This window comes from Rhizobium sp. CRRU65 (genome assembly GCF_048551595.1).
Lineage (GTDB): Bacteria > Pseudomonadota > Alphaproteobacteria > Rhizobiales > Rhizobiaceae > Rhizobium > Rhizobium leguminosarum_J.
This window is the reverse complement of the sequence record NZ_JBLYZH010000006.1, coordinates 329,710-385,053: the sequence shown is the minus strand read 5'-3', so window position 1 is coordinate 385,053 and position 55,344 is coordinate 329,710. Positions and strand designations below refer to the sequence as shown.

The following is a 55,344-nucleotide window of genomic DNA, read 5'->3' as shown; positions in this document are numbered from 1 at the left end:
AGGGCGATGCGGCCGAATATCGGCATCATCATCACCTCGGGCATGGTGCGGCTCGATCCGATGGCGCTGCCCGCCAATACCGCTTTCCTGCCGAAGCCCTATATGCACGACGCGCTGATTTCGACCATCAATTCCCTGATGACGTAACGGTGATGCCCTGATGAGATGACGGGGGCGCGCAGCCGCAAAACGGGGACTGTTTTTGCGGCTGCGCGCGAGGCGCCGGGAGACATGCTCGTCTTCAGGCGGCGGAGGGGAACCGGCCCTCAGCTGAAGCTGCTCCTCAGCGCCTCGTTCTCATGATGGGCCTTCTTCTCGTAGATCGTGAACAGCGCCATCGAGAGGAGATAGGAGAGGAAGGGATCCCCTATCTGCGTGGCGATGTCGCGGGATGCGAGAACATGGCGCTCCAGCGCGCCGATATCCTTCTGAATTGCGGTCTGCGTAGCGGTTTCAGCGAGGCGGTTCATGCTGCCATCTCCAGGAATTGGGTCACGACCGAGCGGGCCGGCACGTGCCTGACATAAAGGGGTAGGGTGAGGCCGAGGGCGGCGCGCATCTTGCGCAGCACGCGGTCCGATACTTCGAAGGCGCCGCAGCAGACGGGGTATTTGCCGTAACCGTCTGCGCGGCCGAGTTCTTCCACTTCGGCGCCGGCGCGCTTGTAGACGCGCTTGAGGTAGGGCTCGTAGTTGGAAATCATCGTATGGATGCCGTGATCGAGCGCGCATTCGCAAAGCGCAAGCAGCATCATGGAGAAAGCGCGGCCGGCGTCGACATTGGAGAAATCCTTGGCGATCGCCTCCTCGTCGATGCACATGCGTGTGCCTTCCCAGATGCCGGGGGCGATAAGATTGGCGGCGTCAGGAAACGTCTCGCGGAAGACGTCGTAGAGAAGGGTCGGGCCTGTCGTCGGCATCAGGCGCATGCCGCCATAAAGACGGGTGCGGCTGTCGTTGCACCAGACGAGATAGGCGGGGGCGAGCGAATCGTAGCTGTCGCGTTCGTAGGGGCCGATGACGGGAACGTCCCAGCCGAGCGTATCGGCGAAGACCTTCTTGCGCAGGCGAAACATCTGGTCGAGTACGGCAGCGTATTTCTGATACTCATGTGCCTGAATGATAACGAACATTTTGCCCTCCAGCGTTTTCAAGTTCGTGGAAAGCAGGATGGTTCATGCGGGCCGGATCGGAAATTCCCTCAGATGGGCCCCCCCAGATGAGGGGGGCAGAGCATGTCGCGCAAAGCCGCGGTTTTGCGGGCCGATGCGCTAGGGATTGATAATGCGCAATTGAACGGCCCGGGAGGCGGCCGCCGAAATGGTGGCGCAGCCGAGCTTGAAGCGGGCAGTCTTCAGATAATCGCGCGTGGTGTGCTCCGATATGCCGAGGATGACCGAAATATCCTTGTAATCCTTGCCCAGCGCCGTCCAGTGCAGGCACTCGATTTCGCGCGGCGACAATGACGGCACCGGATCGTTTTCGCCATGCAGCTCGTAGACGGCCTTGCGGTGGATCAGATGGGCGATCTCGATCCATTCGTTGCGGCAGCGGCGGACGAGTTCGGTCCATTCCTCGGCCGGGATGCGGGCATTCAGCGACAAGAGCGCACGGCGTTGCGCTTTGTCGGCGACGGGAATGGAGTAGCCGTTGCCGCCGATGCCGTGCTTTTGGGCGTCGACCAGCATGGCATAGGCCTCGGGCGTCGGCTCGACCTCGCTCCAATCGAAGGGCAGCTGGCGTTCGAAGCCCTGTTTGACGATCGGATCGACCTTCACATAGCTGTTCAAGAGGTAGCGGGAGACCCAGGCATCCGGATAGGTGGTGCGCACGAAGGGCGAATCGATCTTGGCCGCGATCGTCTGGGCGAGATGGTAGGTGACGAAATCGAGGCCATATTCCGTCTGGAGAATGCGGATGGCGGCATCCACATTGGCCGCGGCCTTGATCTGTTCGAAAGCGGACTCGAACTTTTCGCTGTAGGTGTTCTCAATCATTTCCACTGCCCCAATCCCCTCAATCCTACCGCGAGCGCTGTCATAAATACAAGGCATCCCCACATATGCGGGGAATGACAATCCGGGTCCCACCTGCTAGCGCCTGTCATGAGGAGACCTCATATGGACAGCAAGAGACCATTCGAGATTGCCGAATGCCAACAGGCCGCCAAGGGCCTGAAATCCAGCTGGCAGGACATGGCAGGCTCCGAAGCGCTGATTCGCGCCCTCGTTGCCGAACGCAACGGTGACACGCCGCTGGCGCTGTTCTGGACCGAGGTCCACCGGGCGCTCTGCCAGGAAAGCAACGCTTTCTGACGATCGGCCTTCCCCGAACGACCAGCCTTTTCTCCGCAATCTGGGCGGGGCACCCGCGCCAGTCGGCAGGGAAATCCCACCGCCTTTCCTCCAAAATTGCCGATGAACACGTCTTCATTCATGTCGTGATTCGATTTGATGGCGAAAGGATCGGACGCTGCGTTCTGGATCTATGGTTAAGAAATCCGCATTATTTCATAGATCTGTTCCAAAACGGTTGACGGAGCGTTTGTGGCAGGAGCAATGGTGTTTGTGGAAACGGTTACATTCCGTCGCGCCTTTGTAGCGCTGGCAGAATTTCGGGTATCATCACCGATGTGTGGAATGGAATGACTGAAAAGCGTGTGCATCTGGTCTTCAAGACCCACCTCGATATCGGCTTTACCGACCATGCCGAGAAAGTCCGCCGGCAATATCACGAGCGCTTCATTCCGCAGGCGATCGAGACCGCCAAGCATTTTCATGCCGAAAATCCCGACGAGCCGAAATTCATCTGGACGACGGGCGCATGGCTGATCTGGGACCATCTGAATTCGCGCTCGGCGGGAGAGGTGGCAGCGCTGGAACAGGCGATTGAGCGCGGGCTGATCCGCTGGCACGGCCTGCCGTTCACCACGCATACGGAGCTGATGTCGCCCGACCTTTTCCGGGCCGGGCTTTCCTATTCGCACGAGCTCGACCGCCGCTTCGGCAAGACGACGATCGCGGCGAAGATGACCGATGTGCCCGGCCATACGCTCGGCATGGTGCCGCTGCTTTCCGAGGCGGGCATTCGCTTCCTGCATCTCGGCGTCAATACGGCCTCACCACCGCCCGATGTGCCCGACATCTTCCGCTGGCGGGCGCCCGGCGGCGAGGAGGTGGTCGTCATGTACCAGCGCTCCTATGGCGAGACCTGCTTTCCCGACGGTTTCGAGGACGGGCTGAGCTTTGCCCATACCAACGACAATATGGGGCCGCAGAGCGTGCCGCAGACGGCCGAGGCCTATCGCGAATTACGCGCCCGTGAGCCGGATGCGGTCATCCGCGCGGCGACGCTCGAGGATTACGGCGCCATTCTCTGGAGCAAGCGTGAGCGTTTCCCGGTTGTCGAACTGGAACTCGGCGACAGCTGGATCCATGGCAGCGGCAGCGATCCGGTGAAGACGGCGCGGTTCCTGGCGCTGCAGCGGCTTTATGACCGCTTCGCGAAGGATGGGCTCGACGCGCGGCGTCTCGCCTTCGGGCGCGGGTTGGCGATGGTGGCCGAGCATACCTGCGGCGTCGATATCAAATCCTATCTGCGCGACGATAAGGCGTGGTCGCGGGCCGATTTTGAGGCCGCGCGCCGATCCGATTATCGCTTCGCCTATACCGAAGCCTCGTGGGACGAGCAGCGGGCCTATCTCGACCAAGCGGTCTCGCAGCTTGACGAGACGGACCGGCAGGCGGCCCAGGCGGTGCTTGCCGAATTCGCCACGCCTGCCGTGATCGAGGGCGGCGGGCGGGAGCTCCGCCTGCAGGCCGGCGGCTGGTCGATCGCGCTCGACGGTGCGAGCGGCGATGTCGCCGAAATCACCTCGCCCTCCGGCCGGACGATCTCCGGCCGCAACGGCTCGCTGATCGCCTATCGATATGAGAGCTACGATGCCGGCGACGTTAACAGGCACATGGAGACCTACCTGACCCATCGCCAGGAATGGGCGGTGCTCGACCATGACAAGCCGGGGCTTGCGCGGTCCGGGGCAGCACTTTCGAAGGTTTCTCTGCCGGCGCTGGAAGCGACTGATGGGGCGGGCATCCTTCTGTCGATGCCGGCAGTGGCGGTGCAGAAATATGGCGCACCGCCGCATGTGATGCTGCATTTCATCGCCGAGGGCGATCGCCTCGCCCTCAGCCTGACATTGCACGACAAGCCGGCCAACCGCATGCCGGAGGCAAGCTTCCTCTCCTTCACGCCTGAGGGTGACGGGGACTGGAATTTCCGCAAGATGGGCCTCTGGCATCGATCCGGGAACATTGCGACGAGCGGCGGCGGGCAATTGCAGGCTGTGACCGCAGCACGCGGTGATCTTGTCGATGGCCTGCTGACAATCGAAACCTTCGATGCGCCGCTCGTTGCGCCGCAAGGCTCAGATTTCATGACGTTCTATAGGACGCGGCCGGACTTCGGCTCTGGCATTCGCTTCAATCTGCACAACAATAAATGGGGAACCAATTTCCCGATGTGGTGGCAGGGAGATTTTCAGGCGCGCTTCCGGTTAAGGTTCGACTGAGTTGCTCGATCTGGCATCGAGCGGCGCGATCCCGCAGGGGATTGAGCCACGGGATTCGCCGCGATTGGGCCGCTTCATCCTGTACGGATTAAGCGGCCCGGTCCGGTGTGAGAAAGGGTTCAGCCGACGTTTGCGGTTGGGCTGAACCAGCCGGCGCATGGCGCTTCGGGCCGTTGCGGCTTCGGGCGAAACTTCACCAGGACCTCGCGACCATCGGACGAGGCCTGCGTGCGCTCCAGCGCGTCTCGTTCGGCAACGGCCTGGCGCCAGTGCTCGTCGCCGCGGCCATCAGGCCGGCCCTGTTCCTCCCAGATCGCGTAAGCCCGTTTGCTGATCCATTCGTGGCGTCTATCACTCATCTCTCTATTCCATTCGTCAAAAGTGCTATTCGGCAATTCCGTCCTGCAGAACCGGCGGCCGGCGCTTGGCTGCCATCAGCAGGTCGAGTTCGATCGAGGACGGCCCGAAACGGGTGAACAGGCTTTCTGCCTGCTCGTTTCGGAGGCCATATTTGGAGGCGAATTCATCAAGGCTATAGGGGCGGCCGCGCAGGATCCTGCTGCGGCGCTCCGGTTCACGGATTTGCGTCATTGGTGGTAACCCCAGTGTGTGTTGCGAATTGTGAGAACAAAACAAATTACAGCTACAAAAGTTCCGTGAGTTTTCAGGGTTTTTTCGCCCTCGCCGTGCCATTTCGGAGCGATCCTAGGCGGGTGGCATAGATTTTTAAGGCTGGTGTGCGCGGAGAAAATTTCGTCTAAAACACGCAAGAATATCAGGGTGTTATGGAAATCGCTTCCGCGGTGGCGGATAAATGGGCTTTACGCCGGCGCGTTACTCTATAGAATCAATAGTGTTATTCGGTTCGCAGGGGCAGCGAAATGTTCCGTTCCCCGCGTTGGCGCGACCGAGACCGGAGGACTTTGGCTTCAACCCATCAAGAGGAGACAGACATGATGAATGCACTGCCGCCACTTCATGACGGCCACGCGCCGTTTAACCTCCAGCAGCTGTTTCGCGAAGCGCTCTATGCCTTCGAGGAATGGGACAGCGAATTGACCGAACCGATCGTGACCTACGAAGGACGGGTCATGCCGATCAGCTTCGTTTTTGAAGCCATGCGCGAATGCACCGACATCGTGCCGATGAACATCGTCGGCGCCGTCACCGAACGGCTGACCAAGCCGTGGGAGGGCGAAGGCCCGCTCGACCAGATGACCTTCTCGACGGCGGCGCGTGTCATGCGCGTTTTGGTGCGCAAGCGCCTTCTCGTCACCGGGGCTGCGGATCTCGTCGCCGTGTCGGCCCACGCGTCCGAAGACCAGGGCCGCGACTGATAGAATAAGGATCGCGGCCATGGCTGCGATCCTTTTCCGCTTTTGGCGGAACCTCGCTTATTGCCAGCCGTTTAATCCGGCAGGCACGGCCACATCAAGCGATGGCCGAGGAATGAGCACCATGCTGAAATCTTTTGTTCATGAAATCATCGGTACTCCCAGGCGTGAGCCTGAGCTTCCGCAATCGCTGGAGCAGTTTCGCGACAGAAAACGAGTGCTGATCATCTTCGCCGATGCGCAAGATGACCGCGCGCTCATCCAGGATGAATGGCTGCGCAAGGCGCATATGCGCCTGATCGAGGAAGACGTCGAGGTGTTCAGTATTGCTGGCGGCGGCGCGTTTGCGCTGTTCGACGATGACTGGGACCTCGATGCCGACGATATTCGCAATCGGCTGCAGGGACCGCCGTCCGGCGAGTTCGGGCTGATCCTGCTCGGACGGGACGGAATCGTGAAGCTGCGCTCGAGCGAGCCAATGACCGCCGAGGATATCTTCGCGGCTTTTGAATTGCTGCCGAAGAAGACGCCCTGGTAGCGTTTCGAGAGTCCGTTTGAAGCGCGGCGCGGGAAGCATCCGCGCCCGCATCTTTTGCATGTTCAGAGTTCGAAGGCTTCCTTGAGACCCAGGCTCTTGCGTTCGCGCAGGTCGAGATCGGCCTCGATATGGGTGATGTGGTGCAGCATCAGCTGGCAGGCGCGGTCGAGTTCGTCGGCTTCGATTGCCGAGATTATGTCACCATGTTCGGAATGGCCGCAGCTCGATGCGGTCGATTGCCCGTAGAGCGCAATCACCAGCGAGGAGCGGGCGACGAGCTCTTCCATGAAGCGCTGCATGATCGAATTGCCCGATATGGCCGCCAGCATCAGATGAAAATCGCCCGATGCCTTGATTTCGGCGCGGCGCGCCGTCTGACCGCGCTCGCTCATCAGGCGGCCTTCTTCCAGCAGAAGCTGTCGCAAATGGCTAATATCGTCAGGCGTGATCCGCGCCGCCGCCTCGCGCAATATGCCTGGCTCGACCAGGCGGCGGGCGGAAAAAATCTGGCGAGCCTCTTCGGGCGAGGGATAGGCGACGAAGGCGCCGCGGTTCTTCTCGACGCTGACAAGGCCTTCATAGGAGAGCGCCTGCAGGGCGGCGCGCGCAAGCGTGCGGCTGACGTTGAAGAGATTGCCGACATCGCTTTCTGAAAGCTTGGTGCCGGGCGAGAGCCTGCGCTCGACGATCGCTTCGCGAATGGCATCGCGAATCTGTTGCGCGCCGGTTTCGGCGGAGTCTTCGGCCTGCTGAGCCTTGGCGGCGGATTTCATGAAATTTATTTCCTGATGGTCGGCAAACCATACCCGGCTTCGTGGTAAAGTTAAACAGAATTTGTCCCCGAAATTGCAATCAGATTGTATACGATGTTTTGCACAAATTGCGCACGATAGCCTAAATCATGTGCAGATCGTTTTGCGCCTATAATTTGCTCTCTCCATTGCGGTGTTGATAAAATCATTATTTCGCAATGGCTTGCTGCAAGCATCGGAGTCTGGCACGGCAGATGCATCGTCTTTTCCGAACAGGGGAAGGCATGATGTCGAAAGCGGCAGAGATCGATATAGTATCCGTTTCGAAGGTTTATGGCGCGACGACGGCGGTCCATGCGATCAGCCTGAAGATCCCCGCCGGCTCCTATTGCTGCTTTCTTGGCCCATCGGGCTGCGGCAAGACCTCGACACTGCGCATGATCGCCGGCCACGAGAGCATCTCGTCGGGCGATATTCGCCTCGGCAATGTGGTCGTCACCGATTTTCCGCCGGCCAGGCGTGGCACGGCGATGATGTTCCAATCCTACGCGCTTTTCCCGCATCTCGATTTGATCGACAACGTCGCCTTCAGCCTGAAGATGAAGGGTATCGATAGGCAAGAGCGGCAGGCCAAGGCGCTCGAAATGCTGAAGCTGATGCAGATGGAGGCCTATGCCAATAGGCGTCCGGCCCAGCTTTCCGGCGGCCAGCAGCAGCGCGTGGCGCTGGCGCGCGCGCTGATCACCGATCCGGAAGCGCTGCTGCTCGACGAGCCGCTGTCGGCGCTCGATCCGTTCCTGAAGATCCGCATGCGCGCCGAACTCAAGAAGCTGCAGAAGTCGCTCGGCATCACCTTCGTACACGTCACCCACAGCCAGGAAGAGGCGATGGCGCTCGCCGACGTCATCGTCATCATGAATGACGGCCGGATCGAGCAGGCGGCCGCCCCGCGCGAGGTCTTCGAGCGGCCGGCGACGGCCTTCGTCGCGCGGTTCATGGGCGACCACAATGTGCTGTCCGGCCGGGTGATGTCGAACGAGAACGGCGTGCTCGTCATGACCGTGCCGGAAGGTCAGAGCTTTTCCGTGCGCGGGACGGGCAGGGAAGTCGGCGAGCCCATCGATATCGGTATCCGCACCGACCGCGTGCGCCTGCAGGTGGCGACCGAATGGACGCTCGGCTTCGATGGCATCGTCTCCAACATCGAATATCGCGGCTCTTCCGTGAAGATTACCGTCCTCGGCGCCGGCAGCGACGACTTCACCGTCATTGCCGACGACGGCGACTATTTCGCCCGGCCGGTTGCCGTCGGCGACACCGTCTCGCTCAGCTGGGCGCTCGACGATGCCGTGCTTCTCGGCCGCTCTTCCGCATGAGCCATCACCATCAAGAACACTGAACCTTCCATCCAAGAAAAGGGGAACTGACATGACGACTGAAACGACATCGACCAAGGCGGAAAAGGGGCTTTCCCGCCGCACGCTGCTGAAGACGGGTGCTGCTGCCGTCGGCGCCATCGCCGGCTCCGGCGCCATCACCGGCTTTCCCACCATCTGGGCGCAGACGAACATCACGCTTCGCCAGTTCGGCACCGGCGTTTCGAACATCAATGCCATCGCCGAGAAGTGCAAGGCCGATCTCGGCATCACGCTGGAGATGACGGCAACCGATTCCGACGCCGCCGCCCAGCGCGCTGTTACCCAGCCTGACAGCTACGACATTGCCGACGTCGAATACTGGATCGCCAAGAAGGTGTTCCCGACCGGCGTGATGCAGCCGATGGACGTCAAGAAGCTGAAATATTACGACAAGATCGTACCGCTGTTCATCAACGGCAAGCTAAAGCCGGAGAGCGTCATCGCCCAGGGCACGGCGCCACACACGGTCGGCTTCGTCGAAGCGCAGGATTCCAAGAAGTTCGCCAAGGAGCCGACGCAGTGGATGACGATGGTTCCGACCATCTACAATGCTGATACGCTCGGCATCCGTCCTGATCTCACCGGCCGTCCGATCACCAGCTGGGCCGATATTCTGGATCCCGCCTTCAAGGGCAAGACCGCGATCCTCAACATCCCGTCGATCGGCATCATGGATGCGGCGATGATCATGGAAGCCTCCGGCAAGATCAAATATGCCGACAAGGGCAACATGACGAAGGAAGAAATCGACAAGACGATCGAATTCCTCATCAAGGCCAAGGGTGACGGCCAGTTCCGCGCCTTCTGGAAGAGCTTCGACGAGTCGGTAAACCTGATGGCGTCGGGCGAAGTGGTCATCCAGTCGATGTGGTCGCCGGCCGTCGCCGCCGTCCGTTCGAAGGGCATTGCCTGCACCTTCCAGCCCCTCAAGGAAGGCTACCGCGCCTGGGGTGGCGGTCTCGGCCTTGCCTCGCACCTCAAGGGCGCGCAGCTCGATGCCGCCTATGAATACATCAACTGGTACACGTCCGGCTGGGTCGGCGGCTATCTCAACCGTCAAGGGTACTATTCCGCCTGCATGGACACTGCCAAGGGATTCATGTCGGCCGACGAATGGGGCTACTGGATCGAAGGCAAGCCGGCTGCCGGCGACATTCTGTCTCCCGAGGGCAAGGTCATGGAGAAGGCCGGCGCCGTTCGCGACGGCGGTTCCTTCGAAGCCCGCATGGGAGCGGTGGCTTGCTGGAACTCCGTCATGGACGAGGACCGCTACATGGTCCGCCGCTGGAACGAGTTCATCGCGGCCTAAGCGATTGCCGTTTTTCCCCTCCCCAACCCTCCCCACAAGGGGGAGGGAGTCCGGAGGGTGCGGCAGGACACTCCTTCCTCCTGCGGGGAGGAGGGTTCGGAGGCGGCGCGGCAAAGATACTCCCTCCCCCTTTTGGGGAGGGTTGGGGAGGGGTCTTCTCGAGCCCTCTCTCTAACGACCGGACGAATGACGAGCTTCCGAAAGGGTAAGGAATGGCGACCATCGCAGCGGAAACGGAGGAGGATGGCCAGGGCGCGCGCGGCGGGCGCGGACTGAGGCTTTCCCCATCGGCGATCTCCTATCTCCAGGCGACGCCGCTGTTCGTCATTCTCGGCTTGTTCTTCCTGCTGCCAATCGCCATGATCGCGGTCGTCAGCTTCTGGGACTACGACTTTGCCGGTCTCTATCCCGATTTCCTGACGATGAACTACACCGACACGCTCGGTTCGTGGGTGACGTGGAAGATCTATCTCAACACGCTGAAATTCACTGCGATCGTCTGGGCGCTGACGCTCGTCATCGGTTTCTGGGTCGCCTATTTCCTGGCCTTCCACGTCCGCAAGACCTCGACGCAGATGATCCTCTTCCTCGTCTGCACCGTGCCGTTCATGACCTCGAACATCATCCGCATGATCTCGTGGATCCCGGTGCTCGGGCGCAACGGCCTCGTCAATTCGACGCTGATCAAGATGGGCATCATCCCGCAGCCGATCGAATGGCTGCTCTATTCCGATTTCGCCGTCGTGCTCGCCATGGTGCACCTCTATACGCTGTTCATGGTGACGCCGATCTTCAACACGCTGATGCGCATCGACCGATCGCTGTTCGAGGCGGCGCGCGATGCCGGCGCCTCCGGCTGGCAGGTGTTGTGGAACGTCGTCTTCCCGCTCGCCAAACCCGGCATGGCGATCGGCACGATCTTCGTCGTCACGCTCGTCATGGCTGACTTTTCGACGGTGCAGGTGATGTCCGGCGGCCAGAGCGCTTCGGTGGCGCTGATGATGAAGAACCAGATGTCGCTGCTGCAATATCCGGCCGCTGCCGCCAATGCAGTGGTGCTGCTCGCCGTCGTGCTGTTGATGGTCGCGGCCATCCTGCGCGTCGTCGACATCCGCAAGGAGCTTTGAGATGAGCCACGAAAAACGCGGCCTGGAATTCTATCTGCTGGCGCTCTTTTTCATCATCTTCGTGCTGTTCCTCTACGGTCCGCTTTCGGCGATCCTGATCCTCTCCTTCCAGGGGCCGGACGGCGGCCTGACCTTCCCGATGAACGGCATTTCCACGCACTGGTTCTTCAACCTGTTCGAGAAGCAGGCGGTCGGCGATTTCGGCGCCTCGTTCCGCCGCTCCTTCACCCTCGGGCTGATGGTAATGGCGGTGACCGTCGTCGTCTCGCTGCTCGCCGGCCTTGCCTTCCGCCGTCGTTTCCGCGGTTCGACCGCGCTGTTCTATGCCACGGTCGCAAGCCTTGTCGTGCCGTCGATTATCATCTCGCTCGGCATCGGCGTCGTTTTCCAGGAGGGAGGGCTGAAGCCCGCCTGGTATTCGTCGGCCTTCGGCGCGCATCTCACCTGGACGCTGCCGTTCGGCGTGCTGATCATGTTTGCCGTCTTCAACCGCTTTTCGCCGGCCTATGAAGAGGCGGCGCGTGACCTCGGCGCCAGCTCCTGGCAGACGTTCCGCCATGTCGTGCTGCCGATGATCGCGCCGAGCCTCATCGGCGTCGGCCTGTTCGGCTTCACGCTCTCCTATGACGAATTCGCCCGCACGCTGATGACATCAGGCACCTACAACACGCTGCCGCTTGAAATCTACGGCATGACCACCAACGTCACGACGCCGGTGCTCTATGCGCTCGGCACCGTGACGACGCTGTTTTCCTTCACCATCATTCTCATCGCACTCGGCATCATGACGATGCTCAGCCGGCGGCAGGCAAAGATAGACTGACATGCGCATCCTCATCGTCAATCCGAACACCACGGCCTCCATGACCGAGAAAGCCGCCACCGCCGCGCGTGCGGTGGCGGCATCCGGCACGGAGATCATCGCCGCCACCTCGCGCATGGGGCCGGTTTCCATCGAAGGGCACTACGACGGGGCCTTAGCGATCCCCGGCCTGCTCGCCGAACTCAAGGAGCGGCAGGCAGCGGGTTATGACGCGGCTGTTATCGCCTGTTTCGACGATACCGGGCTCGAAGCGGCGCGGACCTTTGCCGATGTGCCGATCCTCGGGCTTTGCGAGTCCGCCGTGGTGACGGCTGGTTTCCTGGCGCAGCGCTTCACCGTGGTGACGACGCTGGAGCGCTCGCGGGTGCTGATCGACAATCTGGTGCGCCGCTACGGCATGGGCGACCGCGCCAAGGTGCGCGCCTCAGACATCCCTGTGCTGGAACTGGAAGATCCGGCCTCGGGCGCGATCGGCAAGCTCAGGGCCGAGATCGAGCGGGCGCTTTTGGAAGACGGCGCCGAGGCGATCGTGCTCGGTTGCGCCGGCATGACCGATCTGGCGCGCGAACTGCAGCAGATCTACGGCGTGCCTGTCGTCGACGGTGTCGCCGCCGCCGTCAAGCAGGCCGAAGCGCTGGTGTCGCTCGGGCTTTCCACCAGCAAGCGCGGCTCCTACGCGTCGCCGCTGCCGAAACCCTTCACCGGGGCGATGAGCGGTTTCTCGCCGGTCCTGAAGGTCGGCTGAACGATGTCCGTTTCCTTCGATTTCCAACAGCTCACCGAGCGCCAACGCTACAAGCTGATGATCGGCACGATCATTCCGCGCCCGATCGCTCTGGTGACGACGGTCGACGAAAACGGCCGGATCAACGCCGCACCCTTCAGCTTCTTCAACTGCCTCTCGGCCGATCCGCCGATCCTTGCGATCGGGGTCGAGAACAATGTCGACATGTCGTTCAAGGATACCGGCCACAATATCCGCATGACCGAGGTGTTCACGGTCAATATCGTCTCCTTCGCGATCGCCGAGGCGATGCATGTCTGCGGCGCCAAATATCCGCGCGGCGTCGACGAGTTGAAGGAAGCGGGCTTGACGGCGATGCCGGGCGAGAAGGTGGCCTCGCCCTTTATCGCCGAGGCGCCGGCCGCCTTCGAATGCAAGCGGCACGTGACGCTGGAGCTCGGCCGGTCGCGGCAGATCGTCATGGGCGAGATCGTCTACGCGCATTATCGCGACGGCGTGGTCGATCCTGAACGGCTGCATGTCGATCCGGCCGCGGTGGATGCCATTGCGAGGCTTGGCGGCGATACCTGCGCCACTACCCGCGACCGCTTCGAGATGCTGACGCCGAAGCTCTGACATAGAGCATTTCCGTTTTCTTCGGAGTCATGAAAATGCTCTATCTCTTTGTCTTCGCGCAATTGCGGACGCAAAACCGCGGCGCAGTTTTGCTGGAGTTGCTCCAGGGATAGGTCCAAGTTTTTGCTTTACTTTTTTGCTCCCCGCGAGAATGGTCTGCACGGATCATCGCGCAAGAGGAACGCTCATCATGACAATCGAGGACGATCTCAGCCGGATCGCGGAGCAGGAGAAAGTCCTAAGCTTCGACGCTTTTGATCTGACGACGGCATGGCAGCTCGGCAAGCTCCTGCAGGAACTCGCCACCGAGCGTGGCCTCGGCATCGCGATCGACGTGACCCTGCATTCGATGCCGGTCTTCTATGCGGCACTCCCGGGTGTGACGCCCGACAACGTCAACTGGGTCCGCCGCAAGCGCAATATGGTGCTGCGTTATTTCCGCAGCAGCTATGCCTCCGGCCTGAAGCTGCAGAAGGATGGCAAGACGGTCGAGGATAACGGGCTTTCCGGCGCAGACTATGCGCCACATGGCGGCAGTTTCCCGATCAACGTCAAGGGCACCGGCTGCATCGGCGCCGTCACCGTCTCAGGACTGCCGCAGCGCGATGACCACAATCTCGCGGTCGAGGCGCTGGCGCTGATGCTCGCGAAGGATCTGGATACGCTGCGGCTCGCCCCGCCGCTTTGATGCGGCCTCTTTCGCCGTAATTTTGACAGAAAAAAGCCATGAAAACTGCAAATTCGCGTCGCTGCTCCGGTGACGCGGACTTGCCCTGCGGCTAAGCTGCGGCATCGCTCCTCATTTACCCCCCGGGACGCCATGATCCGCTTGTTCCTTGCGCTTGCCGCCACCATCGGCTTCGGCCTTTTCCTTGTCTCCTGCAACACGCTGTCCAAAGAGGAATGCGTCGCCGCCGACTGGCGGGTGATCGGCGAAAGCGACGGGGCGGTAGGCTACGAGCCGCAACAGCGCTTCGCCGCACATGCGAAGTCCTGCGAGCGGGTCAAGATCGTGCCCGATCAGACGATCTGGTTTCAGGGGTATCAGACTGGCCTGGTGCGCTATTGCACGCCGCTCAGCGGGCTTGCGCGCGGCCAGGCGGGCAGCAGCTACGCCAATGTCTGCCCGCCGGAGGCCGCGCCCGGTTTCCTGCGCGGCTTCGGCCTCGGCAGCAAGCAGCACGAGCTGCAGGCGCGCCTCAGCTCGATGCAGAACGATTACAGCTTCAAGGAAACTGAAATCGACGATCTTTCCGACAAGCTGCGGGATGCTAAGGACGGCGACCGCTCGGAACTGCGCCGGCGGATCGAGGATCTCGAAGACGACATGCACGATATCCGCCGCGATCAGCGCGATGTGCAGGACGAACTCGACCGCGTCAACGAGGATGTCGAGTGGTTCCAGCGAAACCCCAACGCCGCACTGCCGCCGCCGGGCTACTGATCTTCGGCCTCAGATCCTGCCGCCGGCCTCAGGGATGCCCTTTGTCAGGCTGCCCGTTGCCGGGAAAAGCGGGATGAGGCAGGCCTGCAGGGCGTGATAGATATCGCCCTTGCCGGGGAACAGCGAGTGCGAGGGAACGAGATCTTCCGTCAACTCCTCGTGCCAGCCACCGTTCTTGTGGTCGATGAAGGCGCGCTCGATCACGTTCCAGATCTTGCGATAGCTCTCTTCATGGAAATCGCTCGGCAGGTGCTCGTTGAGGAAATGTGCAGCGGCCGCAGCTTCGCAGGCTGGCCACCAGAGCTTGTTGCGCTTGGCGGGCTTGTCGTCCCAATCGAGCGTATAGAAGAAGCCACCCTTGTCGTTGTCCCAGCCGAGCGCCATGGATTGGGCGAACAGCGCCTTGGCCGCATCCGGCATCCATTCGATCCGCTTGCCGCCGAGCGTCCAGAGCTGCAGGATGAGGCGAGCCCATTCCAGCCAGTGGCCGGGCGTCGTGCCGGCCGGGCGGAACATTTCGTTCGGATGGTAGTACGTCTTGTCGAGATTCCATTCGGCGTCGAAATGCTCTGCGACGCGCCAGTCGACCGAACCGGCCGCACGGCGGATGACGAGATCGGCGATGCTTTCGGCCTTGATCAGATAGTCCCGATCGCCGGTGGCTTCGAAGGCCGCCATCAGCGCTTCGGTCAGGTGCATGTTGGAGTTTTGGCCGCGATAGGTGCCGCCATCGAGCGGCTGCCAGTCGGCGGTGAACTCCTCGGCGATCGCGCCGTGCTTCGCTTCCCAGAACTTCGTGTTGAGGATCTTGGTGATATCATCAAGCATGCCATCGGCAAGCGGATGGCCGATCGTCTTTGCGGCTGAGGCGGCGAGCAGCACGAAAGCATGGCCATAGCCCTGCTTGTTGGAATCGACAGGACCGTCATTGTTGAGCGACCAGAAATAGCCGCCGTTTTTCCGGTCGCGATGATGGTTCCAGATATAGTCCATGCCGTGGTCGACGACATCTGCAGCGCCGGGGCGGCCGAGCAGCGCGCCGATCGAGAAGCAATGCACGGCGCGCGCCGCGATATGGATGCCGCGAACCTGGCCCTCGGCGTCGAGAGGCCTGCCGGCGTCGTCGAGATCGTAGAAACCGCCCTTGGGATTGACCGAATTGTGCTGGAAGAAATCGAAGAGACCGTTCGCCTGGGTCAGCAGCCAGCCGCGATGATAGGCGCGGGTCGTCCAGTTTCCAAGCACGGCGTTGCCGGTTGCGGGTGCCATGATGCTCCTCCGATTTCGTGCACAAGCGTCGCAAACGCCTATATAGAGGTCGGGCAAGCCTGTCATCTGGCTATCGCATCGGCTGGAAAATCGGGGTCGATTTTCAAAAAGCACGATGCGAAGATTCAAACTGCTGCAGCGTCCTTTGCGTGTCTTAATAGACGCGCGGCGCTGTAGACTTGCAAAGCACGAAATCGATTGGCATATATTGACATAAAGATATCTTTATGTGATTTGGACTGTCTGGTCTTACGACGTCAAGGAGCCCTCCCGTGTTTGACAATCTCTTTGGTCCGGAAACGGGCAAACGTGACGGCAGTGAAGTTTTCGCAGCTTTGAAACAAGCCGCGAGCGAGCGCATCCTTGTTCTCGACGGCGCCATGGGTACGCAGATCCAGGGGCTGGGCTATGACGAAGACCAGTTTCGCGGGACGCGCTTCATCGGCTGCGCCTGTCACCAGAAGGGCAATAACGACCTCCTGATCCTGACCCAGCCGGACGCGATCGAAGAGATCCATTACAGATACGCCAAGGCCGGCGCCGATATTCTCGAGACCAACACCTTCTCCTCGACCCGCATCGCGCAGGCCGATTACGAGATGGAAGGTGCAGTCTACGACCTCAACAAGGAAGGCGCCGAAATCGTGCGGCGGGCAGCACAGCGCGCCGAGCGCGAGGACGGCCGCCGCCGTTTCGTCGCCGGCGCCATTGGGCCGACCAACCGTACCGCCTCGATCTCGCCTGACGTCAACAACCCGGGTTTTCGCGCCGTGACCTTCGACGATCTGCGTTCCGCCTACGGCGAGCAGATCGACGGGCTGATCGACGGTGGCGCCGACATCATCCTCATCGAGACGATCTTCGACACGCTGAACGCCAAGGCTGCGATCTTCGCCTGCGAGGAGCGCTTCGAGGCCAAGGGCGTGCGCCTGCCCGTGATGATCTCGGGCACGATCACCGACCTTTCCGGCCGCACGCTGTCCGGCCAGACGCCATCTGCCTTCTGGAACTCGGTGCGCCATGCCAATCCCTTCACGATCGGGCTCAACTGCGCGCTCGGCGCCAATGCGATGCGCCCGCATCTGCAGGAGCTTTCGGGCGTTGCCGACACCTTCATCTGCGCCTATCCGAATGCCGGCCTGCCGAACGAATTCGGCCAGTATGACGAAACCCCGGAGCTGATGGCGGCGCAGATCGACGGCTTCGCCCGCGAGGGCCTCGTCAACATCGTCGGCGGCTGCTGCGGCTCGACGCCCGAGCATATCAAGGCAATCGCCGAGACCGTTGCGAAATACAAGCCACGGCCGATTCCCGAGCATCGCCCGTTCATGTCGCTGTCGGGTCTCGAACCCTTCGAGCTGACCAAGGACATTCCCTTCGTCAATGTCGGCGAGCGCACCAACGTCACCGGCTCGGCCCGCTTCCGCAAGCTGATCACCAATGCCGATTTCACCGCAGCGCTCGATGTCGCCCGCGACCAGGTCGAGAACGGCGCCCAGGTGATCGACATCAACATGGACGAGGGGCTGATCGATTCCGAAAAGGCGATGGTCGAGTTCCTCAACCTGATCGCCGCCGAGCCTGACATTGCCCGCGTGCCTGTGATGATCGACTCGTCGAAATTCTCGATCATCGAATCCGGCCTGAAGCGGGTCCAGGGCAAGCCGATCGTCAACTCGATCTCGCTGAAGGAAGGCGAGGAGAATTTCCTCGCCCAGGCGCGGCTGCTGCACAATTATGGTGCCGCCGTCGTCGTCATGGCATTCGACGAGACGGGGCAGGCGGACAGCTACGAGCGCAAGGTGGATATCTGCACACGCGCCTACAAGCTGCTGACCGAAAAGATCGGCTATCCGCCCGAGGACATCATCTTCGATCCGAATATTTTCGCGGTCGCGACCGGCATCGAAGAGCACAATAATTACGGCGTCGACTTCATCGAGGCGACGCGGACGATCCGCGAGCGCATGCCGCTGGTGCATATTTCGGGCGGCGTCTCCAACCTGTCCTTCTCGTTCCGCGGCAACGAGCCGGTGCGCGAGGCGATGCACGCCGTGTTCCTCTACCACGCCATCCAGGCGGGCATGGACATGGGCATCGTCAATGCCGGCCAGCTTGCCGTCTACGATAATATCGATCCCGAGCTGCGCGAGGCCTGCGAGGACGTGGTGCTGAACCGCCGGCCTGATGGTACCGAGCGGCTGCTCGAAGTGGCGGAGAAATTCCGTGGCGGCGCGGCACGCGAAGGCCGCGTCCAGGATCTTTCCTGGCGCGAATGGAGCGTCGAGAAGCGTCTCGAACATGCGCTGGTCAACGGCATCACCGAATATATCGAGGCCGATACCGAGGAGGCGCGCCAGCAGGCTGTCAGGCCGCTGCACGTCATCGAAGGGCCGCTGATGGCCGGCATGAACGTCGTCGGTGACCTGTTCGGCTCGGGCAAGATGTTCCTGCCGCAGGTGGTCAAGTCGGCGCGCGTGATGAAGCAGGCGGTGGCCGTGCTGCTGCCCTACATGGAAGAGGAAAAGCGCCTCAATGGCGGCGAGGAACGCCGGTCGGCCGGCAAGATCCTGATGGCGACGGTCAAGGGCGATGTGCACGATATCGGCAAGAACATCGTCGGCGTCGTGCTTGCCTGCAACAATTACGAGATCGTCGACCTCGGCGTCATGGTGCCGGCGACGAAGATCCTCGAAACGGCGATTGCCGAAAAGGTCGATGTCATTGGCCTTTCCGGCCTGATCACGCCGTCGCTCGACGAGATGGTGCATGTCGCGGCCGAAATGGAGCGGCAGGGCTTCGAGATCCCGCTGCTGATCGGCGGGGCAACGACCAGCCGCGTGCATACGGCCGTGAAGATCCATCCCGGCTACAACAAGGGGCAGACGATCTACGTGACCGATGCGAGCCGCGCCGTCGGCGTCGTCTCGGCCCTGCTGTCACCGGAGAACCGCCAGGCCTATGTCGACGACATTCGCGCCGAATATGCCAAGGTGGCGGCCGCCCATGCGCGCAGCGAGGCCGAGAAGGTGCGCTTGCCGTTGCCCCGGGCTCGCGAGAATGCGCATAAGGTCGATTGGTCTGCCTACCGGCCGGTGAAGCCGCAATTCTTCGGCACACGGGTGTTCGAGGATTATGATCTGGCCGAGCTTGCCAAATATATCGACTGGACGCCGTTCTTCCAGACCTGGGAGCTGCGCGGCCGGTACCCCGCCATTCTGGAAGACGAGAAGCAGGGCGAGGCGGCGCGTGCGCTCTGGGCCGATGCGCAGGCCATGCTGAAGAAGATCATCGATGAAAAGTGGTTCCGCCCACGCGCCGTCATCGGCTTCTGGCCGGCCGGCGCCGTCGGTGACGACATCCGACTGTTCACGGACGAGAGCCGGAAGCACGAGCTTGAGACCTTCTATACGCTGCGCCAGCAGCTTTCGAAGCGGGACGGGCGGGCGAACGTGGCGCTCTCCGACTTCGTGGCGCCTGTCACAAGCGGTGTTCAGGATTATGTCGGCGGCTTCGTGGTGACGGCGGGTATCGAGGAAATTGCCATCTCCGAGCGTTTCGAACGGGCGAACGACGATTATTCCTCGATCCTCGTCAAGGCGCTGGCCGACCGCTTCGCCGAAGCTTTTGCCGAGCGCATGCATGAGCAGGTGCGGCGCGAATACTGGGGCTACGCCAAGGACGAGACGCTCAGCAAGGAGGATCTCATTACCGAAGCCTATGCCGGCATCCGCCCGGCGCCCGGTTATCCCGCCCAGCCTGACCACACCGAAAAGGCGACACTCTTCAAGCTGCTCGATGCTGAAAAAGCGGCCGGCGTAAAGCTGACGGAGAGTTATGCGATGTGGCCGGGTTCCTCGGTCTCGGGCCTCTATATCGGCCATCCCGACTCCTATTATTTCGGCGTCGCCAAGGTGGAGCGCGATCAGGTGGAAGACTATGCGGCCCGCAAGCAGATGGCGGTGTCTGAAGTCGAGCGCTGGCTCGGGCCGGTGCTGAACTACGTGCCGCGCAAGACGGACGAGCAGATCGAAGACGCGGCCTGATTGCCGAGTCTTCACGGTCGCTTAGGGCGGCGTCCTCAGAGATTGATTCAATAAATGAAAACCGGAAGGGATTCACCTTCCGGCTTTATGATTTTGATGCGGCTCAATAATTACCCGCATTCAGGCTGGTTGAATTTGATAGCGGAATTGACGATGAGGCGGTATACTTAGTCAAGTTAGCTAATGAGGGCGACGATGCAGGTTACCATCCATGCCGCAAAGACCAATCTGTCGAAATTGATCGACGCCGCCCTTTCCGGTGAGGAAGTGGTGATCGCCAAGGGGCGCAAGCCTGTCGTGAAGATCATTCCGATTGTGCAGTCTTCCTTCAAGATCGGGCTGCTCAAGGGGCAAGTTGTTGGAAATGGCCCCGACTTTTTTGAGCCCATAGATCAGGGCGAACTTGCGGCTTGGGAAGGGGGCGAGTGAACTCGCTTCTGCTCGACACCCATGCCTGGGCATGGTCGCTGACCGGCGACGAGCGGCTCTCGGCCAAGGCGATCGCTCTGATCGAAAAGGCGGAGACGATTTTCGTCAGCCCAATATCCCTATTTGAAATCGGGCAGAAGGTTCGTCTCGGCAAGTGGCCGGAGATGGAGCCTTTCATCGGCCGGTTGCCGGAACTGCTGCATGAACAGGGTGGCATTGCCGCGGCATTGACACCGGAAATCTGTCTGACCGCAGCCATGATGGACTGGACACATCGCGATCCGTTCGACCGGTTTCTTGCCGCGACCGCCATGCAGAATGGAATACCACTTATCTCCGCCGATGCGATCTTTGATAATCTTGTCGGAAATCAGCTTTGGATCGCCCGCTTCTGGTAGGGCTTACGTCACCGCGATCGTCAGTTCCGCGACAAAGTCATAGGCATCGCCGCGATAGAGCGAGCGGGTGAATTCGACGGCGCGGCCGGAGCCGAGATAGGAGATGCGCTCGATCGACAGGCCAGCCGCACCCGCGGAGACGCCGAGAAGCTGGGCGTCGGCTTCCTTCATATTGGTTGCCGAGATGCGCTGCACGGCGCGCACGGGTCGGACCTGGAGGCGTTCGAGCTCGGCATAGAGCGAATTGGTGACGGCCGAGGGATCGGGCAGGAACTCGCCGGAGACGCTGGCATTCTCGATCGCCAGCGGCTGGTCGTCGGCGATGCGCAGGCGCGAGAGGCGCGAAACCTTGACGTCGGCACCGAGGCCAAGGATCATCATCTCGTCGGGCGAGGGCGTGTGGATGCCCTTATGCAGCCATTCGGAGCGGGAGGACATGCCGCGGCGCGCCATGTCCTCGGTGAAGGAGGTGAGCTGCGACAGGCGCTGCTCGACCTTGGAGACCGGCTTGGCGACGAAGGTGCCGGAACCGTGACGGCGCACCAACAGGCCATCGGCGACGAGTTCGTCGATCGCCTTCCGCACGGTGACGCGGCTGACGGCGGCCAATTCGGCGATGTCGCGTTCCGGCGGCAGCGCATCGCCGTGACCAAGCGTGCCGGTGCGCACGGCTCCTTCGAGCGTGCGGCGCAGCTTGACGTAGAGCGGCCCTGTGCCGGCTGCCTGCAGGCGCTCCAGGGAAAGGAGGGTGGCGAGGTCGTCGGTCATGCCGCACCCCTCTGCCTGTCGTTCAAGAGCTTGACTGCAAGTTCAACCGCGCCCTGCAGGGCATCGCCTTTTGGCTTGGCAAGCAGGGACCTGTAACGTTCGGATAGCCAGGGCTCGTAGGCTTCGGAAAGGCCGCCGAGCAGGCAGATCGACGGGCATTCGGGCCAGAGCAGTGCTTCGAGACTTTCGCCGATAGCCGTTGCCGCATCCGTGACGATGCCAACTGCAACGGCATCGTCCTTGGCGGCATGTTCGAAGACGATCGGTGCGTAACGGGCAAAATCCTTTGGTCTTGCCGAATGGGCGAATTCGACGATGCGCTCTGGATCGTTGCCATATTGGGTCATGACCGCTTCGGTGATCGGCGATGCCGGGCGCACCCCGTCATGGGCGAGCAGCGATTGTTCCAGGAGGTCGCGGCCGAGGCGGGCACCGCTTGCCTGGTCGCCGACGACGAAACCCCAGCCACCGATGCCGTTCAGTCGGCCATCCCTGCGGGCATTATAGACCGAGCCAGTGCCGAAGGCGCCGACGATGCCGTCGGCATCGCCGAGCGCCCCCTGCAGGGCGATCAGCGCATCGGTGACGACGCGGCCTTCGGTGAAAGGCAGGGCCTTTTCGATTCGTCTACCATAATCGCCGACATTGGCGCCGGCGACGCCGACGACGGCTGCGACGGAGGAAATGGTTTCAGCGGCAAGCCCGGCATCGCCTAGCGCCTGCCGGGCGGATTCGACGATATTGAGAAGGGAGTTTTCCAGATCCGACAGGATGTTGGCAGGGCCGGCTTTGCCACGGCCGATGACATTGCCGTTCCTGTCCGCGACTGCGGCCCGGCAGCTCGTTCCGCCGCCGTCTATGCCGATTGCAAGCTCCGTCATCGGGCCTCCGAATATGCCGTTCCCTATGTTTTTTAATACAATACCAAAAAAATACCATTTACCAAGTGGGAATGACGTGGAAAATCAATCTTTTTATCATATTGATTTTGCTAGATTAAATTTTTTAATGAGTTTTATCAGGCCGAAAAGTTAATTTCGGCTGGACAATTGGTATTTTTTTGGCATTAATTCGGCAAAAGGGAACAGCACTTCGAAGCCCACGAAAACCGGCAGTTAAGTCAAGCCGGAACCGCTTCGAGGATGATCGAGAGAACGACCCCCGGCCCATCAAGCTGGGGGCGAATTCGGCCATCCATCGGCTTTCCCCGCCATTTCGCCACCCCGGTGCAGTCGCCGGGAAGGCGCGCAGTTCGGCCGCAGGCGTCCGCCTTCGTGTCCGTCGAGCTTTCGGGACCGGCATTGCTGGCGGTCCTCCAAGGGGCGTTGGGTGTTACCTCAAACACGCCAATTGCTTGTTTCAGATCGAAAACAGCGCTTCGCGGCGCTTAAAACAGGAGAGGGAAATGAAAAACACTGCTCTGAAAAGCCTGCTGCTTGCCTCCAGTCTGCTGAGTTCAGCGGGCCTCGTCCACGCCGCCGACGTCACGCTGACGGTCGAAAGCTGGCGTAACGACGACCTGCAGATCTGGCAGGAAAAGATCATCCCGGCTTTCGAAGCGAAGAACCCGGGCATCAAGATCGTTTTCTCGCCGACCGCGCCGACCGAATACAACGCCTCGCTGAATGCCAAGCTCGATGCAGGCTCCGCAGGCGATATCATCACCTGCCGTCCGTTCGATGCCTCGCTCGAACTCTTCAACAAGAAGCAGCTCACTGACATTACCAGCCTGCCTGGCATGGAGAACTTCTCGCCGGTCGCCAAGGCCGCCTGGAGCACCGACGACGGCAAGTCGACCTTCTGCGTGCCGATGGCTTCTGTCATCCACGGCTTCATCTACAACAAGGATGCCTTCGACAAGCTCGGCATCTCTGTGCCGAAGACCCAGGACGAGTTCTACGCAGCGCTCGACAAAATCAAGGCCGACGGCACCTACATTCCGCTCGCCATGGGCACGAAGGACCTCTGGGAAGCCGCTACCATGGGCTACCAGAACATCGGACCGAACTACTGGAAGGGTGAGGACGGCCGCGCGGCTCTGATCTCCGGCAAGCAGAAGTTGACGGATGCCGACTGGGTCAAGCCTTATGAAGAGCTTGCCAAGTGGAAGCCGTATCTCGGCGACGGCTTCGAAGCCCAGACCTACTCCGACAGCCAGAACCTGTTCACGCTCGGTCGTGCCGCGATCTATCCGGCCGGCTCATGGGAAATCTCGCTGTTCAACAGCCAGGCTCAGTTCAAGATGGGCGCCTTCCCGCCGCCGGTTCCGAAGGCCGGCGACACGGGCTACATCTCCGACCATCCGGATATCGGTGTCGCTCTGAACACCAAGAGCACGCATGCCGAGGAAGCCAAGAAGTTCCTCAGCTGGGTCGCTTCGCCTGAGTTTGCCGATATTTACGCCAACGCGCTGCCGGGCTTCTTCAGCCTGAACTCCAACCCAGTCAAGATGTCCGATCCGCTCGCTCAGGAATTCGTTTCCTGGCGCGGCCCGTACAAGTCGACGGTGCGCTCGACTTACCAGATCCTGTCGCGCGGCACGCCGAACCTCGAAAACGAGACCTGGGTCGAATCGGCCAATGTGATCAACGGCACGGATACGCCTGCGGTTGCTGCCGAAAAGCTCCAGAAGGGCCTCGACAGCTGGTACAAGCCGGCCAAGTGATGTGATCAGGGGCGGCGTTTGCAGCCCCTCATCCGGCCTGCCGGCCACCTTCTCCCCGCTCGCGGGGAGAAGGAGACTCGCAGCGACCTCCCAGCCCGATATAGCATCTCAACAGGGCGTGTTCCCTCTCTTCCCAGGTGGCAGAGAGTTAGGGTGAGGCGCAACGTTTTCCACCTGTGCTGCCCTTGCGGCCAGTCGACAAGAACAGGCAAAAGCCATGAGCGAAACCGACAACACGGCCGATATCGTCCCGATCAGGCGCGCGGTGCGCTGGCACATCTTCGTCTTCATGCTGCCGGCCCTGATCGTCTATTCGGCGGTCATGGTGCTGCCGCTCATCGAAACTCTTCGGCTGTCGCTCTACAATACGGTCGACGGGCAGCCGGCCTTCGTCGGATTGGCGAATTTCAAGGTGCTGTTCGGCGATGCGCGCTGGGCGCGCGATTTCTGGAATGCCCTTGTCAATAACCTGATCTTCTTTGCCATCCACATGTGCGTGCAGAACCCGATCGGGGTGGCGCTTGCCGCCCTGCTTTCGGTGCCGAAGCTGCGCGGCGTCGCCTTCTATCGCACGGCGATGTTCCTGCCGACTCTGCTCTCCTTCGTCATCGTCGGCTTCATCTGGAAGCTCATCCTTTCGCCGATCTGGGGCGTGGCGCCCTGGATGCTCGATCTCATCGGTTTGAAATTCCTGTTCGCACCCTGGCTCGGCAAGTCCGGTTCGGCGCTGATTGCGGTGTCGCTGATCTCGAACTGGCAATATATCGGCATTCCGATGATGCTGATCTATGCCGCACTGCTCAGCATTCCCGAAGAGGTGATTGAGGCGGCCGAATGCGACGGCATCACCGGCTGGGCCCAATTCTGGAAAATCAAGCTGCCGCTCATCCTGCCGGCGATCGGCATCATCTCGATCCTGACCTTCGTCGGCAATTTCAATGCCTTCGACCTGATCTATACCGTGCAGGGGGCGCTTGCCGGACCTGACATGTCGACCGACATTCTCGGCACGCTGCTCTACCGCACCTTCTTCGGTTTCCAGCTTCAGCTCGGCGACCGCTCGATGGGCGCGACGATTGCCACGGTGATGTTCCTCATCATCCTCGCCGGCGTCTCGCTTTATCTATTCGTCATCCAGCGGCGCATGCGTCGCTACCAGTTCTGAGGAGCGGGCATGTCCAAGGCACGCACATCTCCCATCCGCACCGGCCTCGTGCATCTGGCGCTGAGCGCCTATACTCTGGTCGCGCTGTTTCCGGTCTTTCTCACCGTCATCAACTCGTTCAAGGATCGCGCCTCGATCTTCCGCGAGCCGCTGATGATCCCGACGCCGTCAACCTTCAGCCTCGTCGGCTATCAGACAGTGCTCGGGCAGGGCGATTTTGCCACCTATTTCCAGAACAGCTTCATCGTCACGATCGTCTCGATCCTGCTGGTGCTGCTCTTTGGCGCCATGGCGGCCTTTGCGCTTTCCGAATACCGTTTCCGCGGCAATATGCTGCTTGGGCTCTACATGGCGATCGGCATCATGATCCCGATCCGCCTCGGCACGGTGGCGATCCTCCAGGGCATGGTGGCGGCGGGCCTCGTCAATACGCTGACGGCGCTGATCCTCGTCTATACCGCGCAGGGCATACCGCTGGCGATCTTCATCCTGTCGGAGTTCATGCGCACGGTGTCGGACGATCTGAAGAATGCCGGCCGCATCGACGGGCTTTCCGAATATGCGATCTTCTTCCGCCTGGTGCTGCCGCTGGTGCGCCCGGCCATGGCGACGGTCGCGGTCTTCACCATGATCCCGATCTGGAACGATCTCTGGTTCCCGCTGATCCTGGCGCCCTCCGAGGCCACCAAGACGGTGACGCTCGGCTCGCAGATCTTCATCGGCCAGTTCGTCACCAATTGGAATGCGGTGCTGGCGGCGCTGTCGCTGGCGATCCTGCCGATCCTCGTCCTCTACGTCATCTTCTCGCGGCAACTGATCCGCGGCATCACGTCAGGAGCCGTCAAGTGACCGAAAAACCGATCCGCGTCCTCGTTGCCGGCCTCGGCAACATGGGCCGCAGCCATGCGCTCGCCTATCACAACAATCCGGGCTTTGAGATCGTCGGTCTCGTCAACCGCTCGACGCCGCAATTGGAGCCCGAGCTGCAGGGCTATACGATCCATCCCGACTTCACGACGGCGTTGGCCGAGCTGAAACCGGACCTCTGCTCGATCAACACCTATTCTGACAGCCATGCCGATTATGCCGTCGCCGCCTTCGAGGCCGGCTGCGACGTCTTCGTTGAAAAGCCACTGGCGACCACCGTCGCCGATGCCGAGCGCGTCGTTGCTGCGGCCGGGAAGGCCGGGCGCAAGCTGGTGATCGGTTATATCCTTCGCCATCACCCTTCCTGGATGAAGCTGATCGAAGAGGCGCGCAAGCTCGGCCCGCCTTACGTCTTCCGCATGAACCTCAACCAGCAGTCCAGCGGCCCGACCTGGGCGACGCATAAGTCTCTGATGCGCACGACCTCGCCGATTGTCGATTGCGGTGTGCATTATGTCGACGTCATGTGCCAGATCACTGACGCGAGGGCCGTCGAGGTGCGCGGCATGGGGCTGCGCATGTCCCACGAGATCGCCGCCGACATGTATAATTACGGTCACCTCCAGGTGCTGTTCGAGGATGGTTCCGTCGGCTGGTACGAGGCTGGCTGGGGTCCGATGATTTCGGAAACCGCCTTCTTCGTGAAGGATGTGATGTCGCCGAAGGGCGCCGTGTCGATCGTCATGGATCCGAACGCCAAGTCCGACGATATAGACACGCACACCAAGACCTCGGTGATCCGGCTGCACACGGCAGAGACCGGGCCTGACGGCAAGTTCATCCGGCCCGACCAGGACATGACGATGGAAGGCGAACCCGGCCATCAGGAACTCTGCGACTTGGAACAGGCCTTCATGCTGAGGGCGATCCGCGAGGATCTGGACCTCGACCGCCATATGGCGGATGCGGTGGCGTCGCTGCGCATCTGCCTTGCCGCCGACGAGAGCGTGCGTACCGGCCAGCCGGTCAGATTGTAAGGGAAAGACAGTGGGATCGCTTCAACTCAAATCCATCCGCAAGACCTATGGCACGCATGAAGTGCTGAAAGGCATCGACCTCGAGGTCAAGGACGGCGAATTCGTCATCTTCGTCGGGCCTTCGGGCTGCGGGAAATCGACACTGTTGCGCAGCATTGCAGGCCTCGAAGACGTTACGTCGGGCGCCGTCGTCATCAATGGCCGCGATGAGACGCTGACGCCGCCGGCCAAGCGCGGCATCGCCATGGTGTTTCAGTCCTATGCGCTCTATCCGCATCTGACGGTCAAGGACAATATGGGGCTCGGGCTCAAGCAGGCCGGCACCGCCAAGGATGAGATCGAAAGGCGTGTCGGCAAGGCGTCCGGCATGCTCTCGCTGGAACCCTATCTCGCGCGCCGGCCGGCCGAGCTCTCCGGCGGCCAACGCCAGCGCGTCGCCATCGGCCGTGCGATCGTGCGCGAACCGGAACTCTTCCTGTTCGACGAACCGCTGTCGAACCTCGATGCGGCGCTGCGCGTCCAGACCCGCCTCGAAATCGCCCGGCTGCACCGCAGCCTGAAGGCGACGATGATCTATGTCACCCACGACCAGGTCGAGGCGATGACGCTTGCCGACAAGATCGTTGTCCTGAATGCCGGGGCGATCGAGCAGATCGGTTCGCCGATGGAACTCTATAAACGCCCGGCCAATGTCTTCGTCGCCGGCTTCATCGGCTCGCCACAGATGAATTTCATCGCGGCCGAGAAGGTCGGCGATCACAGCGCCAAGACGATCGGCGTGCGTCCCGAACATATGACGCTGTCGCGCGAGCAGGGGACTTGGGCTGCGAAGGTCGTGCATGTCGAACATCTCGGCGCGGACACGATCATCTATCTGGAATCCGACCAGTGCGGCCTGCTGACCGCACGTCTGTTTGGCGAGCATCAGTACGAGCCGGACGAGATGGTCTATGCAACACAGGACCAGGCGCACGTGCATCGTTTCGATGTCGACGACCAGGCGATCCGCTAAGCGCATGACAGAACGAAAAACCCCGCCAGCCAGCCTGACGGGGGTTTCATTTCCCATCGCGCGCGGTTCGCTCAGCCGAGCACGGGCCGCACGAAGCTGCGTTCATAGCTGACGATACTGCGGTTGCGTTTGTCGAGCTCAAAAGCCGCCTGACATTCCGGATCGCTTGCCATACGTGCGCGATAGTCCTCGTAGGCGGCAAGGCTCGGGAAGGAAAACAGCGCAATGGCGATGTTGCTGGCGCCTTCGGACGGCAGGAAATAACCGTGATGGGTGCCGCCCATTCTGTTGACGATCGGAATCCAGAGCCGGGCATATTCCTCGAATTCGGCAAGCTTGTAAGGATCGATCACATAACGCAGGTGGCAGGTAATCATTGACATATCCTATCGCGTAAACTGCCGGACAGAGGGCTACCCGGCGCATTTGGTTCGCTCAACTTCTGGCACTGAGCTGGCAGAGTTCAAGTGCTTTGCGGTGATGGCTGCATCACGTTTGCTGACAGGTCGGCCGGCCTGAAATCAAAAAAAAGCGCCGCTTCGGCGGCGCCTTCCGGGCGAGATCGCGATACGCTGGTTAGTCGCGGATGATGAGCAGGTCGGCTGCCATGAAGCGCAGGGTTACCGTTTCGCCGGCCTGCGGCGGGGTGGTGCCCGGGCTGTTAAACATGTCGAAGGAGATGACGTTGCCGCCGACATTCATGCGGGTGCGGATGACCGACCCCAGGAAGTGGGCCGAAACGACCTGGCCGGTCAGCGCCGTGTCGCTCTTGACGCTGTCGGAGAGCGAGCCGGCTTCCGGGCGTAGCGCCAGCGAGATGGTTTCTCCGGCCTTGTGGGCAGCGACCGACTGCTTCAGCGTTATGCCCTGATCGCCGATCTGGATGCGGTTGGTATCGGGATCGACGACTTTGGCCTCGATGAGGTTCAGCGTGCCGACGAAGGAGGCGACGAAGCGCGTCGCCGGCGTGTTGTAGATCTCGAAAGGCGAACCGATCTGGTCGGCCTTGCCGGCATTCATGACGACGATGCGGTCGGAGATCGAAAGGGCTTCTTCCTGATCATGGGTGACGAAGACCGTAGTGATGCCGAGCTGCTGCTGGATCTGGCGGATTTCCTCGCGCAGCGACACGCGGATCTTGGCGTCGAGTGCGGAGAGCGGCTCGTCGAGCAGCAACACTTGCGGCTTGACGGCGAGCGCACGGGCAAGGGCTACTCGCTGCTGCTGGCCGCCCGACAGTTGATAGGGGAAGCGGTCGGCCAGGTGATCGAGCTTGATCAGGCCGAGCATTTCCTTGACGCGCGCGTCGATCTCAGGCTTTTGGGCACCGGCGACCTTGAGACCGAAGGCGACATTGTCGTGTACCGTCATGTTGGGGAAGAGTGCGTAGGCCTGGAACACCATGCCGATATTGCGCTGGTTCGGCTTCAGCGCGCTTTGGTCCTTGCCGTTGATGGTCAGCGTGCCGCCGGTTGGCGTTTCGAAGCCGGCGATCATGCGCAGAACGGTCGTCTTGCCGCAGCCCGACGGACCGAGGAATGAGACGAACTCACCCTTCTCGATGTTCATGTTGAAGTTCTTGACGACCTGAACCGGGCCGAAGGATTTTTGAATGTTGTTCAGCGTGAGAAAAGACATGAGCCAGATACCTTAAGCCTTTGCCGGGCGGGCTTTGCCGACGCGGGAAACGATGTTGAGCAGGCCCATGCTGAGCCAGGTGATCGAGAAGGCGATGACGGCAAGCGCCGAAGGCTCATAGGCCTTGTTGGCGCCAACGAGCTGCAGGTAGGGACCGAAGGCCGGACGGTTCAGAAGTGCGGCAAAGGTGAATTCGCCCATGACGATCGCGAGCGTGATGAAAGCGCCTGAGAGCACGCCGCTCATGACGTTGGGAAAAATGCATTTGAACATGATGGTCGTCCATCGGGCGCCGAGGCTTTCGGCCGCTTCCGTCAGCGTGCGGACGTCGATGGCGCGCATGGCGGTATCGACGGCGCGGTACATATAAGGCAGGGACAGGGTGATATAGGAGAAGACCAGCAGGATGTTGGTGCCGGTCGTCGAACCCGTCAGCGGCAGGTAGGATGAAGAATTATACATCCTGAGGTATCCGAAGACGATGACGATCGCCGGAATGACAAGCGGCAGCAACGTGATGAATTCGACGACCGGACGCATCTGTGGCAGCCGCAGCCGCACCCAATAGGCCGTCGGCACGACGAGCAGCATGCCGAAAACGATGGTGAGCAACGCCATCAGCATCGAATAGCCGAAGGTCTCCCGGAACTGAATGTCGGAGAATACCGACTCATAAGCATCGAGGCTGTATTCGCCGCGGCGCATGCGCAATGAAAACTCGATTGTGCCGATCAACGGGATGACGAAATAGGATGCACCTAGAATGACGGCGATCCAGGCTCCGAGACGCTGAGCTTTCATTTCTGCCACCGTTCTGCGCGCATGCGCAGCATGAGATAAAGGACGTTGGAGACGCCGGTGATGACGATCATGCCGAGCGCGATGGCGTAACCGAGGTTGGCATTGTGCAGAACGTCGCCGCGGATCTGCGCATAGAGCAGGATCGGCACGATGTTCAGCGAGCTGCCGGTCAGCGCGAAAGCGGTGGCAATGGCGCCGAAAGCGTTGGCGAAGAGCAGCAGCGTCGTGCCGAGCAGGCTCGGCCAAAGGATCGGCAGCGCGACCATCGTCCAGTACTGGCGGTTGGTGGCGCCAAGAATCTGCGAGGCTTCGCGCCATTCCTTCTTCATACCGTCGAGGGCCGGCGTCAGAATCAGCACCATCAGCGGGATCTGGAAATACATGTAGGTGATGGTGAGGCCGAAGAAGGACAGGAGATTAAAGCCGGTGCCGTAGAGATTGAAACCGAACCATTCACGCAGGAAAATCGTCACAAGCCCGGTGCGGCCGAGCGTTGCGAGAAAGGCGAAGGCGAGCGGCACGCCGGCAAAATTCGAGGCGACGCCGGAGAAGGTCAGCAGCGTCGAGCGCACGGAGGCGGGCAGGCCGCCGAGCACGACGGCCCAGGCGAGGAAGAAGCCGATCAGCGCACCGCCCAGAGCCGACGCCACCGACACACGGATACTGATCGAGTAGGCGCTCATGATGGATGGGGTAAAGAGATCACCGATATTCTTCAGCGTCAAATCGCCCTCGGGCGTCAGGAATGCGCCCGCCACGAGATAAAGCGTGGGGATGATCAGGAACAGCAGGGAGAATATGATGAATGGTGCAATGCCCAGCCAGTCGATCACGCGATCTCTGTTGATCAAGGGGGCACTGCGCACCATAGGCGTTGAAACGGTGCTCATGGAAAAGCTCATCCTGGGGCGTCGGAGTGAGAAAACCTCCCCGCCTTGCGGCGGGGAGGCCGGATCAGAGATTACTTGACGGCGGCGCCGACGACGGAATCCCAGTTCTTGGTGATGGCTTCCTTGCCAGCAGACTGTTCTTCGAGCGTCGGGAAGACAGCCTTTTCATAGGATGCAGCCGGCGGCAGCTTATCGAGCAGTTCCTTCGGGATCTTGTTGTTCTTGGCAAGATCGTTGAAGCGGATCGGGTGGCAATAGCCCTTCAGCCAGCCGAGCTGACCTTCGTCGGAATAGAGGTATTCCATCCAGAGCTTCGCAGCGTTCGGGTGCGGAGCGAAGGCGGAAATCGCCTGGACGTAGACGCCGGCAACGACGCCTGTCTTCGGAACGACGACCTCGAACGGAGGATTGCCCTTCAGGCTTTCGCCCCAGGAGAGGGCGTTGTAATCCCAGGCAACGATGATCGGCGTGGAGCCCTGGGCGAACGGAGCTGCCTTGCCGACGACCGGCACGAAATTACCGCTCTTGTTCAACTCGGCGAAGAACTTCAGGCCTTCTTCGCCTGCCTTGGCCGCGTCACCGCCGGATGCGGAAAGACCAGCGGCATAGACGCCCTGGACAGCCTGGTTGGCGGCGCGCGGATCGCCCGCGAGGGCGACGCTGTTTGCGTAGTCGCTCTTCTTCAGATCGGCCCAATCGGCCGGCGATTCCTTGACGAGATCCTTGTTCACGAGGAACGAGAGAACGCCGTAATAATCGCCGTACCAGTAGCCTTCGGCATCCTTGGCGGTATCCGGGATGGAGTCCCAGGTGGAGACCTTGTAAGGCTGGATCAGGCCGTCTTTCTTTGCGGACGGGCCGAAAGAGAGCCCGACGTCGATGACGTCAGGAGCCTGCGGGCCGGTGTTGCCCTTGTTGGCCTTGATGGCTTCGACTTCGTCGCCCGAACCCGCATCTGGGTTGAGCTCGTTGACCTCGAGGCCATACTTGGCCTTGAAGCCGGCAATGACCTCGCCGTAGCCGCACCAGTCGTGCGGAAGAGCGATCGTCGTCAGGGTGCCTTCCTTCTTGGCGGCGGCGATAAGTTCAGCGCTCGGCTCGGCAGCGGCAATCGCGGTCGAAGCCACGATCATCGCAGTAGAAAGCGACAGTAGTCGAGAAATGTTAGAGATCACTGTTGTTCTCCTTCGGGTTTTCAGTGTCTGGCGATGCTGTTAATGAGATTACATGAAGCTTGTGTGACAGTTGGATGACGTTAATTCTGCTGTGAATAGCGGTGGTTGTGGCAAATGTTTTATTTGCGACAACGCCGTCTGTTTCCGCGAAAAATCCGTCATTGTTTTCTTTTGTTTTAGTCTTGTCCTCCTAACCCGGTTTGCGGAAAAGCCTGGTCTGCTCGAACAGGCCTTCCAGTGTCTTCATGCGCTCCTTCGTCTCGTCCCAGGTCGAATTCTGAACGGCCTCGATCAGCGCTTCGACGATGTACAGGGTGACCACGGAGGAATCCCAGGCCGACGGCGCCTCGATCCGGACGCGGAAGGCATGCCTGGCGAGCTTGGCGGCCGGCGAGCCCCACTGGTCGGTGAAGACGATGATTTCGGCGCCGCGTTTGCGGGCGGCGGTTACAAGGCTCACCATCTCCTGCTCGTAGCGTCGGATGTCGAAGATGATCAGGATGTCGCCGGCATTCATGTTGAGGACATATTGCGGCCAGCTGCTGGAATTCGACGATAGCAGCGTCGTTGCCGGCCGGATCACCTGCATATGGGTGAAGAAATACTCGGCAAGCGCGCCGGTGATGCGGCCACCAACGAAATAAAGGCCGCGCTTGCGGTCGGAAAGCAGCGCGGCGACGCTGTCGAAAGTCGCGGTATCGAGATCGGTCAGCGTCTGGCGCAGATTGCCCATGATGGCATCGGCGAAACGGTTGAGAATGTGGGTGCCCGGCGCATTTTGCGCCCAGCGGTCGTGCTTGGCGATCGGGTTCGAGATCGTCGCCTCGACTTCCTGATGCAGATGCGCCTGAAAGTCCGGATAGCCCTTGAAGCCGAGCTTCTGCACCATGCGCACGACGGTCGGCGTCGAGACGCCGGCATTCTCGGCAATCGTAGTGATGCTGCCGAGGCCGGAAACCGGATAATTGTCGAGAAGGCTTTCGGCCAACTGCTTCTCGGCGCGCGTCAACACCCCCAAATGCGAGTGTATGACGTCCGAAACCGTCTTCGACGCAACTGTCACGTAACTATGCTCCCCGGGATGGTCTGGCGCCACTTTCCCACTCAAAGTTAACAACGCTGTCATAATCCATGTCAACCACTGTCATGAAAAGAAATTTTCAGTGGATGCTTGACACCGGCCGAAACCTGAAGAATTCTTTTCTTCATCAAGAATTTGTTAAGGGATAAGGAGTGGCGCCTTTGGTGCTGGCCCGGCCGAAAATCCTCAGTGAAGCGGACGGTGACTGCGTCGGGATCGAACGTATCCACGGCCGGAGCCCGGTGCTTCTCATCTGCGAGCACGCTTCGAATGCGCTTCCAGTCGTTTTCGGCGATCTCGGCCTGCCCAGCGAAGCGCTCTCCAGTCACATTGCCTGGGATCCAGGCGCGCTTGCGGTCGCCCGCAGCATATCGGAAGCGCTCGACGCGACGCTCGTTTACCAGAGGTTCTCGCGGCTTATCTACGACTGCAACCGACCGCCCAGTTCACCCGGCGCGATGCCGGAGACCAGCGAGATCTACGCCATTCCCGGCAACAAGGATTTGAGCCCCGAAGAACGACTTGCGCGCACCGACTCGCTCTACGTGCCTTTCCATGACGCCATTCGCGGGCTGATCCGCGATCGCCGGGCGAGGGCACAGGACAGCATCATCGTGACGATGCACAGCTTTACGCCGGTCTATCATGGCCGCGAACGCGCGGTCGAACTCGGCATATTGCACGATGAGGACAGCCGGATCGCCGACCGTATGCTGGAGGCAGCGGCCGAGGCGCCGCTTTACAGAACGGAACGCAACGAGCCTTACGGGCCCGAGGACGGCGTGACCCACACGCTGATCCTGCACGGGCTTTCGAACGGCTTGCGCAATGTGATGATCGAGGTCCGCAACGACCTCATCGCTGACGATATCGGCCAAGGGGTCATGGCCGATTATTTGAAAGGGCTGCTCCAGCAAAGTCTGGACGGCTGAATAAAAAGAAGACCCGAGGGAGCAGTTTAACTGCGAACGTCCGAATGGCGCAAATGCCGCGGGCAATTGGCACTGAATCGGCCCGCAATCCCGCGGCCGATCGTGAACAGGGGGAAGTCATGTCGGACTATACCGAACTGGACAAGAAGCAGGATGTGCACATCCTGCATTCCATGGGTTATGCCCAGGAACTCGAACGGCGAATGAGTTCATTCTCGAACTTCGCCGTCTCATTTTCCATCATCTGCATCCTTTCCGGCGGCATCAATTCGCTGGCACAGGCGACCTCCGGCGCCGGCGGCGCGGCCATCGGCATCGGCTGGCCGGTCGGCTGCTTTATCTCGCTCGTCTTTGCCGTCGCCATGGCGCAGATCAGCTCGGCCTATCCGACGGCCGGCGGTCTCTATCACTGGGGTTCGATCCTCGGCAACCGCTTCACCGGCTGGCTGACCGCCTGGTTCAACCTGCTCGGTCTCGTCACCGTGCTTGGCGCCATCAATGTCGGCACCTATTATTTCTTCATGGGTTCGTTCGGCACGACCTATCTCGGGCTGACCGACTCGACGACGGTGCGCATCATCTTCCTCGTTGTCATCACCGGCGCGCAGGCGCTCGTGAACCACATGGGCATCGGACTGACCGCGAAGCTGACCGATTTCTCGGGTTATCTCATCTTCGCGACCTCGATCGCGCTGGCGGTCGTCTGCCTCGTCGCGGCGCCCTCCTACGAGATCGGTCGCCTCTTCACCTTCGCCAACTATTCCGGCGAAGTCGGCGGCAATGTCTGGCCGACCACCTCCGGTGCCTGGGTCTTCCTTCTCGGCCTGCTGCTGCCGATCTACACCATCACCGGCTATGACGCCTCGGCGCATACGTCGGAAGAGACAGTCAAGGCTGCCGAATCCGTTCCGCGCGGCATGGTCGCGTCGGTGCTCTGGTCGGCGCTTTTCGGCTACATCATGCTGTGCGCCTTCGTTCTCATGCTGCCGAACATGGACGATGCCGCAAAGCAGGGCTGGAACGTGTTCTTCTGGGCGATGGACAGCCAGGTGAACCCGATCGTCAAGGACATTCTCTATTTTGCCATCCTGATCAGCCAGTGGCTGTGCGGCCTTGCGACCGTCACCTCGGTCTCGCGCATGATCTTTGCCTTCTCGCGTGACGGCGGTCTGCCGGCATCGAAGGCGCTGTCGAAGGTCAGCCCGCAGTATCGCACGCCGGTGGCCGCGATCTGGACCGGCTCGATCCTGTCGGTTCTGTTCGTCTGGGGCTCTTCGCTCGCTACGATCGGTGACACGCCGGTCTATACGATCGTCGTGTCGTGCACGGTCATCTTCCTGTTCTTCTCCTTCGCGATCCCGATCACCCTCGGTCTCTTTGCCTGGGGCACGTCGAAGTGGGACAAGATGGGTCCGTGGAACCTCGGCGAAGGCGCCTTCAAGCTCTTTGCGGTGCTGACTGTCATCGCGATGATCCTGATCTTCATCCTCGGCATCCAGCCGCCGAATGAATGGGCGCTTTACATCACCGTCGGTTTCCTGGTGCTGACGGCAATCGTCTGGTTCGGCTTCGAAAGCCGCCGCTTCAAGGGGCCGCCGATCGGTGCCGAAGTGGCAAAGCGCCAGGCCGAGATCGCGGCCGCCGAAGCCGCCGTCGGCGAAAGCGGCGAAAACTAAGCATCGAGCTTCCCTCTCAAATGGCGGGGCCGCATCCTGCGGCCCCATCACCGGTTCAACGAAAAGGCATCAGGCCGCAAAGTCCGGCCGAGCGCATGCGATTTCGTTGCCCCGATTTTCTCAATTCAATTCAGGCGGATCAATCATGAGCAGCTACACAATCGAAGATCTCAGGAAGGATGTTGCCGAAGGGCGCATCGACACGGTTCTGGCCTGCCAGGTGGATATGCAGGGCCGGCTGATGGGCAAGCGTTTCCAGGCGGAATATTTCGTCGAGAGCGCCTGGAAGGAAACGCATAGCTGCAACTACCTGATCGCCACCGACATGGAGATGGAGACCGTCTCCGGCTACAAGGCGACGAGTTGGGAGAAGGGCTACGGCGATTACACGATGAAGCCGGATCTTTCGACGCTGCGTCGCATTCCCTGGCTCGAAGGTACGGCGTTGGTGCTGTGCGACATGCTCGACCACCATACGCATGAAGAGGTCGCCCATTCTCCACGCGCGATCCTCAAGAAGCAGGTAAAGCGGCTCGAGGATATGGGCATGAAGGCCTATATGGCCTCCGAGCTCGAATTCTTCCTGTTCGACCAGACCTACGAGTCGGCGCAGGCTTCCGGCTACCGCAATCTCAAGCTCGCCAGCGCCTATAACGAGGATTATCACATCTTCCAGACCACCAAGGAGGAAGAGGTGATGCGGGCGATCCGCACCGGGCTGCAGGGCGCCGGCATTCCGGTCGAGAACTCCAAGGGCGAGGCTTCGGCCGGCCAGGAGGAGATCAACGTGCGCTACGCCGATGCGCTCGCCATGGCCGACCGGCACGCGATCATCAAGAACGGCTGCAAGGAGATCGCCTGGTCGAAGGGCAAGGCCATCACCTTCCTCGCCAAGTGGAATTACAATGCCGCCGGCAGTTCCTCGCATATCCACCAGTCGCTTTGGAGCCTGGAGGAAAAGCCGCTGTTCTTCGACCATACCGGCAAATACGGCATGTCGCCGCTGATGCACAATTACGTTGCCGGGCTTCTCGCCCATGCGAGCGAGATCACCTATTTCCTGGCGCCCTACATCAACTCCTACAAGCGCTTCATGGCCGGCACGTTTGCGCCGACCAAGGCGGTCTGGAGCAAGGACAACCGCACCGCCGGCTATCGCCTGTGCGGCGAAGAGACCAAGGGTATCCGTATCGAGTGCCGCGTCGGCGGCTCCGATCTCAATCCCTATCTCGCCTTCGCCGCGCTGCTTGCCGCCGGCATTGACGGCATCGAGAACAAGCTCGAACTCGAAGCCCCCTTCGTCGGCGACGCCTATGGCGGCAAGGGCGTTCGCGAGATTCCGCGCACGCTGCGCGCGGCCACGGCGGCGATGACGGAATCGGCGATGCTGCGCAAGGCCTTCGGCGACGACGTGATCGACCACTATACCCGCGCCGGCGAGTGGGAGCAGGAAGAATACGACCGCCGCATCACCGATTGGGAAGTGGCGCGCGGTTTCGAAAGAGCTTAATAGGCATTTCGCGTGTGTTTGCCCCTCACCCTAACCCTCTCCCCGTAAAAACGGGGAGAGGGGACGTGCCAAACGCAGCGTCGAGGTTAAGGAAGGCGGTGCGGCATATCCCTTCGCCCCGCAGGCGGGGAGAGGGTGCCGGCAGGCGGATGAGGGGCTGTCGCCCACCCAAATATTGACCAATACGAGGACAGGAAATCGATCATGGCAATGATCCAATGCATTTCACCGGTGGACGGGTCGGTCTATGCCGAACGCGCAGCCCTTTCTTTCGATGCCGCCAAGGACGTGGTGGCGCGCGCCCGCAAGGCACAGAAAGCCTGGGCGAAACGGCCGCTCGAAGAGCGTGTGCAACTGGTGCTGAAGGGTGCTGCGCGGCTGAACGAGATGTCCGACCTCGTCGTGCCGGAGCTTGCCTGGCAGATGGGCCGGCCGATCAAGTACGGCGGCGAATACAAGGGTTTCAACGAGCGCTCCAACTATGTCGCCTCGATCGCGGCGGATGCGATGGCGCCTGTTGTCGTTGAGGAGAGCGATCGTTTCGAGCGGCGCATCGAGCGCGAGGCGCATGGCGTCGTCTTCGTCGTTGCGCCATGGAACTATCCCTACATGACAGCAATCAACACGATCGCGCCGGCGCTGATGGCCGGCAATACCGTGGTGCTGAAACATGCCTCGCAGACGCTGCTGGTCGGTGAGCGGCTGGTGCAGGCCTTTATCGAGGCCGGCGTTCCGGAGGATGTGTTCCAGAACGTCTTCCTCGATCATGAAACGACGTCGGCGCTGATTGCCGCCGGCAGCTTCAATTTCGTCAACTTCACCGGATCGGTCGAAGGCGGGCGGTCGATGGAGCGGGCGGCTGCCGGCACGTTCACCGGCCTCGGCCTCGAACTCGGCGGCAAGGATCCGGGTTATGTCATGGAGGACGCCGATCTCGAAGCGGCGGTCGATACGCTGATGGACGGGGCGACCTACAATTCCGGCCAATGCTGCTGCGGCATCGAACGTATCTATGTGCACGAGTCGCTCTACGACGCCTTCGTCGAGAAATCGGTCGCCTGGGTGTCGAACTACAAGCTCGGCAATCCGCTCGATCCGGAAACGTCGCTCGGACCGATGGCGCACAAGCGCTTCGCCAAAGTGGTGCGCGAGCAGATTGCCGATGCGGTTTCCAAGGGCGCCAAGGCGCTTGTCGATCCCAAGCTTTTCCCCCAGGATGACGGTGGCGCCTATCTCGCGCCGCAGGTCCTCGTCGATGTCGACCACTCCATGGCCTTCATGCGCGAAGAGACTTTCGGCCCGGCAGTCGGCATCATGAAGGTGAAGAGTGACGAGGAAGCATTGGCGCTGATGAACGACAGCCAATACGGATTGACGGCTTCACTCTGGACCCAGGATGTTGGGCGGGCGGCACGGCTCGGCCGCGAGATCGAAACCGGCACCGTTTTCATGAACCGCGCAGACTATCTCGATCCAGCGCTCTGCTGGACCGGCGTCAAGGAGACCGGCCGCGGCGGCTCGCTGTCGATCATCGGCTTCCACAATCTGACGCGTCCGAAATCCTTCCATCTGAAGAAAGTCACAGCATGAGCAGCAACATCACTGCAAACTGGAGCTACCCGACATCGGTCAAGCTCGGCCGGGGCCGCATCAAGGAACTGGCCGATGCCTGCAAGAGCCTCGGCATCAAGAAGCCGCTGCTCGTCACCGACCGCGGCCTTGCCTCGATGGCGATCACCAGGAACGCCCTCGATATCCTCGAAGATGCCGGTCTCGGCCGGGCGATTTTCGCCGATGTCGATCCGAACCCGAACGAGAAAAACCTCGAGGCCGGCGTTAGGGCCTTCAAGGACGGCGGCCATGACGGCGTTGTCGCCTTCGGCGGTGGCTCCGGCCTCGATCTCGGCAAGTGCGTCGCCTTCATGGCCGGCCAGACGCGGCCGGTCTGGGACTTCGAAGATATCGGCGACTGGTGGACGCGTGCGAGCCTCGAGGGCATCGCCCCGATCGTCGCGGTGCCGACAACAGCAGGCACCGGTTCGGAAGTCGGGCGCGCCAGTGTCATCACCAATTCCGAAACGCATGTGAAGAAGATCATTTTCCATCCGAAGTTCCTGCCTGGCGTCGTCATTTCCGATCCGGAACTAACGGTCGGCATGCCGAAGATCATCACGGCCGGGACCGGCATGGATGCCTTCGCCCATTGCCTGGAGGCCTATTCCTCGCCCTTCTATCACCCGATGTCGGCCGGTATCGCGCTGGAAGGCATGCGCCTCGTCAAGGAGTTCCTGCCGCGCGCCTATAGGGAAGGCACGGATCTGGAAGCTCGCGCCAACATGATGTCGGCCGCCGCCATGGGTGCGGTCGCCTTCCAGAAGGGGCTCGGCGCCATCCACGCGCTGTCGCACCCGATCGGCGCCGTCTACAACACCCATCACGGCATGACCAATGCGGTGGTGATGCCGGCGGTGCTGCGCTTCAACCGCAAGGCGATCGAGGAGAAGATCGGCCGCGCCGCCGCCTATCTCGGCATTTCGGGTGGTTTCGACGGGTTCTACGACTATGTGCTGAAGCTCCGCTCCGAACTCGGCGTGCCGGAGACGCTGTCGGTGATGGGAATCGCTGCCGACCGCATCGACGAATTATCGGCCATGGCGATCGAAGATCCGAGCGCGGGCGGCAACCCGGTTGCACTGACGCTTGAAAATACGAAGGCTCTATTCAAAGATTGCTTCTAACGACATAAGAGCGGACCAACAGACTGGCCTGGAAAGCCGCGGGTTCCCAGGCCTTTTTCGTTCCGGTGGCATCCCTATTTTTAGGGATGTGAAAAATACCGGCTGCAATTTCGCCGCGCGTCTTTCGAATTTGTTAACCATGATTAGAAAGAATGAATTAACCGCACGATGCTCCGACGGTGCGTAAAAGAGCGATTCCGGCTCGCACTATTCCTTCCGAGGACCGAACATGCCTGTCATCACATTCGCAAATACCAAGGGCGGCGCCGGCAAGACGACCGCTGTTCTGCTGCTCGCGACCGAGCTTGCCCGCAAAGGTTATCGCGTCACCATTCTCGATGCCGATCCGCAGCACTGGATTTCGCGCTGGCACGAAATATCAGGTCATGTACCCAATCTTTCGGTGATCGATTTCGTCACAACTGCGTCGCTGCCGGTGCATATCAGCGAGAACAAGCACAATACCGACTATTTCATCGTCGACCTGCCGGGTGCGCGCAATCCGCTGCTTGCCACTGCCGTTGGCCTTTCCGACCACGTGCTGATCCCGATCCAAGGCTGTGCGATGGATGCGCGCGGCGGTGCGCAGGTGCTCGAACTGCTGCAGTATCTGGATGAGAAGGCCGGCATCAAGATCGGCCATTCGGTGGTGCTCACCCGCGTCAATTCGATGGTGACGACGCGGGCGCTGCAAGTCGTAAAGTCACTGCTCAGCGAGCGGCATGTGCCGGTGCTCGATACGGCGATCATCGAACGCTCCGCCTTCCGCGACATCTTCGACTGTGGCGGCACGCTGCACACGATCGATCCGACGCGCGTCAGCAATCTCGACAAGGCGCGTGAGAACGCGACCTGTTTTGCCGAGGAAATGATGCGCAAGCTGCCGGTGAGGCTGACGGCATCCGCCCGCGTGACGAGCCCGATGGTCCGCTCGGCCGCTTGAATATAGCCCCCACCTGAAACGACAAGGCCGCCGGAGCGATCCGGCGGCCTTGTCGTTGTTGTCGTCAGAATGATTTCAGTCGACGAATTCGACCGTCACTCCCGGCTTCACCATCTTGGCAAGCTCGGTGGCATCCCAGTTGGTCAGGCGGATGCAGCCGTGGCTCTGGGTGCGGCCGATCTTCGAGGGCTCGGGCGTGCCATGAATGCCGTAGGTCGGCTTGGAGAGCGCCATCCAGACGGTGCCGACGGGGCCGTTCGGGCCGGGCGGAATGTTGAGGATCTTGTCGTTGGCGCCCTGCTGGAAATTGATCTTCGGATTGTAGGTGTAGCCGGGATTGAGGGCGACGCGCTCGACGGTGACCGTGCCTGACGGCGAGGGGGTGTCGGTGGAGCCGATCGATGCCGGATAGGCGGCAAGCAGATTGCCGGCGCCGTCATAAGCGAAGACCTGCTTACGGCCCTTGTCGGCGATGATGCGCGCAACCGCGCCGCTCTTCGGCTCGCCTGGATTGACGACCTTGATGACGGTGCCGGCAACGGTGAAATCGGCGCCGGGGTTCATCTCCTTGAGGAAAGCCTCATCCATGTGGAAACGCTCGGCGAGCATCTCGGTGGTCGAGGTGTAAGCCAGCGACGGCAGCAGCGCCTTATGCGAATAATCTTCCGGAATCTCGGCGACGAAGGGGCCGGCCGCATCGGCGGGCGTGATCGTGTAGCTGACCACAGGCAAGCCGCCGGTCATGCGCAGTTCTTCCAGAATGGCGTCGGTGTCGTTCGGATCGAGCTTGGAGCCTGTCATCTGGTCATATGCATAGATGCCCTTGGTGACGTTCGAGCCCATATGGCCGTCGATGACGCCCGGAGAGATGCCGGCGCGATCGAGGAAGACCTGTAATGCGACGATCTCGGGCTTCGACTTGTTCTTCAGCGTGATGACGGGCTCATCAGGTGCTGCCTTCGGCTGGTCGGCGGGCGGGATCTGCTGGCCGGGGTCGATCGAGGCATAGTCGTCGCCGGGTTGCGGATTGCCGATGCTGTTGTCATCGGGATAGGGCTGGTCGCCGAGCGGCCGGCGTTCGATCGCCGCATCGCGCGGTATGCCGCCGGTGACGGCGCCGCGCTCGGAATAACGCGTATCGCCATCGGGATTGTTGTCGGAATAATAGGGGTCGTTGCCATACTGGTCGTTATAGACCTCGCGAGGGCCCGGCCGCGGCGGATAGTAGCCCCGCGCACGCATCTCGGTGGCGACGACGTTGCCATAGTCGTCGATCAACACGCGATTGCCGCTACGGTCGCGGGCGTAGATATAGCCAGCTGGAACATAGTCGAGGATTTCGCCGCTCGGCGTCACAAGCACGATATCGCTCTGGCGGCGATCGCGGAACTGCTGCGCGCCTGCCTCCGGCGCTGTAGCCGCAAGAGCAGCCAGGACGGCTGCGAGGCAAAATGCCGACTTCAAAAAGCGATTCACGTCTCATACCTCGAACAGTGACTGGGCAGACACACACATGCCAATTTTGACGCTAGTGTGGAATTTATGAAACCGTGCTGAACAAAATATGAAAATCACTAAGATTTCCTTTTACTCATAAACGTTTGCGTCCTTGTGTCAGTTCCGCAAAATCCATGGTTGCTGCAAAAGCACAAGATGGAGGCGACGCCGATTGACGAATGGCGACGCGAAACCTAACGCTAGCGCATCCTTCTTTGCGAAAATCGATTCCGTTTTTCGGAAAGCATGATGCGCTGATTCAAAGTGTTAGAGCGTCCTTTGTGCGTCCGAAAGGACGCTCGGCGCTCTAAGGGGCCGACAATTCCCCAAGGAGACCGTGATGATCGAATTTGCCGCCGCAAGCGGGCCGCGCCTGATGCTGGACGAAACATCTGTGCTGGATATTGGCGGATGCATCGTCGACGGCGTCGACATCGCGCCGAAGCGCGCCATTCCCGATGACGGCGATCCACGAATCGATCACTCGCTCGAGGGCTTCCTCTTCACCTGCGGGCCGGACCATATCCGCCACCGTCAGCCGATCCCCGGCCGGGACGACGGCAAGGTCTATCCGCTGCATGGATCGGCCTCCGGCCACGCGGCAAAGGTGCTGTGGACAAAGTTCGAGAATGGCAATGCCGAATGCCGCGCCGATATCGACATCACCACTGTCGAGGGACTGCCGCAGCGCATCGAGCGGCTGTGGCGGATCGATGGGGCGACCGGCGAGGTGCGGCTTGAGGATCGGGTCATCAATACCAGCGATCGGACGGTGCCGACCTTCCTGATGTACCACATGAATACTGGTGGCAAATGGCTGGACGACGGCACGCGGCTCGAAGGCCGGATGCTGGAAAATGGCGGTTTTCCCTGGACATTCGGCGAGCAGCCGGGCGGCATCTTCTGCGTCGCGGCGCCGGCGATGGAGAAGGGGTTCGCGGAGGTCCGCCTCGGGCCGATCGCCGCAATCGGCGACAGGACGCTGCGGGTGCGTTTCCGCGCCGACACGCTGCCGCATCTGCAGGTCTGGCGGAACCAGAAGGCGCCGGCCCATATCATCGGCATCGAGCCAGTTTCACATCGGTGGATATCGCGCGACGAGCTAGAGGCCGCCGGTGAGTTCAACATGCTGGCGCCGGGCGAGAGCCGCAGCTATGCGCTGACCTTTGCCTTCCTGTGAGCGAAGTGTTGTTGACGCTGGCAGACCTCCGTCGTAGACCTTCAGCCCACGATTTTTGAGGAGACAAGACGATGGATATTCGCCAGATCGACGATGAATATTCGGTTTCGGGCCAGATCACGCTTGAGGAGCTCGACGAGATCAAGGCGCTGGGGTTCAAATCGATCGTCTGCCACCGCCCCGACCACGAAAGTCCCGACCAGACGTCGTTCTCTGTTATCGAGGCGCGCGCCAAGGAACTCGGCCTTAATATCGCCCACGTGCCTGTCGGGCCGATGGGCGTGACCGAGGAAGCCGTGCAGGGCATGGTCGACGCGCTCGACGAATTCCCGCGGCCGATGCTCGGCTATTGCCGTTCCGGCGCACGCTCGACGGCGATTTACCAGAAGACCCACCATATCCGTAATTGAGTCCCGTTCCGGGCGCCGATTTTCCGGCGTTGAACCTCAGCGCCGCCACCTTCCATTCACTCAGGAGACTATGATGAGCATCAAGCGTATCGACGTCGGCTCGCGCATGAGCGGCGCCGTCATTCACGGCAATACAGTCTATCTCGCAGGCCAGGTCGGCGAGGGCGAAAGCGTCACCGATCAGTGCAAGTCCTCGCTTGCCGAAGTCGACCGCCTGCTGGCTGCGTCGGGCAGCAGCAAGTCGAAGATCCTGCAGACGATCATCTACCTCGCGGACATCGCCGATTTCGCCGAGATGAATGCCGTCTGGGAAGGCTGGATCGATCCGGCCAATCCGCCGGCCCGCGCCACCAGCGAAGCCAAGCTCGCAGCTCCGAAATACAAGGTCGAGTTCATCGTCACGGCTGCGATCTGATTTGGGGACACGGATGTCGACGAGGCGCCTGCTGATGTTTTGTTTTGCCGGTAGCCTTGCGGCTTCCGTGGCTTCCGCGGAAGAACTTCCGCCAATCCCCAAAGGGCAGGGGCTTGGCGTGGCCTCAGTGAGCATGGTCATCGCATTGACTTGCGACATCCATTATAAGCGTCCACAGGTCGTCAGTGACGCGAAAGCTCTTTTTCTGAAGTTTGCCCGAAAGGAACTCAAAGACCCGGAATCTGCCACAGAACGGGCCTTTAGTACTGCTCGCCGGGGTGTCACGCGGCAGTCAACCAAACAATATACCAAAGCAAGCTGCGATCAGTTGGGCAGAATGCTGAGGCGCGAACTCGCCCGCTGAGGTTCACGCTGCCTCAAATGCTGCTTTTCAATCAGGATTTCTCGCGGATTTGCGTCAGTGTCCGTGCGGGCGTGATTGCTTCGGGATCGAGCTTGATTTCGACAATCGCCGGCTTGCCGCTTTCGCGCGCTCGCTCGAACGCCAGGGCGAAATCCTCGGTCTTTTCCACTGTCTCGCCGTGGCCGCCATAGGCGCGGGCAAGGGCTGCGAAGTCGGGATTGGTCAGATCTGTGCTGCTGACGCGGCCGGGATACTCGCGCTCCTGATGCATGCGGATCGTGCCGTAGATGCCATTGTTGACGACGACTGCGATGATCGGCAGGCCGTAGCGGATGGCGGTGGCGAATTCCTGGCCGTGCATCAGGAAGCAGCCGTCGCCGGCAAAGCAGATGACCTCGCGCTCGGGAAAAAGCCGCTTGGCGGCGACGGCGGCCGGCAGGCCGTAACCCATCGAGCCGGAGGTGGGGGCGGCTTGGGTGTTGAAGCGGCGAAAACGATGGAAGCGGTGCACCCAGGTGGCGTAGTTGCCCGCACCATTGGTGAAGATCGCGTCCTGCCCGGTATTGGCCTCCAGCCATTCCATGATCGGCCCCATATGGACGGCGCCCGGTCCGCTCAAGGGCGGCTTCGACCAGGCGAGATAGGCCTGGTGCAGGCGGGCGGTGCGCTCGGCCCAGAGCGGTTCGGCCGGCGCTTCCAGATCGGCGAGTGCCGCGACGAAATCGGCAGGTGCCGCGCAGATGGCAAGATCCGGACGGTAGATGCGGCCAAGCTCGGAAGCATCGGGATAGATATGCACCAGCGATTGCTGGGGGTAGGGGATATCGATCAGCGTATAGGACGAGGACGGCATTTCCGACATGCGGCTGCCGAGCAAGATCAGCAGGTCGCTCTCCTTGATCTCCTTTGCCAGCGCCGGATTGATGCCGATGCCGACATCGCCGGCGTAGCAGGGATGGAGATGATCGAACAGCATCTGCCGACGGAAGGAGCAGCCGACGGGCAGTTGGAAACGCTCGGCGAAACTTTGAAAATCGGCGACGGCATCGGCGTCCCAGCGCGTGCCGCCAAGGATCACCATCGGCCGCTCGGCCTTCAGCAAGCGGAGATAGAAATCGTCGATCTGGCGGCGGCCGGGATGGGCCTCGACGCTGGCATAGTGCCTGGCGCGGGGTGCCTCGACCTCATCGCGCAGCATGTCCTCCGGCAGCGTCAGCACGACAGGGCCGGGCCGGCCGGAGGTTGCGACCGCAAAGGCGCGGGTGACGAACTCGGGAATGCGGGCGGCATCGTCGATCTCGCCCACCCATTTGGCGAATTCGGTGAAGGCGCGGCGGAACTCGACCTCCTGGAAGGCCTCGCGCTCACGCGCTTCGCGCTGCACCTGGCCGATGAACAGGATCATCGGGATAGAGTCCTGCTTGGCGATATGCAGGCCGGCGGAGGCGTTGGTGGCGCCGGGGCCACGGGTCACCATGCAAATACCAGGTTCGCCGGTCAGCCTACCCCAGCAATCCGCCATCATCGCCGCTCCGCCCTCCTGGCGGCAGACCACGACGTCGATATCGCTGTCGCGCAACGCGTCGAGCACGGCGAGAAAGCTCTCGCCGGGCACGCAGGAGAGCCGCTTGACGCCATTCGCCTTCAGCGCCTCGACGATCAGTTCCCCGCCCGTCTTCTTCATGACAATGCCTTCTTCATGACGATGCCTTCCTCTCGCGCTCGGCGAGTTCCGCCAGAATTTCTGCCTGGTGTTCGCCGAGACGCGGGCTCGGCGTGATATAACGCAGCGGCGTCTCCGACAGCACCACAGGCGTCCTGACACCGGGGATCACGGTGCCGGCTGAATCCGCAAGGTCGATACGCAGGCCGCGAGCCTGTACCTGCGGATGGGCGAACATTTCCTCGATCGTGTTGATTGCGCCTGATGGAACCGCATTCTCTTCACAGGCCTTCAGCAGATCCGCCTTCTGCCATTTCAGCGTTTCGGTGGAGACGAGGCGGCGCACTTCGCCGCGATTGCCGACGCGGGCCTTGTTGGTGGCGAAACGCTCGTCGCTGGCGATGGTCTCCAGGCCAAGGATGGTGCAGAGGCGGCGGAACTGGCCGTCGTTTCCAACCGCGAGAATGAGATACCCGTCCGCCGTCGGCACGACCTCATAGGGCGAGATATTGGGATGGGCATTGCCGAGGCGGGTCGGCGCCTCGCCGGAGACCAGATAATTCATGTTCTGATTGGCGAGCACGGCCGATTGCACATCGAGCAGGGCCATGTCGACCAACTGGCCTTCACCGGTCTTCAGGGTATGGATCAGAGCGGCTTCGATCGCCGAGACGGCGTAGATGCCGGTGAAGATATCGGCAATGGCGACGCCTGCCTTCATCGGCTGGCCGCCCGGCTCCCCGGTAATCGACATGAAGCCGGACATGCCCTGGACGATATAATCGTAGCCGGCGAGGCTGGCATAAGGGCCGTTCTGGCCGAAGCCGGTGATCGAGCAATAGACGAGCTTCGGGTTCTCCTTGCGCAGGCTGTCATAATCGAGCCCGTATTTGACGAGGCCGCCGACTTTGAAATTCTCGATGACCACATCGGCGGTGGAGACGAGGCGGCGGACGAGGTCCTGGCCTTCGGCGCTCTTCAAGTCGGCGGTGACAGAGCGCTTGCCGCGATTGGCGGCGTGGTAATAGGCGGCCGAGAGGTTCTCGCCATCGGCGCCCTCGACAAAGGGCGGGCCCCATTGGCGTGTATCGTCGCCGGCGTCGGGATTTTCGACCTTGATGACGTCGGCGCCGAGATCGGCGAGCATCTGTCCCGCCCAGGGGCCGGCGAGCACGCGGGCAAGCTCGATCACCCGGATGCCGGCAAGCGGCGGCTTTTTGGTCACGGTCTCTGTCATGTTCCCTCCCGGCAATATCTACGGCGCCAGCGTCACCTCAGATGTATCGGATACGGGCTTTGAAGCAAAGCGGCGCTCTCGCCAGAGGATGTAGAAGCCCGATGCCACGATGATGGCAATGCCGAGCCATTTGACGGCATCCGGAAAGTCGCCGAAGACCAGCCAGGCGAAGATCGTCGCCGAGACGATCTCGAAATATTGCAGCGGCGCCAGCGTCGATGCCGGTGCCGCGCGATAGGCATAGACGCCGAGGATGCCCGATATCGCGGCCATGGCGCCGACGCCGGCGACATAGAACCAGGCGCGGCCATCCGGCATGACGGGATCGAAGAGATCGGAGCCGGTTCCCTGGCCCAGGAAAAGCAGGATGGTGCAGAAGAGCAGGCCCCAGATGCCCATTTGGAACTGCATCGCCCAGGGGTCTTCCCTGTGCGAGAGGACGCGAGTCATCAGCACGAAGATGGCGATGCAGAGCGCGCTGACGACAGGCAGAAGCGCGATGTAGCCGACCTCCTCGAAACTCGGCTGGATGATCAGCATCGCCCCGAAGAAGCCGACGCCGCAGGCGCTATAGCGCCGCCAGCCGATCGTCTCCTTCAAGAAGATACCGCCGAGGATCGTCAGCATGATCGGCTCGACGAAGAAGATCGCGATCGCGTCGGCGACCGCCATGTATTTCAGCGTGGTGACGAAGGAGATCATCGAGACGGTGATGATCGCGCCGCGGATGGCATGGAACAGGTTCTGGCGCCAGGAGAATTCGGCGAAGCTGCGCCGCCATATCACAATCGGCAGCATGCAGAGCGCCTGTACGGCGAAGCGGCCGGCGGTGATCTCCGCGGAGGGGACGGTGACGATGGCAAGCTTGGCGAAAATATCGATGAGCGGCGAGAACATCACCGAGATGAACATCAGCACAAGTCCCATCGTCACGTCGGAAGCGGACGAAACGCGGCGGGCGGAGGTGGTGTTCATGATGAAATCCCTGTCACTCAGGATATTGGTCGCTCAGGATCTTGCGACGGCCCTGTCGCACCAGTCCGCGAAGGCTGCGATCGCCGCATGCGCGCCGATCTCATTCAATGTTTCGTGCCGCATGTCCTGATATATCTCAGTGCTGATACGGGAGAAGCCTTTGCCTTTCAAATGGTTTGACAGCCAGAGCACGGCTTTTCCACGTTCCGTCGCCGGGTCTTCTCCGCCGCCGACCAAATGGATCGGCATATCCCGCGCCAGCCGGTCGAGATGGATTTTATGCGGCGCGCGGAAGGTCAGCTCGAAGAGATCGAGCCAGAGAGAGACCGAGGCGTCGAAGCCGCAGAGTGGATCGCTGACGTACTTGTCGACTTCATCGGGAAGACGCGACAGCCAATCGAACTCGGTGCGGCGGCCGGCAATGGATTTGCCCCAGGTGCCGAAGGTAAGCTTCGGCAGCAGGCCGCTCGGCACGTCGGAGCCCTTCAGCATGCGCTCGGCAAGCAGGATTGCCTGGGCGGCGCGGCCGGCAAGGCCGACGGCGAAATTCGAATTCCAGACGGCGACGGCGTCGAAGTCGGCCGGAGCTGTGACGGCAGCGTTGAGGGCGATGAGGCCGCCCATCGAATGGCCAAAGAGGATCACCGGCAGGCCGGGACGACGGGAGGCCGCATGGCTACGCATAGCGATGACGTCGCCGATCACCCTTTCAACGCCACCCCGCCTGGCAAAGCGGCCGATCGGCGCATCGGACGCCGTCGTCTCGCCGTGGCCTCGATGATCGTGGGCATAGACGTGATAGCCGCGCTCTGCCATCGCCTCGGCAAAGGAGCGGTATCGTTTCGAATGTTCGGCCAAGCCATGCGATATCAACAGGATGCCGCGGGCCGCAGCTTCGGCCTCGGCATGGTGGTAGGCCAGCGATGCCCCCGGCACGACGAGCCTTTGCGTTTCAGCAAACATGTGGATCCTCCCGGCGGCAACAGACCAGATCGCTGGGTAATTGCAACATGGGCGTTTGATTATCCGACAACAAATTGGGGCCTTGTTGCGATTCAGGGTTGCGGCCTTTCAATCTTCATGCTTATTTGTTCCTGTATTGTTCTTTTTTGGGGGTTGAAATGAGCAGCATGCAGTTGCGTACCTTGTCGTTCGCTGTGTCGATGGTTATTGCCGGCGCTGCCATGGCGCAGGAGGCTGGCGGGCGCACCCGCTTCATTCTGGCGGCAAGCTGGCAGCCGGCTTTTTGCCAGACAAACCAGAAGAAGCCTGAATGCGCTACACAGGCCACGGAGCGCCATGATGCGACGAACTTTTCGTTGCACGGGCTTTGGCCGATGCGGCAGGATTATTGTGGCGTGAGCGCCGATCAGAAGACCGCCGACAAGGACGGCGACTGGAACAAGCTGCCGGAGGTCACGCTTGCGGCGGAGACGCAGGCGGCGCTCGCAAAGGCGATGCCCGGCACGCAGTCCGGCCTGGAACGGCATGAGTGGGTGAAGCATGGCACCTGCACGAAGATGAGCGCCGACGACTATTTCGGCGTCGGCGTGCACCTCGTGGGCGCACTCAACGCGTCGGCCGTGCGCGATCTCTTCGCTGCCAATATCGGCAAACCGGTCAAGGCCGAAGCGATCAAGGCGGCTTTCGACAAGAGCTTCGGGCCGGGTGCCGGCGATCGTGTCAAGATGAGCTGCCGGCGGGCCGGCAATATCAGGATGATCAGCGAGCTGACGATCGGGCTTTCGGAAGCTGCCGGAGCGGCATCGGCGAAAAGTGCCGGGCTTGCCGATCTGATCCAGGGCGCTGGAAAAACGTCGTTCGGCTGCGACGAGGGCGTCGTCGACGCTGCGGGCTTTTGACCGGAATTCCTGAGTAAACCGGGTTTCGGCGTTGCCCGGAGGCGCTGTTTCGCCTACATAGCGGCACAATCAAAGTTTCCCGCCCGGAGCAGCGCAGCATGGCACGTCAGTTCATCTATCATATGTCCGGCCTCAACAAGGCCTATGGCAACAAGAAGATCCTGGAGAATATCCACCTTTCGTTCTACCCCGATGCCAAGATCGGTATCCTCGGTCCGAACGGCGCGGGTAAATCCACCGTACTGCGCATCATCGCGGGCCAGGACAAGGAGTATACCGGCGAAGCCTGGCTCGCCGAAGGTGCGACGGTCGGCTACCTCGAGCAGGAGCCGCACCTCGATGCAAACAAGACGGTGTTCGAGAACGTCATGGAAGGCGTTGCCTCGAAGACGGCTGTCCTCGATCGCTACAACGAATTGATGATGAACTATTCCGATGAGACGGCGGAAGAGGGCGCCAAGCTTCAGGACGTCATCGACAGCCAGAACCTCTGGGATCTGGAAAGCCAGGTCGAAATGGCGATGGAAGCGCTACGCTGCCCGCCGCGTGACGCCGATGTCACCAGCCTTTCGGGTGGTGAGCGACGCCGTGTCGCGCTCTGCCGCCTGCTGCTTTCGCAGCCGGATCTGCTGCTGCTCGACGAACCGACCAACCACCTGGACGCCGAAACCATCGCCTGGCTCGAAAAACATCTGCGCGACTATCCGGGCGCCGTGATGATGATTACCCACGATCGCTACTTCCTGGACAACGTCACCGGCTGGATCCTCGAACTCGACCGCGGCCGTGGCATTCCCTACGAAGGCAACTATTCGGCCTACCTGCAGGCGAAAGCCAAGCGGATGCTGCAGGAAAGCCGCGAAGATGCATCGCGCCAGAAGGCGATCAGCCGCGAACAGGAATGGATCGCGTCCAGCCCGAAAGCCCGTCAGGCCAAGTCCAAGGCGCGTATCAAGTCCTACGAGCAGTTGGTGGATGCCGCCGAGAAGCAGCGTCCCGGCGACGCACAGATCATCATCCCGGTCAGCGAGCGCCTCGGCCAGGTGGTCATCGAGATGGACGGCATCACCAAGGGCTTCGAGGGCCGCACGCTGATCAACGACCTGTCGATCAAGCTGCCGCCAGGCGGCATCGTCGGCATCATCGGCCCGAACGGCGCCGGTAAGACGACGCTATTCAGGATGATCACTGGCCAGGAAACGCCGGATGGCGGTTCGATCCGCATCGGCGAGACCGTGCATCTCGGTTATGTCGACCAGAGCCGTGACACCCTTGCGGCCGACAAGACGGTCTGGGAGGAAATCTCCGGCGGCGCCGAAATCATCAAGCTTGGTAAGTTCGACATGAACTCCCGTGCCTATTGCGGCGCCTTTAACTTCAAGGGCGGCGACCAGCAGCAGAAGGTCGGCAATCTCTCTGGTGGTCAGCGCAACCGTGTTCACCTTGCCAAGATGCTGAAGGCCGGCGGCAACGTTCTGCTGCTCGACGAACCGACCAACGACCTCGATACGGAAACGCTGGGTGCCTTGGAAAACGCGCTGGAGAACTTTGCCGGCTGCGCCATCATCATCAGCCACGATCGCATGTTTCTCGACCGTCTGGCGACGCATATCCTGGCTTTCGAAGGCGACGGCCATGTCGAATGGTTCGAAGGCAACTTCGAGGATTATGAACAGGACAAGGTTCGCCGTCTCGGCCCCGACGCCCTCAACCCGGGCAGCCAGGCTCACAAGCGCCTGACCCGCTGATTTCACTCATTTTTGCTTGCGGAAGCCCCGGTTCGGCCGGGGCTTTTTCATGTCGCGCCTTGTCGCAATCTGAGCAGCCAATTTCGCGGAGAGTGCGAATTGCCGCTTGCCACCGCTTTTCAAATCACATAAAGATATCTTTATATCTTGATTGGATCGAAGATGAGCGAACCCTTGAAGCTTGGACTGGATGCGCTGGTGGACGTCTTGAAGGCGGCCGGCGAGCCCACGCGCTTGCGTCTTCTGGCGCTTCTTGACGGCGGCGATCTGACGGTGACCGATCTTACCGAAATTCTCGGCCAATCCCAGCCCCGCATCTCCCGCCACCTGAAGCTGCTTGGCGAGGCCGAACTGATCGAACGCTACCAGGAGGGCGCCTGGGCGTATTTCCGCCTCAAGCAGGACGGTAAGGCAGCCATGCTGGTGCGGGCGTTGCTGAAGCATGTTTCCGAGAACGATCCGACCATCCTTCGCGACGGCGAGCGGCTTTCGCTGGTCAAGCGCCAGCGCGCCGAGCGGGCACAGGCCTATTTCAGCCGCAACGCGGCCGAATGGGACGAACTTCGCCGCCTGCATGCGGCCGATGAGGAGGTCGACGCTGCCGTCATCCGGCTGCTCGGCAGCCAGCCGATCGACTCGCTGCTCGATCTTGGCACCGGCACCGGCCGCATCCTCGAACTCCTGTCCGGGCTCTACCGCAGGGCGACCGGCGTCGATGCCAGCCGCGACATGCTGAGCGTGGCCCGCGCCAATCTCGACAAGTCCCGCATCACCAAGGCCACCGTGCGCCACGCCGATATCCTGAACCTGCCTTTCGAGGGACAGGACTTCGATCTGGTGACGATCCATCAGGTGCTGCATTTCTTCGATCAGCCGGAGATTGCGATCGCGGAAGCGGCGCGCATGCTCCGGCCGGGCGGCCGGCTCGTGGTCATCGACCTTGCGCCGCACACGCTCGAATATCTCCGCGGCGAGCATGCGCATGTCCGTCTCGGTTTTTCGCACCAGGCGATGTCCGACTGGTTACGCAAGGCCGGGCTCGACGTCGAGCAGGTCGTCGATCTTCATCCGGGTCAGCAAAGCGGGCAGGGGTTGACGGTCACCGTCTGGCTCGCGCGCGATCCGAGGCGCCTCATGGCTTCGCAGACGAGCGAAGGCGCCGAACCTACATTTGCCGGGAGGGTATAACATGGCTTTGAAAAACGATGCGCGCGGCCGCAACATCAGGGTCTCTTTCGAATTTTTCCCGCCGAAATCGGAGGAGATGGAAGGGCAGCTCTGGCATACCGTCAGCCAGTTGCAGGACTGGGACCCGGATTTCGTGTCGGTAACCTATGGCGCCGGCGGCACCACCAGAGCGCCGACGCTGACCACCGTCACGCGGTTCCTGTCGCAGACGCCGCTTGCCACCGCCTCGCATCTCACCTGCGTCGGCGCGACCAAGGAAGAGACGCATCAGGTGGTCGACACGTTCCGCAAAGCCGGTGTGACGCATTTCGTGGCGCTGCGCGGCGATGCGCCCGGTGGTGCCGGCGTGCCCTACCAGCCGCATCCCGGCGGATATGCCAATGCGGCGGAGCTGGTGGCCGGCCTGAAGGAAATCGGCGATTTCGAGATTTCGGTTTCCGCCTATCCGGAAAAACACCCGGAGAGCCGCGATACGGCGGCCGATATCGACATGCTGAAGCGCAAGGCCGACAATGGCGCCGACCGGGCACTGACGCAGTTCTTCTTCGACAACGACAATTTCGAGCGCTACCTGGAGCGGGTGCGCGGCGCCGGCATCTCGATCCCTGTCGTGCCCGGCATCATGCCGATCCAGAACCTGACGCAGCTGAAGCGCTTCGCCGGGGCCTGCGGCACTGTTATCCCCGCCTTTCTCGACGAGCGCTTTGCAGGCTTCGACGACAAGCCCGAGGAGCGGGCGAAGGTCGCCGCCGAAGTCGCTGCCGAACAGATCGAAGATCTCGTCCGGCGCGGCATCCACGACTTCCATCTCTATACGATGAACCGTGCGCCGCTGGTTTCCGCCGTGCTCGACAATCTCGGCCTCTCCCGCCCCGCCGCGAAACAAAAAGTGCTGGCGCTGCCGCCTGATCTTTGCGCGTCTGAAGGACACGCGGCGCTGTAAAAGTGAAAAGCGCATGTCGGGCGGGACATGCGCTTTTTCGTTGGCGGATTGATCAGCTATTCAGGAGTTTAGGCACTATCAGTCATTACACTTTCGTCGGCCAGCTCAGATGAAGAGCATGGACAAGACGAAAGCAAACGCTGCACTG

55 protein-coding genes (1 of these 55 only partly in view) are annotated in these 55,344 nt (G+C 61.2%); 35 read left to right on the top strand and 20 right to left on the bottom strand.

The features are described from left to right. Positions 1–147 carry the 3' end of a response regulator gene (locus tag ACM5SV_RS15730; protein WP_012758357.1) on the top strand. It extends 222 nt beyond the left edge of the window, so only the last 147 of its 369 coding nucleotides appear in the window; its start codon lies beyond the left edge, outside the window; the stop codon is at positions 145–147. Positions 148–266: 119 nt separating this feature from the next. Here the strand turns inward: ACM5SV_RS15730 and ACM5SV_RS15725 are convergent, their stop codons facing one another. From ACM5SV_RS15725 to ACM5SV_RS15715, 3 genes are all read right to left on the bottom strand, one after another. Continuing rightward, positions 267–470 (bottom strand): hypothetical protein, encoded by a 204-nt coding sequence (locus ACM5SV_RS15725; protein WP_012758356.1) that lies wholly within the window; start codon positions 468–470, stop codon positions 267–269. Further along, positions 467–1,132 carry an acyl-homoserine-lactone synthase gene (locus ACM5SV_RS15720; protein ID WP_003541559.1) on the bottom strand — a complete coding sequence of 222 codons (666 nt, stop codon included), beginning with the start codon at positions 1,130–1,132 and terminating at the stop codon, positions 467–469. Before ACM5SV_RS15720 ends, ACM5SV_RS15725 begins: the two co-directional genes overlap by 4 nt. Positions 1,133–1,270: 138 nt before the next feature. Further along, positions 1,271–1,996: a LuxR family transcriptional regulator gene (locus ACM5SV_RS15715; protein WP_012758355.1), complete on the bottom strand. Its 726-nt coding sequence runs from the start codon at positions 1,994–1,996 to the stop codon at positions 1,271–1,273. 123 nt (positions 1,997–2,119) lie between these two features. On the opposite strand from ACM5SV_RS15715, the gene ACM5SV_RS15710 reads away from it, so the two are divergent. Together ACM5SV_RS15710 and ACM5SV_RS15705 are read left to right on the top strand one after the other, a co-directional pair. Then, positions 2,120–2,314, top strand: coding sequence for a hypothetical protein (locus ACM5SV_RS15710; protein WP_012758354.1), 195 nt, complete (start codon positions 2,120–2,122; stop codon positions 2,312–2,314). A gap of 329 nt (positions 2,315–2,643) precedes the next feature. Then, positions 2,644–4,569, top strand: coding sequence for a DUF5054 domain-containing protein (locus ACM5SV_RS15705; protein ID WP_222014191.1), 1,926 nt, complete (start codon positions 2,644–2,646; stop codon positions 4,567–4,569). Positions 4,570–4,688: 119 nt separating this feature from the next. On the opposite strand, the gene ACM5SV_RS15700 is transcribed toward ACM5SV_RS15705, so the two are convergent. Together ACM5SV_RS15700 and ACM5SV_RS15695 are read right to left on the bottom strand one after the other, a co-directional pair. Next, positions 4,689–4,928: a DUF2934 domain-containing protein gene (locus ACM5SV_RS15700; RefSeq protein ID WP_012758352.1), complete on the bottom strand. Its 240-nt coding sequence runs from the start codon at positions 4,926–4,928 to the stop codon at positions 4,689–4,691. Between the two features lie 25 nt (positions 4,929–4,953). After that, on the bottom strand, positions 4,954–5,160 hold the full coding sequence (locus ACM5SV_RS15695) for a hypothetical protein (RefSeq protein WP_012758351.1): 207 nt from the start codon (positions 5,158–5,160) through the stop codon (positions 4,954–4,956). Positions 5,161–5,522: 362 nt separating this feature from the next. Here ACM5SV_RS15695 and ACM5SV_RS15690 point away from each other — a divergent pair, with 362 nt between their 5' ends. Both ACM5SV_RS15690 and ACM5SV_RS15685 read left to right on the top strand, forming a co-directional pair. Further along, positions 5,523–5,906: a hypothetical protein gene (locus tag ACM5SV_RS15690; RefSeq protein ID WP_012758350.1), complete on the top strand. Its 384-nt coding sequence runs from the start codon at positions 5,523–5,525 to the stop codon at positions 5,904–5,906. A 121-nt stretch (positions 5,907–6,027) separates the two neighbouring features. Continuing rightward, entirely contained in the window at positions 6,028–6,441 is a 414-nt protein-coding gene (locus tag ACM5SV_RS15685) for a DUF4174 domain-containing protein (RefSeq protein WP_017994755.1), read from the top strand. 62 nt (positions 6,442–6,503) lie between these two features. Here the strand turns inward: ACM5SV_RS15685 and ACM5SV_RS15680 are convergent, their stop codons facing one another. Continuing rightward, the gene (locus ACM5SV_RS15680) at positions 6,504–7,214 is read right to left on the bottom strand and encodes a GntR family transcriptional regulator (protein ID WP_012758348.1); all 711 of its coding nucleotides are present in this window, start codon (positions 7,212–7,214) and stop codon (positions 6,504–6,506) included. Positions 7,215–7,480: 266 nt separating this feature from the next. Here ACM5SV_RS15680 and ACM5SV_RS15675 point away from each other — a divergent pair, with 266 nt between their 5' ends. From ACM5SV_RS15675 to ACM5SV_RS15640, 8 genes are all read left to right on the top strand, one after another. Beyond that, positions 7,481–8,569: an ABC transporter ATP-binding protein gene (locus ACM5SV_RS15675; protein ID WP_222014190.1), complete on the top strand. Its 1,089-nt coding sequence runs from the start codon at positions 7,481–7,483 to the stop codon at positions 8,567–8,569. Positions 8,570–8,621: 52 nt separating this feature from the next. Then, the gene (locus tag ACM5SV_RS15670) at positions 8,622–9,920 is read left to right on the top strand and encodes an ABC transporter substrate-binding protein (RefSeq protein WP_128407074.1); all 1,299 of its coding nucleotides are present in this window, start codon (positions 8,622–8,624) and stop codon (positions 9,918–9,920) included. 212 nt (positions 9,921–10,132) lie between these two features. Further along, on the top strand, positions 10,133–11,047 hold the full coding sequence (locus tag ACM5SV_RS15665; protein ID WP_012758345.1) for an ABC transporter permease: 915 nt from the start codon (positions 10,133–10,135) through the stop codon (positions 11,045–11,047). A gap of 1 nt (position 11,048) precedes the next feature. Then, a complete protein-coding gene (locus ACM5SV_RS15660) occupies positions 11,049–11,870 on the top strand; it encodes an ABC transporter permease (RefSeq protein WP_222014189.1) in 822 nt (273 codons plus the stop codon). A 1-nt stretch (position 11,871) separates the two neighbouring features. After that, positions 11,872–12,615 (top strand): aspartate/glutamate racemase family protein, encoded by a 744-nt coding sequence (locus ACM5SV_RS15655; protein WP_128407072.1) that lies wholly within the window; start codon positions 11,872–11,874, stop codon positions 12,613–12,615. A gap of 3 nt (positions 12,616–12,618) precedes the next feature. Next, entirely contained in the window at positions 12,619–13,230 is a 612-nt protein-coding gene (locus tag ACM5SV_RS15650; RefSeq protein ID WP_012758342.1) for a flavin reductase family protein, read from the top strand. Positions 13,231–13,420: 190 nt separating this feature from the next. Further along, positions 13,421–13,918, top strand: a complete 498-nt coding sequence (locus tag ACM5SV_RS15645) for a heme-degrading domain-containing protein (RefSeq protein ID WP_018446594.1) — start codon at positions 13,421–13,423, stop codon at positions 13,916–13,918. A gap of 132 nt (positions 13,919–14,050) precedes the next feature. After that, complete coding sequence (locus ACM5SV_RS15640) at positions 14,051–14,674, top strand: DUF2799 domain-containing protein (protein ID WP_128407070.1); 624 nt, start codon at positions 14,051–14,053, stop codon at positions 14,672–14,674. A gap of 9 nt (positions 14,675–14,683) precedes the next feature. Here the strand turns inward: ACM5SV_RS15640 and ACM5SV_RS15635 are convergent, their stop codons facing one another. Further along, positions 14,684–15,943, bottom strand: a complete 1,260-nt coding sequence (locus ACM5SV_RS15635; protein ID WP_222014188.1) for an AGE family epimerase/isomerase — start codon at positions 15,941–15,943, stop codon at positions 14,684–14,686. 272 nt (positions 15,944–16,215) lie between these two features. On the opposite strand from ACM5SV_RS15635, the gene metH reads away from it, so the two are divergent. The 3 genes from metH (at position 16,216) to ACM5SV_RS15620 (ending at position 20,816) form a co-directional block, all read left to right on the top strand. Then, positions 16,216–19,989 carry a methionine synthase gene (gene metH, locus ACM5SV_RS15630; RefSeq protein ID WP_017994753.1) on the top strand — a complete coding sequence of 1,258 codons (3,774 nt, stop codon included), beginning with the start codon at positions 16,216–16,218 and terminating at the stop codon, positions 19,987–19,989. Positions 19,990–20,184: 195 nt separating this feature from the next. Continuing rightward, positions 20,185–20,418 carry a type II toxin-antitoxin system Phd/YefM family antitoxin gene (locus ACM5SV_RS15625; protein ID WP_003541516.1) on the top strand — a complete coding sequence of 78 codons (234 nt, stop codon included), beginning with the start codon at positions 20,185–20,187 and terminating at the stop codon, positions 20,416–20,418. Then, on the top strand, positions 20,415–20,816 hold the full coding sequence (locus ACM5SV_RS15620) for a type II toxin-antitoxin system VapC family toxin (RefSeq protein ID WP_012758337.1): 402 nt from the start codon (positions 20,415–20,417) through the stop codon (positions 20,814–20,816). Before ACM5SV_RS15625 ends, ACM5SV_RS15620 begins: the two co-directional genes overlap by 4 nt. 3 nt (positions 20,817–20,819) lie before the next feature. Here ACM5SV_RS15620 and ACM5SV_RS15615 read toward each other — a convergent pair whose 3' ends face one another. Together ACM5SV_RS15615 and ACM5SV_RS15610 are read right to left on the bottom strand one after the other, a co-directional pair. Then, entirely contained in the window at positions 20,820–21,584 is a 765-nt protein-coding gene (locus tag ACM5SV_RS15615) for a GntR family transcriptional regulator (protein WP_012758336.1), read from the bottom strand. Beyond that, positions 21,581–22,465, bottom strand: coding sequence for an N-acetylglucosamine kinase (locus tag ACM5SV_RS15610; protein ID WP_113545232.1), 885 nt, complete (start codon positions 22,463–22,465; stop codon positions 21,581–21,583). Before ACM5SV_RS15610 ends, ACM5SV_RS15615 begins: the two co-directional genes overlap by 4 nt. A 524-nt stretch (positions 22,466–22,989) precedes the next feature. Here ACM5SV_RS15610 and ACM5SV_RS15605 point away from each other — a divergent pair. The 5 genes from ACM5SV_RS15605 to ACM5SV_RS15585 all read left to right on the top strand — a co-directional run bounded on the left by ACM5SV_RS15605 (position 22,990) and on the right by ACM5SV_RS15585 (position 28,330). Next, positions 22,990–24,249 (top strand): ABC transporter substrate-binding protein, encoded by a 1,260-nt coding sequence (locus tag ACM5SV_RS15605; protein WP_017994749.1) that lies wholly within the window; start codon positions 22,990–22,992, stop codon positions 24,247–24,249. A gap of 217 nt (positions 24,250–24,466) precedes the next feature. After that, positions 24,467–25,414: a carbohydrate ABC transporter permease gene (locus tag ACM5SV_RS15600; RefSeq protein WP_017994748.1), complete on the top strand. Its 948-nt coding sequence runs from the start codon at positions 24,467–24,469 to the stop codon at positions 25,412–25,414. A 9-nt stretch (positions 25,415–25,423) separates the two neighbouring features. Beyond that, positions 25,424–26,263 (top strand): carbohydrate ABC transporter permease, encoded by an 840-nt coding sequence (locus ACM5SV_RS15595; RefSeq protein WP_012758332.1) that lies wholly within the window; start codon positions 25,424–25,426, stop codon positions 26,261–26,263. After that, positions 26,260–27,318, top strand: coding sequence for a Gfo/Idh/MocA family protein (locus ACM5SV_RS15590; RefSeq protein ID WP_017994747.1), 1,059 nt, complete (start codon positions 26,260–26,262; stop codon positions 27,316–27,318). Before ACM5SV_RS15595 ends, ACM5SV_RS15590 begins: the two co-directional genes overlap by 4 nt. A gap of 10 nt (positions 27,319–27,328) precedes the next feature. Next, entirely contained in the window at positions 27,329–28,330 is a 1,002-nt protein-coding gene (locus ACM5SV_RS15585; RefSeq protein WP_222014187.1) for an ABC transporter ATP-binding protein, read from the top strand. Between the two features lie 71 nt (positions 28,331–28,401). Here ACM5SV_RS15585 and ACM5SV_RS15580 read toward each other — a convergent pair whose 3' ends face one another. The 6 genes from ACM5SV_RS15580 to ACM5SV_RS15555 all read right to left on the bottom strand — a co-directional run bounded on the left by ACM5SV_RS15580 (position 28,402) and on the right by ACM5SV_RS15555 (position 33,897). After that, positions 28,402–28,707 (bottom strand): NIPSNAP family protein, encoded by a 306-nt coding sequence (locus tag ACM5SV_RS15580; protein ID WP_017994745.1) that lies wholly within the window; start codon positions 28,705–28,707, stop codon positions 28,402–28,404. Positions 28,708–28,906: 199 nt separating this feature from the next. After that, entirely contained in the window at positions 28,907–29,968 is a 1,062-nt protein-coding gene (locus tag ACM5SV_RS15575) for an ABC transporter ATP-binding protein (protein ID WP_012758328.1), read from the bottom strand. 12 nt (positions 29,969–29,980) lie between these two features. Then, positions 29,981–30,769, bottom strand: coding sequence for an ABC transporter permease (locus tag ACM5SV_RS15570; protein WP_012758327.1), 789 nt, complete (start codon positions 30,767–30,769; stop codon positions 29,981–29,983). Continuing rightward, positions 30,766–31,659, bottom strand: a complete 894-nt coding sequence (locus ACM5SV_RS15565; protein WP_003561109.1) for an ABC transporter permease — start codon at positions 31,657–31,659, stop codon at positions 30,766–30,768. The genes ACM5SV_RS15570 and ACM5SV_RS15565 overlap by 4 nt, the downstream gene beginning before the upstream one ends. Positions 31,660–31,730: 71 nt before the next feature. Continuing rightward, a complete protein-coding gene (locus ACM5SV_RS15560) occupies positions 31,731–32,834 on the bottom strand; it encodes an ABC transporter substrate-binding protein (protein WP_012758326.1) in 1,104 nt (367 codons plus the stop codon). 190 nt (positions 32,835–33,024) lie between these two features. Then, positions 33,025–33,897: a MurR/RpiR family transcriptional regulator gene (locus tag ACM5SV_RS15555; RefSeq protein WP_012758325.1), complete on the bottom strand. Its 873-nt coding sequence runs from the start codon at positions 33,895–33,897 to the stop codon at positions 33,025–33,027. A gap of 179 nt (positions 33,898–34,076) precedes the next feature. Here ACM5SV_RS15555 and ACM5SV_RS15550 point away from each other — a divergent pair, with 179 nt between their 5' ends. The 6 genes from ACM5SV_RS15550 (at position 34,077) to ACM5SV_RS15525 (ending at position 41,714) form a co-directional block, all read left to right on the top strand. Continuing rightward, positions 34,077–34,847: an N-formylglutamate amidohydrolase gene (locus ACM5SV_RS15550; protein WP_222014260.1), complete on the top strand. Its 771-nt coding sequence runs from the start codon at positions 34,077–34,079 to the stop codon at positions 34,845–34,847. 119 nt (positions 34,848–34,966) lie between these two features. Then, on the top strand, positions 34,967–36,523 hold the full coding sequence (locus ACM5SV_RS15545; RefSeq protein ID WP_026158774.1) for an amino acid permease: 1,557 nt from the start codon (positions 34,967–34,969) through the stop codon (positions 36,521–36,523). A 145-nt stretch (positions 36,524–36,668) separates the two neighbouring features. Further along, positions 36,669–38,033, top strand: coding sequence for a glutamine synthetase family protein (locus ACM5SV_RS15540; RefSeq protein WP_222014186.1), 1,365 nt, complete (start codon positions 36,669–36,671; stop codon positions 38,031–38,033). A 204-nt stretch (positions 38,034–38,237) separates the two neighbouring features. Then, the gene (locus ACM5SV_RS15535; RefSeq protein ID WP_222014185.1) at positions 38,238–39,623 is read left to right on the top strand and encodes an aldehyde dehydrogenase family protein; all 1,386 of its coding nucleotides are present in this window, start codon (positions 38,238–38,240) and stop codon (positions 39,621–39,623) included. Continuing rightward, on the top strand, positions 39,620–40,771 hold the full coding sequence (locus ACM5SV_RS15530; protein WP_222014184.1) for an iron-containing alcohol dehydrogenase: 1,152 nt from the start codon (positions 39,620–39,622) through the stop codon (positions 40,769–40,771). Before ACM5SV_RS15535 ends, ACM5SV_RS15530 begins: the two co-directional genes overlap by 4 nt. Positions 40,772–41,000: 229 nt before the next feature. Then, complete coding sequence (locus tag ACM5SV_RS15525; protein ID WP_130669019.1) at positions 41,001–41,714, top strand: ParA family protein; 714 nt, start codon at positions 41,001–41,003, stop codon at positions 41,712–41,714. 75 nt (positions 41,715–41,789) lie between these two features. Here ACM5SV_RS15525 and ACM5SV_RS15520 read toward each other — a convergent pair whose 3' ends face one another. After that, entirely contained in the window at positions 41,790–43,190 is a 1,401-nt protein-coding gene (locus tag ACM5SV_RS15520; RefSeq protein WP_012758318.1) for a L,D-transpeptidase, read from the bottom strand. A gap of 361 nt (positions 43,191–43,551) precedes the next feature. Here ACM5SV_RS15520 and ACM5SV_RS15515 point away from each other — a divergent pair, with 361 nt between their 5' ends. The 4 genes from ACM5SV_RS15515 to ACM5SV_RS15500 all read left to right on the top strand — a co-directional run bounded on the left by ACM5SV_RS15515 (position 43,552) and on the right by ACM5SV_RS15500 (position 45,580). Beyond that, complete coding sequence (locus ACM5SV_RS15515) at positions 43,552–44,391, top strand: aldose 1-epimerase family protein (protein ID WP_017994740.1); 840 nt, start codon at positions 43,552–43,554, stop codon at positions 44,389–44,391. 71 nt (positions 44,392–44,462) lie between these two features. Next, entirely contained in the window at positions 44,463–44,801 is a 339-nt protein-coding gene (locus tag ACM5SV_RS15510) for a TIGR01244 family sulfur transferase (protein ID WP_003541467.1), read from the top strand. Between the two features lie 73 nt (positions 44,802–44,874). Next, positions 44,875–45,216 (top strand): RidA family protein, encoded by a 342-nt coding sequence (locus ACM5SV_RS15505; protein ID WP_017994739.1) that lies wholly within the window; start codon positions 44,875–44,877, stop codon positions 45,214–45,216. 13 nt (positions 45,217–45,229) lie between these two features. Then, complete coding sequence (locus ACM5SV_RS15500) at positions 45,230–45,580, top strand: hypothetical protein (RefSeq protein ID WP_029873391.1); 351 nt, start codon at positions 45,230–45,232, stop codon at positions 45,578–45,580. A 31-nt stretch (positions 45,581–45,611) separates the two neighbouring features. On the opposite strand, the gene ACM5SV_RS15495 is transcribed toward ACM5SV_RS15500, so the two are convergent. The 4 genes from ACM5SV_RS15495 to ACM5SV_RS15480 are packed head-to-tail and all read right to left on the bottom strand — an operon-like array spanning position 45,612 to position 50,418. After that, on the bottom strand, positions 45,612–47,264 hold the full coding sequence (locus ACM5SV_RS15495; protein ID WP_222014183.1) for a thiamine pyrophosphate-binding protein: 1,653 nt from the start codon (positions 47,262–47,264) through the stop codon (positions 45,612–45,614). Positions 47,265–47,277: 13 nt separating this feature from the next. Then, positions 47,278–48,480 (bottom strand): CaiB/BaiF CoA transferase family protein, encoded by a 1,203-nt coding sequence (locus ACM5SV_RS15490; protein ID WP_012758315.1) that lies wholly within the window; start codon positions 48,478–48,480, stop codon positions 47,278–47,280. An 18-nt stretch (positions 48,481–48,498) separates the two neighbouring features. Next, entirely contained in the window at positions 48,499–49,455 is a 957-nt protein-coding gene (locus tag ACM5SV_RS15485; RefSeq protein WP_113545224.1) for a DMT family transporter, read from the bottom strand. Positions 49,456–49,488: 33 nt separating this feature from the next. Then, on the bottom strand, positions 49,489–50,418 hold the full coding sequence (locus ACM5SV_RS15480) for an alpha/beta fold hydrolase (protein ID WP_222014182.1): 930 nt from the start codon (positions 50,416–50,418) through the stop codon (positions 49,489–49,491). 158 nt (positions 50,419–50,576) lie between these two features. Here ACM5SV_RS15480 and ACM5SV_RS15475 point away from each other — a divergent pair, with 158 nt between their 5' ends. From ACM5SV_RS15475 to metF, 4 genes are all read left to right on the top strand, one after another. Continuing rightward, complete coding sequence (locus tag ACM5SV_RS15475; protein WP_012758312.1) at positions 50,577–51,317, top strand: ribonuclease T2 family protein; 741 nt, start codon at positions 50,577–50,579, stop codon at positions 51,315–51,317. Positions 51,318–51,415: 98 nt separating this feature from the next. After that, positions 51,416–53,065, top strand: a complete 1,650-nt coding sequence (ettA, locus tag ACM5SV_RS15470; protein WP_012758311.1) for an energy-dependent translational throttle protein EttA — start codon at positions 51,416–51,418, stop codon at positions 53,063–53,065. Positions 53,066–53,227: 162 nt separating this feature from the next. Next, positions 53,228–54,253, top strand: a complete 1,026-nt coding sequence (locus tag ACM5SV_RS15465) for an ArsR/SmtB family transcription factor (protein ID WP_012758310.1) — start codon at positions 53,228–53,230, stop codon at positions 54,251–54,253. Between the two features lies 1 nt (position 54,254). Further along, on the top strand, positions 54,255–55,196 hold the full coding sequence (gene metF, locus ACM5SV_RS15460; RefSeq protein WP_012758309.1) for a methylenetetrahydrofolate reductase [NAD(P)H]: 942 nt from the start codon (positions 54,255–54,257) through the stop codon (positions 55,194–55,196). Positions 55,197–55,344 lie beyond the last annotated feature (148 nt).

Excerpts from the sequence above, each read along its gene's own strand:
- ACM5SV_RS15525 (WP_130669019.1), top strand. The coding sequence starts at position 41,001 with ATGCCTGTCATCACATTCGCAAATACCAAGGGCGGCGCCGGCAAGACG.
- ACM5SV_RS15530 (WP_222014184.1), top strand. The coding sequence starts at position 39,620 with ATGAGCAGCAACATCACTGCAAACTGGAGCTACCCGACATCGGTCAAG.
- ACM5SV_RS15700 (WP_012758352.1), bottom strand. The coding sequence starts at position 4,928 with ATGAGTGATAGACGCCACGAATGGATCAGCAAACGGGCTTACGCGATC.
- ACM5SV_RS15515 (WP_017994740.1), top strand. The coding sequence starts at position 43,552 with ATGATCGAATTTGCCGCCGCAAGCGGGCCGCGCCTGATGCTGGACGAA.
- ACM5SV_RS15465 (WP_012758310.1), top strand. The coding sequence starts at position 53,228 with ATGAGCGAACCCTTGAAGCTTGGACTGGATGCGCTGGTGGACGTCTTG.
- ACM5SV_RS15475 (WP_012758312.1), top strand. The coding sequence starts at position 50,577 with ATGAGCAGCATGCAGTTGCGTACCTTGTCGTTCGCTGTGTCGATGGTT.
- ACM5SV_RS15635 (WP_222014188.1), bottom strand. The coding sequence starts at position 15,943 with ATGGCACCCGCAACCGGCAACGCCGTGCTTGGAAACTGGACGACCCGC.
- ACM5SV_RS15670 (WP_128407074.1), top strand. The coding sequence starts at position 8,622 with ATGACGACTGAAACGACATCGACCAAGGCGGAAAAGGGGCTTTCCCGC.
- ACM5SV_RS15640 (WP_128407070.1), top strand. The coding sequence starts at position 14,051 with ATGATCCGCTTGTTCCTTGCGCTTGCCGCCACCATCGGCTTCGGCCTT.
- ACM5SV_RS15490 (WP_012758315.1), bottom strand. The coding sequence starts at position 48,480 with ATGACAGAGACCGTGACCAAAAAGCCGCCGCTTGCCGGCATCCGGGTG.
- ACM5SV_RS15650 (WP_012758342.1), top strand. The coding sequence starts at position 12,619 with ATGTCCGTTTCCTTCGATTTCCAACAGCTCACCGAGCGCCAACGCTAC.
- ACM5SV_RS15615 (WP_012758336.1), bottom strand. The coding sequence starts at position 21,584 with ATGACCGACGACCTCGCCACCCTCCTTTCCCTGGAGCGCCTGCAGGCA.
- ACM5SV_RS15610 (WP_113545232.1), bottom strand. The coding sequence starts at position 22,465 with ATGACGGAGCTTGCAATCGGCATAGACGGCGGCGGAACGAGCTGCCGG.
- ACM5SV_RS15535 (WP_222014185.1), top strand. The coding sequence starts at position 38,238 with ATGGCAATGATCCAATGCATTTCACCGGTGGACGGGTCGGTCTATGCC.
- ACM5SV_RS15685 (WP_017994755.1), top strand. The coding sequence starts at position 6,028 with ATGCTGAAATCTTTTGTTCATGAAATCATCGGTACTCCCAGGCGTGAG.
- ACM5SV_RS15680 (WP_012758348.1), bottom strand. The coding sequence starts at position 7,214 with ATGAAATCCGCCGCCAAGGCTCAGCAGGCCGAAGACTCCGCCGAAACC.
- ACM5SV_RS15480 (WP_222014182.1), bottom strand. The coding sequence starts at position 50,418 with ATGTTTGCTGAAACGCAAAGGCTCGTCGTGCCGGGGGCATCGCTGGCC.
- ACM5SV_RS15495 (WP_222014183.1), bottom strand. The coding sequence starts at position 47,264 with ATGAAGAAGACGGGCGGGGAACTGATCGTCGAGGCGCTGAAGGCGAAT.
- ACM5SV_RS15720 (WP_003541559.1), bottom strand. The coding sequence starts at position 1,132 with ATGTTCGTTATCATTCAGGCACATGAGTATCAGAAATACGCTGCCGTA.
- ACM5SV_RS15485 (WP_113545224.1), bottom strand. The coding sequence starts at position 49,455 with ATGAACACCACCTCCGCCCGCCGCGTTTCGTCCGCTTCCGACGTGACG.
- ACM5SV_RS15545 (WP_026158774.1), top strand. The coding sequence starts at position 34,967 with ATGTCGGACTATACCGAACTGGACAAGAAGCAGGATGTGCACATCCTG.
- ACM5SV_RS15600 (WP_017994748.1), top strand. The coding sequence starts at position 24,467 with ATGAGCGAAACCGACAACACGGCCGATATCGTCCCGATCAGGCGCGCG.
- ACM5SV_RS15675 (WP_222014190.1), top strand. The coding sequence starts at position 7,481 with ATGTCGAAAGCGGCAGAGATCGATATAGTATCCGTTTCGAAGGTTTAT.
- ACM5SV_RS15510 (WP_003541467.1), top strand. The coding sequence starts at position 44,463 with ATGGATATTCGCCAGATCGACGATGAATATTCGGTTTCGGGCCAGATC.
- ACM5SV_RS15570 (WP_012758327.1), bottom strand. The coding sequence starts at position 30,769 with ATGAAAGCTCAGCGTCTCGGAGCCTGGATCGCCGTCATTCTAGGTGCA.
- ACM5SV_RS15710 (WP_012758354.1), top strand. The coding sequence starts at position 2,120 with ATGGACAGCAAGAGACCATTCGAGATTGCCGAATGCCAACAGGCCGCC.
- ACM5SV_RS15500 (WP_029873391.1), top strand. The coding sequence starts at position 45,230 with ATGTCGACGAGGCGCCTGCTGATGTTTTGTTTTGCCGGTAGCCTTGCG.
- ettA (WP_012758311.1), top strand. The coding sequence starts at position 51,416 with ATGGCACGTCAGTTCATCTATCATATGTCCGGCCTCAACAAGGCCTAT.
- ACM5SV_RS15660 (WP_222014189.1), top strand. The coding sequence starts at position 11,049 with ATGAGCCACGAAAAACGCGGCCTGGAATTCTATCTGCTGGCGCTCTTT.
- ACM5SV_RS15645 (WP_018446594.1), top strand. The coding sequence starts at position 13,421 with ATGACAATCGAGGACGATCTCAGCCGGATCGCGGAGCAGGAGAAAGTC.
- ACM5SV_RS15540 (WP_222014186.1), top strand. The coding sequence starts at position 36,669 with ATGAGCAGCTACACAATCGAAGATCTCAGGAAGGATGTTGCCGAAGGG.
- ACM5SV_RS15505 (WP_017994739.1), top strand. The coding sequence starts at position 44,875 with ATGAGCATCAAGCGTATCGACGTCGGCTCGCGCATGAGCGGCGCCGTC.
- ACM5SV_RS15595 (WP_012758332.1), top strand. The coding sequence starts at position 25,424 with ATGTCCAAGGCACGCACATCTCCCATCCGCACCGGCCTCGTGCATCTG.
- ACM5SV_RS15725 (WP_012758356.1), bottom strand. The coding sequence starts at position 470 with ATGAACCGCCTCGCTGAAACCGCTACGCAGACCGCAATTCAGAAGGAT.
- ACM5SV_RS15625 (WP_003541516.1), top strand. The coding sequence starts at position 20,185 with ATGCAGGTTACCATCCATGCCGCAAAGACCAATCTGTCGAAATTGATC.
- ACM5SV_RS15565 (WP_003561109.1), bottom strand. The coding sequence starts at position 31,659 with ATGAGCACCGTTTCAACGCCTATGGTGCGCAGTGCCCCCTTGATCAAC.
- ACM5SV_RS15715 (WP_012758355.1), bottom strand. The coding sequence starts at position 1,996 with ATGATTGAGAACACCTACAGCGAAAAGTTCGAGTCCGCTTTCGAACAG.
- ACM5SV_RS15665 (WP_012758345.1), top strand. The coding sequence starts at position 10,133 with ATGGCGACCATCGCAGCGGAAACGGAGGAGGATGGCCAGGGCGCGCGC.
- ACM5SV_RS15690 (WP_012758350.1), top strand. The coding sequence starts at position 5,523 with ATGATGAATGCACTGCCGCCACTTCATGACGGCCACGCGCCGTTTAAC.
- ACM5SV_RS15575 (WP_012758328.1), bottom strand. The coding sequence starts at position 29,968 with ATGTCTTTTCTCACGCTGAACAACATTCAAAAATCCTTCGGCCCGGTT.
- ACM5SV_RS15655 (WP_128407072.1), top strand. The coding sequence starts at position 11,872 with ATGCGCATCCTCATCGTCAATCCGAACACCACGGCCTCCATGACCGAG.
- ACM5SV_RS15705 (WP_222014191.1), top strand. The coding sequence starts at position 2,644 with ATGACTGAAAAGCGTGTGCATCTGGTCTTCAAGACCCACCTCGATATC.
- metF (WP_012758309.1), top strand. The coding sequence starts at position 54,255 with ATGGCTTTGAAAAACGATGCGCGCGGCCGCAACATCAGGGTCTCTTTC.
- ACM5SV_RS15695 (WP_012758351.1), bottom strand. The coding sequence starts at position 5,160 with ATGACGCAAATCCGTGAACCGGAGCGCCGCAGCAGGATCCTGCGCGGC.
- ACM5SV_RS15580 (WP_017994745.1), bottom strand. The coding sequence starts at position 28,707 with ATGATTACCTGCCACCTGCGTTATGTGATCGATCCTTACAAGCTTGCC.
- ACM5SV_RS15605 (WP_017994749.1), top strand. The coding sequence starts at position 22,990 with ATGAAAAACACTGCTCTGAAAAGCCTGCTGCTTGCCTCCAGTCTGCTG.